Here is a 55,542-nt window from a genome sequence, read left to right on the forward strand (position 1 = left end):
AAGCCGTCCTCGACCAACACCGCCGTCCACGTCTCTCTTTCTTCCGTTCTCTCTTCAATTCTCAAAGAACCCGGCAAACCACAAAAGTCCGCCGCTCGGGTGACCAACCTGGCCAGCCACCCTTCAAGCATGCCAGAAGCAAACTCGAAAAAACTCGTCCGACACTCACAAGAGGCGCAAAACCGAGCCAGCCAGCCATCCCCTCCCAGATATCCCGGAAGAACACAACCGCTAACCCAACTTCCCGGCAAACCAACCAGACCGCCTCAGCCGTCCAACCCGTCCGCCCCGGCGCCACCGCCGTCGTCGATGAGCGGCTTATAGGGGGAGATACGCAGGAAGGTCAACAGGGAAATGCGGGAAATCGCGAAGAAAATGCAGATCGCCAGCAATTGCAGCAGCTTGCCACCGCGCAAAACCGTCAGACCAGTGTCACGACAACGATATGCAAACGGTACCGCGAGGCGCGGGTCCAAGCGCTCGAAGCGATTGGGTGCTCGATAGACCTATCCGGAAGCGACACTCTGAATGGAGGCGCGACCAGGATGTCGAAGGCGCGGCTTCTGGTTTCCGGCAGCCGCGGCCTCGGGAGGCTTTCAGTCTGTGTATTCGGCCGGAGGCGAAGTGTCCGTCCCCAGCTTCCCCAGGAGCTGAACTGGCCAATTGGTTGACATCTCCTGATCGCCGCCTCTCTATCTCCGGCAACGATCGTCCCTGTGGCCGCCCCGCAACAGAGGACGGTCCGGGGATGCCCCTTGCGCGTCGCCTTCGCTTTTCGGCCGCTTTGTTGAGGCCAGGGGAAGGCGGACCAGCATGAGACCGGAATGAATCACGAGCGATACGCCAAGCCGAACTTCGGGAACCAGCCTGCGCTCGTCGCCGACGTCCGTCGCAAGCCGGACCGCCGCCAGGTCTCGGCCCGCTGGCTCGCCGGCACCCTTCTGACCGGCCTGACGTCGAGCGCGATGATGGGCATCGCGCTCTCGGCCGCCCACGATGGTCGCCGCATGCTGGTCTACCCGGCGGTCGTCGGCGAGATCGCCGCGCCTCAGACCGATATCGTCGAGCGCGGTGAACGGGTGTTCGCGACCCCGATCCCGATCGACCGCAACCGCTCGACCATCGAGGTGCCGACATTGATGCGCGAGGGCGATCGCGAGGTCATCCGCTCCCTCCCCTTCGCCTACGCCTCGATGCTTTTGGGCGCGCGCCATCCGACCACTGTCTCCTATCCCGCCTTCGATGCCATGAACGTCATCGGCAGCGACGACGACGAGCCGGAACCCGCGCAGGCCCCCGAGACCGGACAGATTTACGATGCCAAGGTCGAGGGCGACGTCGATCTCGCCGTCGAGCCGTTCGAGTTCGACGGCGCGACCTATGACGACGCGCCCGATATCGGGACGCGCGAGGCTGAGCTTCTCGTGCGCGAGGCCGTGCCGCGGCTCGCCTCCGCGCCGGTCCAGGTCGCCGCCTATCAGGCCTTCGACACCTCCCGCTTCGGCGGTTCGCTTACGGACGCGTCGGAATATGTGCCCGGCTCGGCCGCGCGCGTGACGGCCGAGAACGTATCGATGTCGCCCGCCGAGGAGCGACAGGAACGGGTCTCCCGATATTTCGAGGAGATCGTGCCGTTCCGCGAAACGCTCGAGATTTCCGGCGCTCTCGCCGAGAACGGGCACGAGGACGGCGAGGCCGCCGCTTCGCGCCTTTCGGCGCTTCTCGGGCGCAGCGCGCTCGACGCCGGCGAGGTGCTGCGTCTGGGTCTCGAGCCGTCCGGCGAGGGATCGCGGATCGTGCGCCTGTCGGCCTATCGGGGCGAACAGCATCTGGCGACCGTGGCGCTCGCCGACGACGGCTCGTTCGAGGAAGGACCGGAGCCCGCGCTCAGCCGCTCCGTCGCCCAAGCCTTCGACGAGAACGCTACAGAGGCGCCGCTGCGCCAGAACATGCCGACCGTCTACGACGGCATCTACCAGGCGGCCCTCGCCTACGGGCTCGACGACCGCCTCTGCCGCAAGCTATTGAAAATCCTCTCGTCGGACGTCGACTTTCAGGCGCGGCTCGATCCGACCGATCGGCTCACACTTCTCTATTCTTTGAAGGAAGGCGAGGAGGAGGCGAGCGCCGACTCGCAGATCCTCTTCGTCGAAGCGAAGTTCGGCGACACCACCAAGCGCTACTACCGCTTCTTCACCTCCGACGACGACCAGACCGACTACTACGACGACGACGGGCGCAGCGCGAAGCAGTTCCTCCTGCGCAACCCGGTGCCCAAGGGCCGGTTCACCTCGCCCTTCGGCTCGCGCCGCCATCCCGTTCTCGGCTACGCCCGCATGCACTGGGGCGTCGACTGGGCGGCGCCGCGCGGCACCCCCATCCTCGCGTCCGGCTCCGGCATCGTGGAGCAGGCGGGCTGGTCGACGGGCTTCGGCCAGCAGACCATCATCCGCCATGCCAACGGCTACGAGACGTCCTATTCGCACCAGAGCAAGATCGCCGGCGGCGTCGTGAAGGGCGCGCGCGTCCGCCAGGGGCAGATCATCGGCTATATCGGCTCGACGGGCCTGTCGACCGGCAACCACCTGCATTACGAGGTCACCGTCAACGGCACGCGCGTCGACCCGATGCGCATCCGTCTCCCGTCGGGCCGGCAGCTTTCCGGCGATCAGCTCGTCGCCTTCCAGCGCGAGCGCGAGCGGATCGACAACCTCTTGAAGGACAGCGTCGACGAGATGCGCGTCGCCGCGCACTAGATCCGAAGAAGGGCGAGCCGCTTCGGCCCGCCCTCCTCTCTTCGGGCGTCAGGCCGGCTGGCGACCGATCGACGACTGCGAGCGCCACAGGTCGATACCGCCTTCGGTGGCCGAGCGGTCGATGGCGGCGAGTTCCTCACCCGAGAACTCGAGATTGTCGAGGGCATCCAGCGAGGAGTCGAGCTGCGCCACCGTGCGTGCGCCGATCAGCGCCGAGGTGACGGCCGGGTTCCGGAGCACCCAGGCGATCGCCATCTGCGCCAGCGACTGGCCGCGCGCCTTGGCGATCTCGTTGAGAGCGCGGATGCGCGCGACGTTCTCATCGTTGACGAGATCGGGCGAGAAGGACTTCGCCTTTGCCGCACGCGACCCTTCCGGCACCCCGCCAAGATACTTGTCGGTCAGGAGACCCTGCGCCAGCGGCGAGAAGGCGATGCAGCCGACGCCGAGCGTGGTCAGCGTGTCGAGGAGTTCCTCCTCCACCCAGCGGTTCAGCATCGAGTAGGACGGCTGGTGGATCAGCATCGGCGTGCCCATGGCCTTCAGCATGGCATGGGCTTCGCGCGTGCGGTCCGGACCGTAGGAGGACACGCCGACATAGAGCGCCTTGCCCGAGCGCACGATCGCATCGAGCGCGCCCATCGTCTCCTCCAGCGGCGTCTTCGGGTCGGGCCGGTGGTGGTAGAAGATGTCGACATAGTCGAGCCCCATGCGCTTCAGGCCCTGGTCGAGCGAAGCGACGAGATACTTGCGCGAACCGAAGTTGCCGTAGGGGCCTGGCCACATGTCCCAGCCCGCCTTGGTCGAGATCACCAGCTCGTCGCGATAGGGGCGGAAGTCGAGGTCCATCCAGCGGCCGAAGTTCTCCTCGGCGGAGCCCGGAGGCGGCCCGTAATTGTTGGCGAGATCGAAGTGGGTGACGCCGCGGTCGAAGGCCCGGCGCAGGATCGCCCGGCCCGTCTCGAACACGTCGGTGCCGCCGAAGTTCTGCCAGAGGCCGAGCGAGATGGCGGGCAGGTCGAGCCCGGAGCGGCCGCAGCGGCGGAAGTTGACGCGGGCATAGCGTTGGTCGTCGGCGGTATAGGGCATGAATCCTCCTCTCGGCCGCCGGAGCCGGCGGCGCGGGCGGACTATAGTCGCAAGCCCTGCGGAGGAAAGACGCGACGGGGGCTCGGCCGGCAAAACGTCCGAGGAATTGCGTGTCTGCCGAACGGGGTCAGCGGCAATAGGTGGCGTCGCCGTTGCGGGCCGCGATGTCGAGGTGAAGATGGGTGCCGTGATCGCTGTCGGTGCCGGGTCCGAGAACCGTGCGGAACGGCCCGCAGGCGGCCCGGCGCACCGCGGCCGCGAACCGGTCGGCCGGCGTTCCCGCCTCCTTCGCCTCCACCGGCTGCGTCGTGCCGTCGGAGAGCTCGAAGCCCGCGATGTCGATGGCGCTGCCGCGCGAATGCTCCGAGATCTTCTGTTCGCTCGCCCGTGCGCGGCAGACATAGGTGGAGGCCTGCGTCAGTGCCTTGACCTTCGCCCCCTTGAACTCGGCCTTGGCGGCGGGCGCCACCCCTTCCGACACCCAGACGTCGAGCGCCAGCGCCGTCCGGCACAACATCACCGTGCCGGGCTCGACGCTCGTGCCGTTGGAGAGCGTCTTCACCGACACCGGGCGCAGCACGCCGCAGTCGCCCTCGGCGATCGTCTCGCCCACGGTGAAATCGGCGCCGCGCGCCTTGAGTTCGCCCTCGCACTGGATGGCATCCTCGACGGCCGCCGCGGCCTCGACGGTTTCGGCCGGCGTCACGGCCATCGGCGGCACGTCCGGCGCGCCGGGCTCGGGCTCGGTGCGGGCCTTCTCGGGAGACACGTAGGCGGGCTGCGGCGCATCACGCGCGGGCGCTGGCGGCGCAGTGGGTGGGGCCTCGGGCTCGGCCGGCGCTGCGGGCGCGGCATCGGCAGGTGCCGCCGCAGCGGCGGCCGGCGCCTCGGGCGGTGCCGGGCGCTCCTCCGGGACTGGCACGCTTGCGGGATCGGGGGTCGCGGCTTCGCTCGCCGGGTTCGACGGCGCGCCCGGCGCCACGTCGGCTGCGGCCGGCCGCTCGCCAGGTGCTTCGGTCGGCACGGGCACGGTCTGCGCCGCGGCGGGTGCGGCGGCAAGGAAGCCCAGCATCGCCAGCTGGAAGATCAACCGGTCTGCCATCCGCGGCCCCCGCTTCATGCCGTTGTCAGTCCACGAACTCGACGGTGACGCCCGGCTTCACCAGCTTGGCGAGTTCGGCTGCGTCCCAGTTGGTCAGTCGCACGCAGCCGTGGCTGTTGGTCTTGCCGATCTTCGAGGGCTCGGGCGTGCCGTGGATGCCGTAGGTCGGCTTCGACAGCGCGATCCAGATCGTGCCCACAGGCCCGTTGGGGCCGGGCGGGATGGTCAGCACCTTGTCGTTGGCGCCCTGCTTGAAGTTGATCTTCGGATTGTAGGTGTAGTTCGGATCGAAGGCGATACGGGCGACCTCCACCGTACCGGAGGGCGAGGGCGTCGAGGTCGAGCCGATCGAGGACGGGTAGGCGGCGACGAGCCGCCCGCTCGCATCGTAGGCGCGCACCTGCTCGCGCCCCTTGTCGGCGATGATCTTGGCGACCTCCTGACCGGTCACGTTCTCGCCGGTCGCCATGACCTTGATCTGCGTGCCCGGACGGGTGAAGTCGGCGCCGGGGTTGATCTCCTTGAGGTAGCCCTCGTCCATGTGGAAGCGCTCGGCGAGCATTTCGGTGACGCGCTCGTAGCTCATCGCCGGCAGCATCGCCTTGTGGGCGTAGTCCTCGGGGATCGCCGCGACATAGGGGCCGCCAACATCCTCGTTGGTGATCTCGTAGGTGACGACGGCGGGACCGCCGGTCGCCATCAGTTCTTCCATCAGCGACTGGGCGTTGGTCGCGTCGATCGAACGGCCGGTCATCTCGGCATAAGCGGCGACCGCCTTGTCGACATTGCCGCCCATGCGCCCGTCGATCACGCCCGGCGAGGCGCCGGCGCGGTCGAGGAGCACCTGCAGCGCCGCGATCTCGATCTTGGCGTTCTTGCCGGTCGGCCCGGCGACCTTCGGCGCCGGGTTCGATTCGATCATGGTCTGGCCTTCGAGGCGGGGACCGGAATTCGGATAGGCGGCCGCGCCTTCACCCGGCGCGATCGAACCGGTGGTGCCCTGGTCGGGCAGTCCGGCCTGATCCCAGGCGCCCGGCGGTGGCAGCGGCTGACTCTCGACCGGCGCATCGCCATAGGTGTCGTAGTCGTCGTAGGGGTTCTGCGGCGCGCCATAGCCATAGTCGGCCGGCGGCACTTCGCCGACCCGGCCTTCCAGCACCACCGGCCCGGAGGGCGCGTTGCCGCGCTGCCCCCGCCGCTGCCGCCGGTCGCCCGGCCGCTCCACCGCGATCACCCGGCCGTAGGAATCCACCGTGACAATGTTGCCGAACTCGTCGCGAAAGCTTTCCGTGCCGGGACCGTAGTCCTCGTAGGCCGGGTCGTAGCCTTGCGCGGCGGCCGGAAGGACGCCGGCCGACAGGCTGGCCAGAACGAGGGCCACCGCCCCCACCGCACCCTTTGCCATGTCCCCTGCCTCCTTCGCTCAAGCCTTGCGGGCGACGCCCGGACGGCGAACGCCTGACAGGCAAATAGGGCGCAATGCTGGTCCGAAGATGGTTAACGAAGCGCAAATGAACCGGGCGTTAACAACGTCGCAACCGTCCCGCACCCAGCCTTTTTCGGAACACGCCGCGGCGCTTGCCGTTTCCCCGGTCACGAGCAACCGAAGGGAGAAGGTACGATGTCCTCCACTCTGGGAACCGGCGCCACGTCCGAGATCGAGGTCGGGGCCGACGCCATCGAGGCGAGCCGCGTCAACGGCACGCGCGTCTACAACACCGACGGCGACAATCTCGGCCACATCTACGACATCGTGATCGGCAAGCGCGACGGGCGCGTCAAATACGCCATCATGTCGTTCGGCGGTTTCCTCGGCATCGGCGAGGAATACCACCCCCTGCCCTGGGAGGTGCTGAAATACGACGAGCGCCAGGGCGGCTACGTCGTCGGCATCACCATCGACCAGTTGAAGGACGCGCCCCGCTTCGGCGCGGCCGAGCGCCCGAACTGGGTCGATGCCGACTATGGCCGGCGCATCAACGACTATTACGGTGTCGCCTACTACTGAGCGGCGACCCGCAGGCAAAAAAGGGGGCGGCTCGGCGGGCCGCCCCCTTTCTCGTTTCCGATCGTCGGGCCGTCAGGCCGCGACCCGGTCTCCCGCCGTGCCGGCCTTCGAACCGACGACGTAGAAGTTGAGCCGGTCGGTGCCGGACGAGATCTTCACCCGGTCCTCGTCCTTCACCTCGCCGAGAAGTATCTTCTCGGCGAGCGGATCCTGCACCTCGCGCTGGATCACCCGCTTCAGGGGACGCGCGCCGTAGGCCGGATCGTAGCCCTTGTCGGCGAGCCACTCGCGCCCGCTCTCGTCGAGCTCCAAGACGATCTTGCGCTCCTCGAGAAGCTTCTCGAGGCGGCCCATCTGGATGTCGACGATCGCCCCCATCTCCGTCCGCTTCAGGCGGTGGAACAGGATGATCTCGTCGACGCGGTTGAGGAACTCCGGCCGGAAGGCCGAGCGCACGACGTCCATCACCTGCGGCCTGGCGCTGGCGACATCCTCGTCGTCGCGGAGCGCCGTCAGGTACTCCGAGCCAAGGTTCGAGGTCATCACAATCAGCGTGTTGCGGAAGTCGACCGTGCGCCCCTGCCCGTCCGTCAGACGCCCGTCGTCGAGCACCTGGAGGAGGACGTTGAAGACGTCGGGGTGGGCCTTCTCGATCTCGTCGAAGAGGATCACCTGGTAGGGCCGCCGCCGCACCGCCTCGGTGAGGACGCCGCCCTCTTCGTAGCCGACATAGCCCGGAGGGGCGCCGATCAGCCGGGCCACGGAGTGCTTCTCCATGAACTCCGACATGTCGATGCGCACCATCGCGGTCTCCTCGTCAAAGAGGAAGCGCGCAAGCGCCTTGGTCAGCTCCGTCTTGCCGACGCCGGTGGGCCCGAGGAAGATGAACGAGCCGATCGGCCGGTTCGGGTCCTGGAGCCCGGCGCGGGCGCGGCGGACGGCACGGCTGACGGCCTGCACCGCCTCGCCCTGGCCGACGACGCGCTTGGCCAGCGCGTCCTCCATCGACAAGAGCTTCTCGCGCTCGCCCTGCATCATCCGGTCGACCGGAATGCCGGTCCAGCGCGAGACGACCTGTGCGACATGGTCGGCCGTCACGGTCTCCTCGACCATCGACGCCTTGCCATCGGAGCCTTCCGCCTCTGCGAGCTCACGCTCCAGCTGCGGGATCTCGCCATAGGCGAGCTCGCCCGCGCGCTGGAACTCGCCGCGGCGCTGCGCGATCGCCAGATCGTTGCGCGCCTCGTCGAGCCGCCGCTTGAGATCGGCGGCTAAGCCCAGCTTCGACTTCTCGGCCTGCCAGGAGGTGGTGAGCCGGTCGCTCTCCTCCTCGAGGTTGGCAAGCTCGGCCTCCAGACGTTCGAGGCGCGAGCGCGCCCCGTCATCGTGTTCCTTCTTCAGGGCCTCGCGCTCGATCTTCAGCTGCACGACGCGCCGGTCGATCTCGTCGAGGGCCTCGGGCTTGGAGTCCACCGCCATGCGCAGGCGCGCGGCGCCCTCGTCCACGAGGTCGATCGCCTTGTCGGGCAGGAAGCGGTCGGTGATGTAGCGGTTCGACAGCTGCGCGGCGGCCACGAGCGCCGAGTCCGAGATGCGCACCTTGTGGTGCTGCTCGTACTTCTCCTTCAGGCCGCGCAGGATCGAGATCGTGTCCTCGACCGTCGGCTCCGACACGAAGACCGGCTGGAAGCGGCGGGCAAGCGCCGGGTCCTTCTCGACATGCTTGCGGTACTCGTCGAGCGTCGTCGCGCCGACGCAGTGCAGTTCGCCGCGGGCGAGCGCGGGCTTCAGAAGGTTGGAGGCGTCCATCGCCCCGTCCGCCTTGCCGGCACCGACCAGCGTGTGCATCTCGTCGATGAAGAGGATGATGCCGCCATCGGCGGACGTCACCTCCGACAGGACGGCCTTCAGCCGCTCCTCGAACTCGCCGCGATACTTCGCACCCGCGATCAGCGCGCCCATGTCGAGCGCCATCAGCTGCTTGTCGCGCAGGGATTCGGGCACGTCGCCGTTGACGAGGCGCAGCGCCAGGCCTTCCGCGATCGCGGTCTTGCCGACGCCCGGCTCGCCGATCAGCACCGGGTTGTTCTTGGTACGGCGGGACAGGACCTGGATCGTGCGGCGGATTTCGTCGTCACGCCCGATCACCGGGTCGAGCTTGCCCTCGCGCGCGTCCTTGGTGAGGTCGCGGGCATATTTCTTGAGCGCGTCATAGCCCTGTTCGGCCGACGCCGTGTCGGCCGTGCGGCCCTTGCGCAAGCTCTCGATCGCCGTGTTGAGGCCCTGCGGGGTGACGCCGGCCTTGGCGAGAATCTCCGACGTCTTGGCGCTCTTCTCCAGCGCGAGGGCGAGCAGCAGCCGCTCGGCGGTGACGTAGCTGTCGCCCGCCTTCTTGGCGATCTCCTCGGCGGTCGCGAAGACCTTGGCGGTCGGAGCGGCGAGATAGATCTGCCCGTTGCCCCCGGACACCTTCGGCAGCGCGTCCAGCGCCGCCTCGACGCCGAGGCGCACGTCCTTCGGCCGGCCGCCGGCGCGCTCGATGAGGCCGGAGGCAAGCCCCTCCGAATCGTCCACCAGCACCTTCAGAAGGTGCTCAGGCACGAACTGCTGGTGGTCGCGCGCCATCGCCGCGGTCTGGGCGGCCTGGATTAAGCCGCGAACCCGGTCGGTGTATTTTTCCATGTCCATTCGTCGTCTCCTTGTCTCGCGCGTCACCCGGCAAACGGCATGCGCGCGAAAAAGCGTGGAGTCGGCCGCCCGAAGGCCGGCCGCTGCGAGGAGATATGGGACGCTTCCGCCTGTGGCAAAAGGGCATCAGGTGGGGGTGCCGAAATTTTTCGCGAGACGCGCGGAGCCCCGGAGTGATGCCCGTTCACCGCACCCGCCGAACAAGTTTGCGTGACGGCTAAGGGCCACGATTGTCCGTTTATGGAAGGTCGTTAATGGTTTGTTAGACAAATCATTCGGATGCTCCCTCACCCCATGCCCGAGTCATTCAGTATCCGACCCCGCAGCGAAAGCGCCGCCGTGGCCGAAGCCGCCTGCCGGCTCGAGGACGAGGTCTGGGGGCATCTCGGATATCTCAATTTCACCGATGCCCATCATCGGCACTACGACACGATCCTGACCCGTTTCGCCGATCTCCAGCTCTGCCTCGTCGACGACGCGACGGGCGAGATGGTGGCGCTCGCCAACTGCACGCCGATCGCCTGGGACGGCGCGGCGCTGCCGGCGAGGGGCTGGGACTGGCTGGTCGAGGAAGGCGCGCGCGACGACGCGCCGGTGCCCAATACGCTCGGGGCGCTCGCGATCTCCGTGCCGCCGCGCCATCGCGGCGCGGGCCACGCACAGCGCATGATCGGCGAGCTGAAGACGCTGTGCGAGCGCCAGGGCTTCTCCTCCCTGATCGCCCCGGTGCGGCCGTCCCGCAAGTTTGGCCACCCGAGCGTGCGCATGCAGGACTATGTCGGCTGGCAGGACCCGCAAGGCCGTTGCTTCGACCCTTGGCTGCGCAGCCATCTTCACCAGGGCGCGCGCCTCGTCGGCGTCTGCGACCGTTCGATGGTGGTAGAGCAGCCGGTGGCCTTCTGGGAGGCCTGGGCCGGCCGCCGCTTCGAGACCTCCGGCCCGTTCGAGATCGAGGGCGGGCTCGTGCCGCTCCAGATCGATCTGGTGCGCGGCGTCGGCCTCTACGAGGAGCCGAACGTCTGGGTGCGCTACGACGGCGTGTCGGGCACTCCGCTCAACTAGTTTCGGCGCGCGCGAAGCGCGCTCGCGGCGCGGCGCCAGGATCGAGGCTCCCTCGCCCATTCCGGCGGCAGCCGTTCCACCTGCGGCAGGGCGCCCTCCGCGAGGCGGCGGCTCATCCAAAGGGCGCGCGCGCAGCGTCCGTTGGCGTGCATGAACGGGGCGAGGTCGCGGAACGCCGCATAGAGCTGCCAGGGCGACAGGTCGGCAGCGAGAAGTTCGTCGATGCCGCAAAGCGTCGAGGCGTCGGGACGCTCCTCGACCGCCGATCGCCCGTCCGGTCCGCTGAGGTGCGCCCGGAGGAGAACGACGTTGCCGGCCCCCACCCGCCGGCGTGCGAAGAAACCGCGATGGGCGGCGATCTCACTGGCTGTCGCAGCTCGCCCGATTCCCGACAGCCGGTTGCTGGCCGTCACGAAGTCGGCGACCCAGGGTTCGAATGCGCATGCCGCCAGATCCAGACCCATGCCGCTTCCCCGACGAGGCGAACGACCGATCCGACGCTTCGTCTCGGCAAATTGCAACAGGAAAGGTGAAGTCTTTCGCAAGACACGCTTGATAGAGTCGTCGTTCAAGCGGCGTTTCTGCCGTGCCTTTGGCTCCGGAGCCGGGTCGGCCATGCAAAACAGGATGGCTCTTCCTCAGTCCCATGCGCGATCGACGGCGATCGCGATCCGCATCCTGATCTTCGCGCTCGGCGTCGCCCTCGTCGGGCTGACGGCCTGGCTCGGCTGGTCGGCCAACCACAACGAGGTCGAGGCGGAGCGCCGGCGCATCGACAATGCGCTCGACCAGACCATCGCCGGTGTCCTCGACCAGCAGCGCAGCGTCGCCTGGTGGGACGACGCGGTGCGCAAGGTCGCCATGGATTACGACGCGGAGTTCACCGCCTCCAACTTCGGTCTGTTCCTGACGGAGACCTACCAGCAGGACGAAGTCTACATCGTCGACGGCATGAACCGCCCGGTCTACACGCATCGGCGCGACGCTTCGGAGACCGAAGCGCCGTCGCCGGCCGAGGTGTCCTCGCGCCTCGCCAGACTGAAGCCCGTCCTCGACGGCGTCCGGCGGGGCGAGCGATCCTTCTCCAGCCGACGCCCCGACCTCTTCCTCGATCGACAGGCCGCCTATCAGAAGCTCGGCGGCGTGCGCACCACGGCCAACTGGTTCAGTGCCGTGATGATGATCGACGACCAGCCCTCGATCGTCACAGCGATCACGATCGGCCCGAACGTCGACATGTCGCTCGTCATGGACCGGCCGTATCTTCTCGTCAGCATCGTCAGGATCACCCCGGAGGTGCTCGAGCAGGTCGGACGCTCGCTCCTGATCTCCGACCTGCGGCTGACCCCGGAGATCGGCGAAGGACCGCTCACCGCCTCCGAGCCTTTCGTCACGGACGAGGGCCACACCGCGGGATATCTGACATGGAAGACGGCGGCCCCCGGCCAGCCGATCCTCTCGGTCATCCTGCCACTCGCCGCGATCCTGTCGATCATCGGCGGCGTCATGGCTGGCCGCATGCTGACGCGCATCGAGGTCGCGACCGACGCGCTGGCCGTGCGCGAGGAAAAGGCCCGTCACGACGCCCGCCACGACGACCTCTCGTCCCTGCCCAACCGGTCGGCCTTCCACGACGAGGCCGGTCACAGGGTGGAGGACGCGCTCGCCTCGTCCGGTCGCCTTCGCATCGGCTATATCGACATCGACCGCTTCAAGGACATCAACGACACGCTCGGCCACCACAAGGGCGACATCCTGATCCGCGAGTTCGGCGCGCGGCTGCGGCGGACCCTGCCGCAGGACATCTTTCTCGCGCGCATCGGCGGCGACGAATTCGCGATGGTAGAAAGCGGCCATGCGGTGGAGCGCAACGACATCGGCGCCCTGATCGCCGAGGCGCTCGCGACGCCGCTGCAGGTCGAGGACCTTGCGGTGACCATCACGTCCTCGGTCGGCATGGCGTCGCTGCCCCAGCACGGCACGACGCTCGACGATCTGACACGCCACGCCGACATCGCGCTCTACGAGGCCAAGCGCCAGGGTCGCAACCGCGCCGTGACGTTCGACGGCTCGATGGCGAAGGATCTGTCCGAGCGCCACCGCATCGAGACCAGCTTGCGCGAGGCGATCCGCACCGAGAGCCTCGAACTCTACTACCAGCCGCTGGTCGACGCGCGGACCGGCCGAATCGAGGAGGCGGAGGCGCTCCTGCGCTGGCATCATCCCGAGCTCGGAACAGTGCCCCCCTCGGTGTTCGTGCCGATCGCCGAAGAGGGTGGCCTGATGCCGGAGCTCGGCGATTTCGTCCTGCGCCGCGCCGTGCGGCAGGCGCGCGACTGGCCCGACCTGTCGATCGCGATCAACCTGTCGCCGCTGCAGTTCCGCCATCGCAACCTGACCGACACGCTCCTGACCCTCACCGATGCCGACGGCGTCGATCCGCGCCGCATCATCCTCGAGGTGACGGAAAGCCTGCTGCTCAACGTCAACACGCAGACCGCCGACACGCTGAAGCGCCTGCGCCGCGCCGGCTTTCGCATCGCGCTCGACGATTTCGGCACGGGCTATTCCAGCCTGCGCTACCTCCTCGACCTGTCCTTCGACCTCATCAAGATCGACCGCTCCTTCGTCAGCGGTACGTCGCAGCAGATGGCCGCCCACACGATCGTCGCCGCGATCGTCGAGATGGGCCACGCGCTCGGCAGCCGCATCGTGGCGGAGGGCGTCGAGACCGAGGAGGAACGCCGGACCATGGCGGCGCTCGGCTGCGACCTCCTGCAGGGCTACCTCTTCGCCAAGCCGCTGCCGGCGCCGGGCCTTGCCGGCTTCGTCGCCTCGTTCAACGCCGACGTCCAGCGGCGTCTAGACGACGGACCGGAGGCGGCGCGGGTGGTCTGAACCCGAAAGGCGTCGTTCGCTCGAGGGCCTCCGGCCTTTCGGTCGTCGGCCGTTCGTGGCAAGAGCGGGCTCAGCGTTTGGGGAACCGCGGCGATGACGAGAGCGAACGGCGCCTACAGCTGGGATCAGTTCGATTCCGAGAGCTACTTCCAGCACTATTACGGCGAGCCGCATGTCGACGACGAGGTGCTGGTCGGGCTGGTGAGCCGGGCCATCGCCCGTGCCGAGCCGGCGGGCCGGGCGCTCGAGACGATCGACATCGGCACCGGTCCGAACCTCTTTCCGCTGCTGTGCGCCCTGCCGCGCGCGAGCCGCCTGACGGCCTGGGAATTCTCGGCAAGCAACGTCGCGTGGCTCGAGGCCGAACTGCGCGCATCGCAGCTTCGGCCCCAGTGGAGCCACTTCTGGCGCGTGGTGGAAGCCTCCGTCGGGGGCGACGTCGCGCTTCCCGCCGATCCGCTCCGTAAGCTCGAGGCGCGCACCACGATCCGCCAGGGCTCGGTCTACGACCTGCCGGAAGCAGGGTGGGATCTCGCCACCATGTTCTTCTGCGCCGAATCGATCACCGGCGACGAGGCCGAGTTCGACCGCGCCTGCGCGCGCTTTGCCGGCTGCGTGCGTCCCGGCGGCACGGTGGTCGGCGCCTTCCTCGTCGGCTCCTCGGACTACGAGGTGGCCGGGCGCCCGTTCCCGATCCTCGACGTGTCGCCCGAGCGCGTGCGCGCCGTGCTGGAGCCAGCGGTGCGCGACCTCCAGTGCGAGACGATCGGGCTCGTCGATCGCGAGATCCGCAGCGGCTATTCCGGCATGCTGTTCGTCTCGGGGGTCCGCCGCGACTGAAGCGCCTGACAGCGCTCGAAATCCTGCCTAGCCGGCCGCCGAAAGGGCGCCCGCACCCTCGATCCGGCCGGGATGGGTGAACACCTCGAACTCCTCACCGCGCACCACGGCAACGAGCGTGACGCCGGCCCGTTCGGCCTCGCCGACCGCCAGCAGCGTCGGCACCGATACGGCAGCGAGCAGGCCGCAGCCCATCATCGCCGCCTTCTGGATCAGTTCCACCGAGACCCGGCTGGTGAGCACCAGGAACCCACCCGCGGGGTCGATGCCCGCGGAGGCGAGGTGCCCCGCGACCTTGTCGAGCGCGTTGTGCCGGCCGACGTCCTCGCGCACCACGACGAGTTCGCCGTTCGCGGTGGCGAAGGCTGCAGCATGAGCCGCCCGCGTGCGCCGGCCAAGGCGCTGCTCGTCCCCCATGGCGTCCATCGCCGCGACTATCACCTCCGGCCCGATCGCCAGTCGCCCGGCCACCGTCGGCAGGGCGCGGGCCGCGAGTTCCAGGCTTTCGACGCCGCAAAGGCCGCAGCCCACCGGCCCGGTCATCTGACGCTTGCGGGCAACATAGCCGGCCGCGCGCTCCGGGGTGAGCCACAACCGGCAGTCGATCCCGACCTCGGTTGCCTCGACGTCGAGCCGCTCGATTTCGGCCGGGTTCGCCGCGATGCCCTCGTTCAGGGCAAGGCCGAGCGCGAGATCGGGAAGGTCGGCGGGCGTCGCCATCATCACGGCATGGGTCGAGCCGTTGACGGAGACTGCGACCGCGACCTCCGCCGGCAGGTCGCGCATGGCCGCCTCGAACCGACCGGCCCGAAACCGTACCGTCGCGGCCGGCCAGGCCTGGCTGTGCGCCGACGTTTCCGGCATTCTCGGCTCCTCCGGCCGCATCCCGCGCCTCAGACGGCGCGCAGCATGCCGTGCCCCACCACGGGCCCGGTGGGCTGGCCGGTGGGCGAGCCGCCCTCCGGCTCCATCGACACGGCGAGCGCCGCGCCCGGCGTGCGCATCATTCCCATGCCGACGCCGGTGCGCGCGCGCAGGTCGACCCGCAGCGGCGCCGAGGGATCGACGAGGCCGAGCGAGATCGGGGTGCCGCCGGCCGGCACCAGCCAGAGTTCCGGCACCCGCCCCTCCTGCGCCTGCAGCGAGACGGGCATCAGCGTGGCGTGGCCGCCGTCCGGATCCACCACGGCCACGAAGAGCGGCGCCCCGCCGTTGGCGGCGATCGACGCCATCATCGGGGCGGCGGCGGGACGGAGGTCGAGCGCAAGTCCGGCAAGGCTCGCGGCGGCGAGCGCCATGGAGCCGATCGCCAGCCACTGCCAGACGGCCGACACGCGACGCCCGCCGGAGCGGGGCGACCTAAGGGCCTGAGCGGACGGCGCGCGACCGGGCGACGCATCCCGAACGTCGCGCCTCGTCGCCGCAGGCCCGAGTTCGGCTTCGATCGCCTGCCAGAGACGCGCGGGCGGCGACACCGCCGGTGTCTCGCCGAGAAGCGGCTGGAGCCGCTCCTCCCAGAGCCCGGTCTCGCGCGAGAGCGCCGGGTCGATGCGCAGCCGCCGCTCGAAGGCGCGGCGCTCGGCCGGCGCCAGGAGGCCGAGCGCATACTCGCCGGCCAGGGCCTCGTCGCCGCCATCCCGTTCGTTGCCCGCGCTCATTCTTCCAGGCATCCCTTCAACCGGATCAGGCCCCGCCGGATCACGCTCTTCATCGTTCCGAGCGGTACGCCCGCTCCCTGCGCCAGGTCCTCGTAGGTCCGCCCCCCGAAGAAGGCGGCCCGGATCGCCTGCGCCGCGCGCGGCTCCAGCCCATCGAGGCAGCCGGCTAGGCGCCGCGCCTCGCCGTCGGCTTCGAGCTGCGACAAGGCGTCGGGCGCCTCGTCCGCCACCTCGTCGGCGGCCTCGAGATCGGTTCCCGCGCGATGGTGCCGGAGCGCCCGCAGGCGGTCGATCGCCCGGTTGCGTGCCAGCGTGCACAGCCAGGTGATCGGGCTGGCGCGCGCGGGGTCGAAGCCGGAGGCCCGGTTCCAGACGGTGACGAAGACGTCCTGGAGGACGTCCTCGGCTTCCGCCTCGTCGTTCAAGATACGCAGCGTGACGCCGAATAGCTTCGCGCTCGTGAGATCGTAGACGGTGCGCAGCGCGTCGCGTTCGCCGTCCGCCACGCGGCCGAGGGCCAGGACAAGGCGCTGGCGCGCGTCTTCGGTCGAGGGGCCGTGCAGCATACGTCTCCGGGGCGTCGAACAGGGAACCGGACGGCAGGCCGCCGGATTGCTCGGAACCAGTCATACCGGCCCTCGAGGAGGAAAGCCATGTCCGCCGTCTCCCAGCCCACCCTGCGCGTCGAGCGCGAGCCGCAGCCCGTGAACGTCACCTTCCACGACACCGTCATCGCCTCGACCACCGAGGCGGTGCGGCTCTACGAGGGCAACCGCGAGCCTGTTCTCTACATCCCGCGCGAGCATGTCGAGATGGCCTATTTCGACGATTCCGACAAACGCACGACCTGCCCGCACAAGGGCGAGGCGCGCTACTGGTCGATCTCGGCGGGCGGCTACGGCGAGACCGACGCCGTCTGGTCTTACGAGGATCCCAAGCCCGCGGCGCGCGAGATCGCCGGCTATCTCGCCTTCTATCCCGACAAGGTGCGGATCATCGTCGGCGAGGGCAAATAGGCGTCGGTGCGGGATGGAACGGATGGACGCCCAGGTTGTTAAGGCGGCCACAGGGACGTTCTTTCAAGGACACACAACCATGCGTCGTTTCATTCTCGCTACCGCTGCCCTTGGCCTGCTGGCCGGTCCGGTCCTCGCCCAGACCACCGTCGTGACCACCACCGAGCCGAAGAGCGAAGGCGAGCAGGCGGCCGGCACGCTGGCCGGCGCCGGCACCGGCGCGGTGGCCGGTGCGCTCGTCGGCGGCCCGGTGGGCGCTGCGATCGGCGGCGTCGCGGGTCTTGCGATCGGCGGTGCGGCCTCCGCGCCGGACGAAGTGCGCCAGTACGTCGTCGCCAACCCGACCCAGCCGGTCGTGGTCGAGGGCGAGATCACGCAAGGGTCGGTCATCCCCGGCTCCGTGACGCTCGTGCCGGTGCCGTCGAACCCGGACTACGAGTATTTCTACACCTCGAACAACCAGCCGGTGATCGTCTCCAAGGCCGACCGCAAGGTCATCTACTACGCCAACTGAGCATCGCTCGGCTGATCGAGAAGGGCCGCCGCGCGTCTCCCGCGCGGTGGCCCTTTTTTCGTGTCAGCGGTCGCTGTGCCCGAGGCTGCGCTCCGGGTCGAGTCGGTCGCGCACGCGCTGCTTCAGCACCTTGGCTTCGGGAAAGCCGCCGTCGGCCTTGCGCTCCCAGATCGTCTCGCCGTCGTAGGCGATCTCGAACGCCCCGCCGGTGCCGGGCAGGAGGGCCACTTCGCCGAGATCCGGCCCGAAGGTCTGCAGGAGTTCCTGCGCGAGCCAGGCGGAGCGCAGGAGCCACTGGCACTGCGTGCAGTAGCGGATGGTGATGCGGGGGGCCGGGTTCGGTTCCATCGGCGTCCTTCCAGCGGCTGTGCCTCGCTCCAGCCTCTAGTGAAAATTGCGCCCCTTGGGCAAGACGGCGCGCATGCCTTTCACCGTCTCCTCGTCGACGTCGCGCGTCGAGGGCAGGACGACACGGGCCGGGCGGCGCACCTCGTCGGCCGAGGCCAGCACCGCGCCGAGCGCTGCGGCAGCCTCGGTCAGGTCGTCGTCCGGCATGGCGGCCGCGTGCCGCGGCTCCGGATGGCGGCGGAGCGGGCTCTTCACGTGGTCGGTCGGCTGCAGGATGCGGGCGCCCTCCAGCCCGCGGTCGGCAAGCCGCGACAGGAGCGGCGTCAGGTCCTCAATCGTCTCGGCGACGAGATGGATCACGCCGCGGTCGGCCTGGACCCGGCCCGAGACGCGCACCAGCCGCGCGCCGAGCACCACCGGGCGGAAGCGTTCGAAGACCTTGGTCCAGACCACGATGTTAGCGACGCCCGTCTCGTCCTCCACCGTCATGAAGATGACGCCCTTGGCCGAACCCGGCCGCTGGCGCACCAGGACGAGCCCGGCCACGCTGGCGCGCCGGCCGGAGCGCACGGTGTCGAGCGTCTGCGCCGGGGCGATGCCGCGCGCCCGAAGGTCCTCGCGCAGGAAGGACACGGGATGCGCCTTCAGGGACAGGGACAGGAAGCGGTAGTCGTTGACCACGGCCTCGCCGAGCGGCATCGCGGGAAGCGTGACCTCGGGCTCGGCCGTCACCTCGCCAAGGCCTTCGAAGAGGGGCAGGCGCTCGGCCGCCGCGCCCTCGCTCAAGGCCCGCGCCGCCCAGAGCGCGTCGCGCCGCGCCAGACCGAGACCCGCAAAGGCGTCGGCGTCGGCCAGCCGCTCCACCGCCTGCCGCGACAGGCCGGTACGCAGCCAAAGTTCGCGCACCGAATCGAACGGACCCGACGTGTCGCGCACCCAGACGAGGCGCCGGATCTCGGTCTCCGACAGGCCCTTCACCTGCCGGAAGCCGAGCCGCACCGCATGGCGCGTGCGGATCGCGGCCGCCGCCTCGCGGTGGCGCGGAAAGACGGCGGCGGGATCGAAGGCGCAGGGCTCCAGCGCCGAGTCCCAAGACGAGGCGTTGACGCAGACGGGGCGCACCTCCACCCCGTGCTCGCGCGCGTCGCGCACCAACTGGGCCGGCGCGTAGAAGCCCATCGGCTGCGCGTTCAGGATCGCGGCGCAGAAGACATCGGGATAGTGGCACTTGATGAAGGCCGAGGCGTAGACGAGGAGCGCGAAGGACGCCGCATGGCTTTCGGGAAAGCCGTATTCGCCAAAGCCCTCGATCTGGCTGAAGCAGCGCTCGGCGAACTCATGCGTGTAACCGTTCCGCAGCATGCCGGAGACCATGCGCTCGCGAAAATCCTTCACCTGCCCCGTACGCCGGAACGTCGCCATGGCGCGGCGTAGCTTGTCGGCCTCCGCCCCGGTGAAGCCGCCCGCCACCATGGCGATGCGCATCGCCTGCTCCTGGAAGAGCGGCACGCCGCAGGTGCGCTCCAGGATCTCGCGCAATTCCTCCTTCGGATAGTCGACGGGCTCGAGCCCCATGCGCCGGCGCAGGTAGGGGTGCACCATGTCGCCCTGGATCGGGCCGGGCCGCACGATCGCGACCTGGATCACGAGGTCGTAGAAGACGTTGGGCTTCAGCTTCGGCAGCATCGTCATCTGCGCTCTGGATTCGATCTGGAACGTGCCGAGCGTGTCGGCGCGATGGGTCATCCGCCAGACCGGCTGGCCCGGCGCCTCCATCGGCAGCGTGTCGAGCGAGGCGGGGCGCCCGTCCAGCGTCGCCTCGCCGGGGTAGAGCGTGTTCAGCATGTCGAAGGCGCGGCGCAGGGCGCTCAGCATGCCGAGCGCCAGGATGTCGATCTTGAGGATCTTCAGCTCGTCGAGATCGTCCTTGTCCCATTCCACGATGATCCGGCCCTTGGAGCCTGTATTGTGGATCGGCACCGTCTCGTCGACGCGCCCGCGCGTCAGCACGAAGCCGCCGACATGCTGCGAGAGATGGCGGGGAAACTCGTTCAGCGCCCGCGCATAGGCGAGGACATTCTGCGTCGTCGGGTCCTCCGCCGACAGGCCGGCGGCATCGGTCTCGCGCGTGCCCATGTCGGCGGGGCCGTAGCCCCAGACCGAGCCCGACAGGGCCGAGACGGCATCCTCCGACAGGCCGAAGGCCTTGCCGACCTCGCGCAATGACGAGCGCGCGCGATAGGAGATGACGGTCGCCGCGATCGCCGCCGAATCGCGCCCGTAGGCGTCGTAGATCCAGTTAATTACCTCGTCGCGGCGCTCGTGCTCGAAGTCGACGTCGATGTCGGGCGGCTCGTCGCGCTCGTCCGACAGGAAGCGGTCGAAGAGGAGGCCGGCCTTTTCCGGGTCCACCTCGGTGATGCCGATGCAGTAGCAGACCGTGGAATTGGCCGCCGACCCGCGCCCCTGGCACAGGATGCCCATCCCGCGCGCGGCCTGGACGATGCGATGGACGGTGAGGAAGTAGGGCTCGTATTTCTTGCGCGCGATGAGCGCGAGCTCGCGCTCGATTTGCGGAAAGATCCGCGCCGGCACGCCGCCGGGATAGCGCCAGTGCGCGCCCTTATAGGCTAGGCGCCGCAGTTCCTCCAGCGGCGAGACGCCGAGGCGCAGCGCCTCGTCGGGATAGTCGTACTGGAGGGTCGCGAGGTCGAAGCGAAGCTCCTCGAAGAAGCGGCGCGCCTCGACGATCGCCGGCTCGAAGCCGCGAAACAGGCGCAGCATCTCGCCCTCGTGCTTCAGCCGCCGCTCGCCATGGGCCGAGAGGATCGCTCGGCCGGCTCCCGCCAGCGGCACGTGCTCGCGGATCGCCGCCACGACGTCGGCGAGCGGGCGCCGCTCGGCCCCGTGGAACAGGGCGTCGTTGGTGGCGAGAAGCGGCGTGCCCCACGTCCTGGCGAGCGCCGCCGCCCGGCCGAGGCGGCGCGCGTCGCCCCCGTCGTGGCGCGGGGCGACAGCGAGGCGGACGGTGCGGGGAAAGGCCGCGCGCAAGGGGCCGAGCGCCGCCTCGAGCCGCTCGGTGGCGCCCGTCCCCGTCGGTCCGTCGCGCCCGAGCCCGTCGGGGGCGAGGACGGCGAGGTTGATCCCCTCGCCCCGTTCCAGAAGATCGGAAAGGTGAAGGATGCAGTCGCCCTTGCGGGCGCGCAGGTTGCCGGTGGTCAGGAGGCGGCAGAGCTGCGCCCAGCCGGCGCGGTCGCGCGGATAGGCGAAGACGTCGGGCGTCGCGTCGGCAAAGACCAGCCGCGCGCCAGGACGGAAAGGGAACCGCTGCACTCGCGCCTGCCCATGCGCGCGCACCACGCCGGCCACCGTGTTGCGGTCGGCAAGGCCGAGCCCGCCGAGCCGCAGCGCCTCGGCCGCGACCACCATCTCGCCGGGCTTGGAGGCGCCGCGCAGGAAGGAGAAGTTCGAGGCCGCCCCGATCTCGCAGAAGCCGGGACCGGGCGCGAGCGGCTCGACCGGCGGCTCGCCGTTCATGCGAAGAGACCGTGCAGGAACCAGCCGGACGGTGCGCCCTCGCCCGCGCCTTGGCGAAACAGCCAGTAGCGCCGACCGGCCTCGTCCTCGACGCGGAAGTAGTCGCGGCTCGCGCCCACATCCCCGAGCCACCATTCCGGCGCGATCCGCTCGGGACCCTCGATCCGGCCGACACGGTAAAAGGCGCGGCGCCAGCGGAACTGGCGGATCGGCCCGTCCGGCACCTCGGCCGTCGCCTCCACCGCTTCCGGCCGGGCGAAGAGGCGCAAGGGGCGCGGCGCGAGATCGGCCTCCACGCCGGAACCGCCCGTCCCGATCGGGGCGACGCGCCGCTGCGCGGCCTCCGGCCGGTGCCGGTCCTCGGGCGCGAAGGCGAACACCGCCGACTCGCCGAGCCGCGTCCCTAGGCGATCGATCAGCGCGCCGAGTTCCTCGGCGGGCCGCGCGCCCGCGTCCTCGAGGTCCTCCTGCCGGTCCGCCATCGCATCCGCCGCCAGAACCGACAGGCGCAGGAGGTCGAAGCCGAAGCCGGCGTCGATCTCGTCCCCGCAGGCCTTCAGCCGCTCGGCGAAGAGACGCGCGATCCGGGCGGGATCGCGCAACGGGGCCCCCGAGCGCACCAGGAGGCGCTCGACATGCCCGTCGACGCGAAACAGCGCGAGCTCCGCCTCGCGCAGGCCCTCGCCGCGCTCGGCCAAGGTCTCGCACAGCCGGGCGGCCAGGTGGGTCGCGATGCGCAGGATGTCTTCGGGCAAGCTCACCGGCTCGAACAGGCGGCGCTCGCGGATGAGGAGCGCGACCGCCCGGCGCGGCTCGATCGGACGGCGGGCGGCGCCCGTCGCCTCGTCCAGCCGGCGGGCGATGTCGGGGCCGAAGCGGCGGTGGAGGGCGGCGCGCGGCAGCGCAAGGAGATCGCGCACCCGGCGAAGGCCGAGCCGGTGGAGCCGTGCGGCGGTCTCCGTGTCGAGCCGCAGGCCGCTTCCCACGGGTAGGCCCTCCACCGCGGCACGCTCGTCTCCGCTCGCCACGAGGCGCGCCGCCCCGGCCACGCCGACGCAGGCGCGCGCCGTGCCGGGATGGGCGGCGACCGCTGCCTCGACCGCAAAGCCCTGGCGCTCCAGCCGAGAGACGAGATCGTCTCGGAGAGCGCCCGCTCCGCCGAAAAGGTGGGACGCGCCCGTCAGATCGAGAACGAGGCCGTCGGCGCCGTCGAGGGCGACGAGCGGCGTGTAGCGGTCGCACCAGTCGGCCACCGCGTCGAGGAGACGCCGGTCGGCCGCCGCGTCGGCCGGCCGGTAGTCCACGTGGGGAAAGCGGGCGCGCGCTTCCGCAAGGCCGAGGCCGGGCACGAGGCCGAGCGCCTCGGCGCGCTCGCACGAGGATACGATCCGCTCGGCCCGGTCCTCGCGGGTGAAGAGCGCGAGCGGCGGGATGTCGGCCTCCGGCATGTCCGCCGCCTGCCCCACGTCAGACGGCTTGTACCCCCTGCCCACGTCCGGCGGGGTGTGTCCCCTGCCCGCGTCCGGCGGGCGATGCCCGTTGCCAGCGCCGAGCGGCACCGGCAGGAGGTCAGGCCGCGCCGAAGCGTCGGTGCGCGGCATCCTCCCCCGCCGCGCCACCGCGAAGGGACCGCAGCGCCACGAGCGCCCCAGTTCCTCGCGCCGGATCCGGTCGCAGGGCAGCCGCGTCAGCCGGAGCGCCAGGAATTCGCCCGGCCGCGCGCCGGAGGGGGTCGTGGTCGAGGAAGCGTCGGTCATGGGGATCCCACTCCAGGCAGAGCGTTCGGGGCGACAGTCCCCGCGCCTTTTCAAGCGACAGGGAAAAACGGGGGCAGCCGATCAAGGGCAGCGATTCCAGCCCCGGCACGGGGGCGGCGCGCACCGGCTCGACCAGCACGCGGACGGGGGCGGCGGTGGCTTCCGGCTCGCCGCCCTGGCGCAGGAGCATCACCGCGCCGCCCGCCTCCCGGGCGCGGGTGTGGAGGCGCCGCGTGCCCTCCAGCCCGAGAAGCGTCGGATTGCCGCGCAATTCGACCACGACCAGCGCGGCGGCGCCCGAACGCGCGGCTTCCTCGCCCGCCCAGGCCGCGTCCACGATGCGGCGTGCGCGCACCACGACCAGAGCGTCGGGGTCGAGGCCGAAATGGGCGAGCCCCTCGCGATAGGGCATGCCGCCTTCGGCGAGCGCATCGGCCGCCGCGATCCAGATCAGCGGACGGCGCGCCGAGGCGCCGAGGCGGATGCCGAGCGCCAGCGCGAAGCCGACGCCCGCGCCGCCGTCGCGCATGGCGAGCGTGCGCGCTTCCACCAGCCCCGCGCGCGGCAGCCCGCCTCCGAGCGCGGCGTCGAAGGCCGGCGCGCCCAGCGCCAGACGATCGTCGTCATTGGGTTTTTCGTCCTCCCCATCCGGCACGCCGCGCGCGAACGGCGCCCCTTCGATCCGCCCAATCGCCTGGCGCAGCGCCGAAAGCGTCGCGGCGCGTGCGCGGTCGGGCTCACCGCCCGGCCCCACCCCAGCGTCCTCTGTCGCGTCGGTTGCGGGACGCCTTTCATCCGGGGTATCTACGGGCTCCAGGCCCGGTCGTCGTCGCGGTCCAGTGGTCCAGGTCATGCCGGTCTCCATCGGCGGATGGGTTCATGGCCGCCTTCGTGTTCCTCATATGTTCTAGGAAATTTCCGAGTCGCCCCCCGGAGTCAAGGAGACGGCGGCCAAGATTATTTTCCTGTTGATAGGGAACGAATTCCGGTGGACGACGGCGGCCGCCTCTTGGGCCCGGCGTCACACTGTCACGATCGCGTCAGGACCAGCGATGCGGCGTTGCGGTGTGGCGTGACCGACAGGCAGGAGGAGCTCTCCACCCGTTGTCACCAATCCGAAGACGCCCGCCCATGCCCCTGACCCGTCGATCCCTCCTTGCCGGCGCGCCGCTGTTTCTGGCCGGCTGCGTGTCAGGACGCCTCGGCGACGTGGCGCCCGCTGCGCCCAGACGTGTCGTCGATCCCTACTATCTTGCCATGTACGCGCCGGTGACAGGCGAGCCCTTCCCGGTTCCCGCTCCCGACCTGACGAAGATCGACCCGCGCTTCTACCGGCAGGAGGTCGCCTACCGGAGCGGCGAAATCCCCGGGACGCTGATCGTCGATACGCCCGCGCGCTTCCTCTACCTTCAGATGGAGGGCGACCGGGCGCTGCGTTACGGGATTGGCGTCGGCAAGGCGGGTCTTGCCTTCGAGGGCGAGGCGCGGGTCCAGTACAAGCGCGCCTGGCCGCGCTGGCGCCCGACCGACGCGATGATGGCGCGCGAGCCCGCCCGCTACGGCCACCTCGGCGCGGGCATGGAGCCGGGGCCTACCAACCCGCTCGGCGCGCGGGCGCTCTACCTCTTCCGGGGCGGCGAGGACACGCTCTACCGCATCCACGGCACCAACGAGGACTGGTCGATCGGCCAGTCCGTCTCGTCGGGCTGCATACGGCTTCTCAACCAGGATGTGATCGACCTCCATCGCCGCGTCCTCGACGGCACCAAGGTCGTGGTGCTCCAGGGCGCGATGGCTTAAGACGCGGGGGGCTACGGATGGGAACCGCCAGGGAGGAGAGCCGCATGGGCCAAAGGGACCAGACCGGCGACTGGGCGCGAAGGCTGTCGCCGAGCCTCGAGGAGATCGAGGCGCTGGCGATCGAGGCCTATGCCGCACTGCCGTCGGAATTCCGCGCCCTGTCGGGCGAGATCCGCTTCCACGTCGCCGACTTTCCCGAGGACGAGGTGGTGGAGGAGATGGGCCTCGAAAGCCCCTTCGACATTCTCGGCCTCTTCGAGGGCCGCGCCGTCGGCGCGCTCGGCACGCCCCAGACCGGCGAGATGCCCAACCGCATCCTCCTGTACCGCCGCCCAATCCTCGACTATTGGGCGGAGCATGAGGAAAGCCTCGGCACGCTGGTCGCCCATGTTCTGATCCACGAGATCGGGCACCATTTCGGCCTGTCGGACGACGACATGGAAGCACTGGAAGCGGCGACCGACTAGGAGCGGCTTCCGGAAGAGGAGGAACGACCGATGCAGGTCTCGACGCTCGCCATCCATCCGGTCAAGGGCGGGCGCGCCCGCCATCCCGCCAGCGTGCGGCTCGAGCCGATGGGGCTCCGGGGCGACCGGCGCTGGATGCTGGTCGATGCCACGGGGCGCTTCCTGTCGCAGCGCGAGAATCCACCGCTCGCGCTCCTCGACGCCGAGCCCGACGCGGACGGGCTGCACCTGTCGTTTCCCGGCATCAAGGGGTCGGACGGTGGCGAGCGCTTCGTGGCGACGCCGGACGGCGAGGAGCGCATGGCGGTCACCGTCTGGAGCGACACGGTGGACGCCGCCGCCGCCGGCGCGGACACGGATGCCGCTCTGTCGCGCTGGCTTGGCCTCCCCGTGCGGCTCGCGCATTTCGACGCGCGCTCGCAGCGCACCGTCTCGCGCGACTGGACCGCCGAGGATCATCCGGTCGGCTTTGCCGACGGCTTCCCGCTGCTGGTCGCCACCACGGCCTCGCTGCGCGATCTCAACCGGCGGATCGTCTCCACCGGCGGCGAGGCCGTACCGATGAGCCGCTTCCGGCCCAACATCGTGATCGACGGCACGGATCCCTTCGCCGAAGACGGCTGGGCCCGGATCGCGGTCGGCGACATGGTGATCGACCTCGTGAAGCCCTGCGCGCGCTGCGCGGTGACGACCGTCGATCAGGACGAGGGCCGGCGCACGGGCAAGGAGCCGCTCGCCGCGCTCGGGCGCTTCCGTCGCTCCGGCGTCCAGCGGGCGCCCGGCGTCCTGTTCGGCTGGAACGCCGTGGCACAGGGCGTCGGCACGGTTCGCGTCGGCGACCCGGTGCGCATCCTGGAGACACGCGAGGGCGGCTGGCCCCTCGCGCTCTGACCGCCGCGAAACGACAAGGCCCGGAACCGGCTGTCCGGTCCCGGGCCATCGTCTCATCTCTCCCTTGTGGAGATCAGGCCTTCGTCAGCCGCACGATCGTCGAGCCGCCGCCGCCCCGCGTCTCGGTCACCGCATAGACCGCCCCGTCCGGACCGACTTTGACGTCGCGGATGCGCGCCTCGAGCGGCACGCGCGCCTCGGTCGCCACCCGACCTTCGCCGTTCATGGACAGCACCACGAGGCCCTGCGTCACCAGACCGCCGACCAGGAAAGCGTTCTCCCACTCGGGGAACTCGGAGCCCTGATAGAGCGCCATGCCGGACGGGCCGATGACCGGATCCCAGTAGTAGGCCGGCTGTTCCATGCCGTCCTTGGCAGTGATGCCCTCGTTCACCTCGGCGCCGCCGTACTCGATGCCGTAGGTGATCACCGGCCAGCCGTAGTTCTTGCCGGCTTCCGGCGCGTTCAGCTCGTCGCCGCCGCGCGGCCCGTGCTCGATCGTCCAGAGACGGCCGTCGGCGTCGAGCGCAGCGGACTGGATGTTGCGGTGACCGTAGCTCCAGATCGCGTCCTGCGCATTGTCCTGGTTGACGAACGGGTTGTCGGCCGGGATCGAACCGTCGGCATTGATCCGGAAGACCTTACCGAGACCCGAATTCAGGTCCTGCGCCTGATCCCGGATCGGGTCGTCGGACCGCTCGCCGACGCCGAGGAAGATCTTGCCCTCGCCATCGAAGACGATGCGCGAGCCGAAGTGCTTGTTGCCCTCGTAGCTCGGCATCTGCTGGAAGATGACCTTGACGTCGTCGAGCTTGGCCGAGCCGTCCGCCGTCGTCAGCTTCGCGCTGGCGAGCGCGGTGCCGTTGCCCTCCGCTCCGCGCGGCTCGGAGAAGGTGAAGTAGATCATGCCGTCCGAGGCGAAGTTTGGCCCGAGCGCCACGTCGAGGAGGCCGCCCTGCTCGCGCGAATCGACTTCGGGCACGCCGGACACCTCGATCGGCTCGCCCTCCTGCCCCATCGCGGGCAGGATCATCAGCTTGCCTTCCTTGGCGGTGACGAGCATGCGCCCGTCCGGCATGAACTCCAGCGCCCAGAGGTTGGGCAGGCCTTCGGCCACCGTCTCGGTGGTCACCTCGGGCTGTTCGGTCGGCTGGGGCGCGCGGGTCTGGCCGGCAAAGGCCGGCTGCTGATCGGGAGCGTTGGCCGCTTCCGTCTCGATCGGCTGGCCGGCGGCCGCCCCTTGCGTCGAGGAGGCGGTGCCGGTGGCCGGCGCGTTGCCGTCCACGTGCGGCAGGCGTTCGCCCTGGCTGTTGGTGTCCTGCGCCAGGGCGCCGGTGGCAAGCAGGGTGCCGGCCAGAAGAAGGCCGAGGCCACCGGATCGAAGGGTCAGTCGCATCGTCGCGTTCCTCGTCGTCGGATGAGATCGAAGACCGGGTCGGTCTTCCCATGGACGGCGAACTAATCGGGTGCGACGAGCGGACAACGCCGCTCCCGTTTAGTTGACGAAACGTGAGCGGCGTTGCAAGGGCGGGTCTCGGCGTTCCTACGCCTGCGGCCACTTGTGGTGGAAGGTCCCCTCGCGATTGAGGCGATGGAAGGTGTGGGCGCCGAAGAGGTCGCGCTGGCCCTGCGTGAGGTTCGTGGTGCCGCGCGCCCGGCGGTAGTCGTCGAAATAGGCGAGGGCTGCCGAGAGCGCCGGCACCGGGATGCCGGCGAGCGAGGCCTTGGCGACGACGCGCCGCAGCGCCTCTTGGGCCCCCTCGATGCGGCTCGTGAAGCTCGGCGCGAGCAGGAGGTTGACGACGTCGCCCGCCTCGTAGGCCCGCGTGATGTCGTCGAGAAAGCGCGAGCGGATGATGCAGCCGGCGCGCCAGATGCGCGCGATCTCGCCAAGCGGCAGGTTCCAGCCGAACTCCTTCGAGGCCTCAGTGAGCGTCGCATAGCCCTGCGCATAGGCGATGATCTTGGCGGCGACGAGCGCGGCCTCGAGTTCCGCCAGCCCCTCGTGATCGGCGTGGAACTCGGCGCGTGCGGTCTTCACGCCGCCGAAGATGCGCGCGGCCTCCGCCCGCTCGGCGCGGCGGGACGAGATGCCGCGTGCCGAGACCGCCGCTTCCAGCGTCGTCGCGCCGACGCCGAGCTTCTGCGCCTCGATCACCGACCAGCGCCCGGTGCCCTTCTGGCCCGCCTCGTCGACGATCTGGTCGACGAGGGCCCCGCCGGTCTCGGGGTCGCGCTCGGCCAGCACCAGCGACGAGATCTCGATGAGGTAGGACTGGAGATCGCGCGTGTTCCAGTCGGCGAAGATGTCGGCCATCTCCTGCGGCCGGAGCCCGACCGCATCGCGCAGGATGCCGTAGACTTCGGCGATCATCTGCATGTCGGCATATTCGATGCCGTTGTGGATCGTCTTGACGAAATGGCCGGCGCCGTCGGGGCCGAGCCAGTCGACGCAGGGCGAGCCGTCGAACTTGGCGGCGATCGGCTCGAGAAGCGGCTTCAGACGCTGCCACACCGCCTGGTCGCCGCCGACCATGATCGAGGGGCCGTTGCGCGCGCCGACCTCGCCGCCCGACACGCCCATGCCGACGAAATGGACGCCGGTCGGCTTGACCGCCTTCTCGCGGCGCACCGTGTCGTTGAAGTCGGCGTTGCCGGCGTCGATCAGGATGTCGCCGGGAGCGAGATGCGGCAGGACGAGCGCCATCTGGTCGTCCACCGGCTTGCCGGCATTGACCATCAGCACCACGACGCGCGGGCTTTTGAGCGTCGAGACGAAGTGCTCGATCGAATCGGTCGGAACGAGTCGCTCGGCCAGCTCGGGGTTGTCGTCGCGCACTCCGTAGGTTTTCTCGGTCGTCCGGTTGCCGAGGGCGACGGTGAAGCCGCCATTGTCGGCGAAGTTGAGCGCCAAGCTCGCGCCCATCGTGCCCATGCCCAAGACGCCGAGATCCGCCTGATTGCCGCTCATCCGATTCGCCCTCCACGTGCCTGTTCGTGCCACGGGTTTAACGGATGACGGGCGGGCGTTCCATCGAAACGGTTGAAACGCCCGCCAACGCGCTTAGCGCTTCAGGCGTTCGGCGTGCCAGGCGATGTGGTCGTCCATGAAGGTCGAGATGAAGTTGTAGGAGTGGTCGTAGCCCTCGCGCATGTTGAGCGTGAGGCGGATGCCCGCCTTGTCGCAGGCCTCCTTCAGGAGCTGCGGGCGGAGGCCGTCGTCGAGATACGGGTCCACTGTCCCCTGATCGACCAGGAACTCCGGGAAGCGATGCCCGTCCTCGATCAGGAGCGTCGCATCGTAGGGCCGCCACGTCGCGCGGTCGCGGCCGAGATACTTCTCGAAGGCCGGGCGCGACCAGTCGGCCGTCGACGGCTGGACGATCGGCGCAAAGGCGGAGGCGCTCTTGTAGGCGTCCGGGTTGCGCAGCGCGGCAATGAGCGCCCCGTGCCCGCCCATGGAATGGCCGAAGATGCCCTGCCGGTTCATGTCCGCCGGAAAATGCGTCGCGACGTAACCCGGCAGCTCGTCGGTGACATAGGAATACATCCGGTAGTTGGCGGCATAGGGGGCCTGCGTCGCGTCGACATAGAAGCCGGCGCCCGAGCCGAACTGCCAGTTGTCCGCCTCGTCCGGCACGCCGGGCCCGCGCGGGCTGGTGTCGGAGAGGACGATCATCACGCCGTGCTCGGCTGCCGCGCGGCGGAATTCGCCCTTGTCCATCGCGTTCTGGTGCGTGCAGGTCAGACCCGACAGGTACCAGAGGACCGGCACCTTGCCGTCCCGCGCCTGCGGCGGGGTGAACACGGCGAAGGTCATCGGCGTGTCGGTGGTGCGGGACTGGTGGCGGTACACCCCTTGCGTGCCACCATGGGCCTTCGCTTCCGAGATCACGTCGAGGGGCATGAGCAGTCCTTTCGGTTGGTCTTACGCCGCCGGCGCGCGACGCATGTCGAGATGGGGGATGCCGTCTTCCAGATAGGCATCCGAGATGGTGACGAACCCATGACGCGCATAGAAGGTTTCCAGATGCGCCTGCGCCGACAGGTCGATCGCGGCCTCCGGCCAGCGCTCCGCGCAGAGCCGGAGCGCTTCAACCATCATCCTGTGGCCGAGGCCGCTGCCGCGGAAGCCGGCTGCGGTCGCGATTCGCCCGATCCGGGCCCGTCCCTCACCGTCCGGCGCGAAGACGCGCAGGACACCGGCGAGGTCGTCGCCCGACAGCGCCCGCAGGTGCAGCGCCTCGCCGTCGCAGCCGTCGATCTCGGCGAAGGCGCAGGCCTGCTCCACCACGAAGACGTCCTGCCGCAGCTTCAGGAGATCGTGGACCTGTACGCCCGTAAGATCGCGGAGCTCCGACCAGTGCCAGCGCGTCTCTGCGATCACGCTCAGTAGACGACGACCGAGCGGATCGACTTGCCCTCGTGCATGAGGTCGAAGGCGGTGTTGATCTCGTCGAGCGGCATCGTGTGGGTGATGAGGTCGTCGATGTTGATCTTGCCGTCCATGTACCAGTCGACGATCTTCGGCACGTCGGTCCGGCCGCGCGCGCCGCCGAACGCCGTGCCGCGCCAGACGCGGCCGGTGACGAGCTGGAACGGGCGGGTCGAGATTTCCTTGCCGGCTTCCGCCACGCCGATGATGATCGATTCGCCCCAGCCGCGATGGCAGCATTCCAGCGCCTGGCGCATGACGTCGGTGTTGCCGGTCGCGTCGAACGAGAAGTCGGCGCCGCCGCCGGTGAGGTCGAGGATCGCCTGGACCACCTTGTCGTTGCCGACCTCGCGCGGGTTGACGAAGTCGGTCATGCCGAACTTCTTCGCCATCTCGACCTTGCCGGGATTGATGTCGACGCCGATGATCTTGTCGGCGCCGACCATGCGCGCGCCCTGGATCACGTTGAGGCCGATGCCGCCTAAGCCGAACACCACGACGTTGGCGCCGGGCCAGACCTTGGCGGTGTAGATCACGGCGCCGATGCCCGTCGTCACGCCGCAGCCGATGTAGCAGATCTTGTCGAAGGGGGCGTCCTCGCGAACCTTGGCCACCGCGATCTCCGGCAGGACGGTGAAGTTCGAGAAGGTCGAGCAGCCCATGTAGTGGAAGACGGTCGTCTCGTCGCAGCGGAAGCGCGAGGAGCCGTCGGGCATGACGCCCTGGCCTTGCGTCGAGCGGATTGCGGTGCAGAGGTTGGTGCGCTGCGACAGGCAGCTCTTACAGTTGCGGCATTCCGGCGTGTAGAGCGGGATGACGTGGTCGCCGGGCTTCACCGACGTGACGCCCGCGCCCACCTCGCGCACGATGCCCGCGCCCTCGTGGCCGAGGATCGCCGGGAACTTGCCTTCGGAATCGAGGCCCGACAGCGTGTATGCGTCGGTGTGGCAGACGCCCGTCGCCATGATCTCGACCAGCACCTCGCCGGCTTGAGGCCCCCGGATGTCGACCGTCTCGATCGTGAGCGGCTTGCCTGCTTCCCAGGCGACGGCGGCGCGTGACTTCATCGGGTCCAGTCCTTGCTGTCGGGCGATTCGGATCGGGCCTGACTATAGGCCGAGGGGGGAGCGGCGCCAGTCTTCGTTCAGCGATCCCCGGCGCCGGGCGGCTCGAGGCCGGCGAGGATCAGCGCGCCGTCGAGCGGATCGCCGAGCGGCTCGTCCAGCGTCTCGGCAAGGCCCTCGGGCAGATAGGGGATCAGTGGAGCCCCGAGCCCGCCGGTCAGCGCCACGCGCTCGCAGCCGGCATCGCGCAGCGTGTCAGCGAGATCGCCGATCGCCTGGGCGGCCGCGCGCAGGATCACGTCGGCCGCGCGGTCGCCGTTTGCTGCCGCCTCGACGACGAGCGGGGCCAGCGCCGCGTAGTCGCTCGCCGAGGCGCCGTCGCACCAGCGCGTCAGCGCGTGCGCCTCGCCGCCGAAGCGCTGCAGAAGGGCGTCGGCGAGGTCGGAGCCCGACAGGCGACCGTCGACCGCCCGGAACGCCGCTTCCACCGCCGCCAGCCCGATGCGGGCGCCCGAGCCCTCGTCGGAGCCGGGAAAGCCGTAGCCGCCGAACCGCAGGAGGCGCCCTTCGAGAAGGCCGAAGCCGATCGACCCGGTGCCCGCCACGACGATGCCGCCGTCCTCGCCGCCGTGGGCCCCGAGGCAGGCGATCGCGCCGTCACCGGAAAAAACGAGGCTGGCGAAGGGATGCGGCCGCGCGGCGAAGGTGTCGGCGACGCCGATCCGTTCGATCCCGGCGACGCCGGCCCCGACATGGAGGCGGGCGAAGTCGAAGGGCCCGAGACCGGCCGCGCGCCACGCCTCGCGGGCCGCGGTCAGCATCGCCTCGAAGCTCGCCTCGACGCCGAGCCGCGCCTGCCCCGGTCCGGCATGCCCCTCGCCGAAGACGAGGCCGGACGCATCCACCAGCCGCGCGCGGCAGGCGGTGCCGCCGGCGTCGAGGCCGAGGAACAGGGGACCCGTCACGTGGCGGCGTCCGTCGGGCGGTCGTCCATCGGGTCCCGGTCCTTCTCCCGCGAATCGGTCGGACCTTCTTCATGCCGGAAAGGGCGCGCCTTCGGAAGCGCCCGCCCCGTCAGTCGCCGCGCCGCGAGTACCAGAGCGCCAGTGCGTCGATCTGCTCCTCGGTGAGGTTGATCGCGATCGTCTCCATGATGTGGGCGAGCGGCGTGCCGCCGCGATGGCGGTCCTTCCACATCTGGAGATGGGTCGCGGTGTACCATTCCGGCAGGCCGTCGAGGCGCGGATAGAGCGGGTTGGTGGCAGCCGCATGGGCGCCGTGGCAGGTCTGGCAGGCGGCGAGCTTCTGGCGCGGCAGGCCCTCTTCGGCGATCCGGCGGCCAAGCTCCATCAGGCCGCTCGTCGAGACGGGGTAGCCGTGGGCGGCTGACGGATCGACCGCCGCCTCCGGGCCCGTCGGCACCGGCTCGTCCGCGGGCGCGTCCGGCCCGATCGAGCCGCGCGGCAGGCGCACGGCGCCCTCGTAGCCGATCGCGACGCCCGCCGGGGGCCCGAGCGGCCCCGCCGGTGCCGGGATCGGCGCCTGCGCGGCATAGTGGGCAGCCAGGCGTCGCAGCGTCGCCTCGTCGTGGATACCGGCGGCGGGCGTCATGATGCCGCTCTGGCGCGTGCCGGACGAGAAGGCCTGGAGCGTGCGGAAGAGATACTCCTCCGACTGGCCGCCGATCGGCGGGAAGCTGCCCGCGGGACCGACGCCACGCCCGTCCTCGCCATGGCAGCGGGCGCAGTCGGCGAGCGCCGTGTCGTCCGCCTGCCCCAGCGCCTGGAGGCCGGGGCGACCCGGCTCGGCGCTCGGCCGTCCATAGGCGAACTCGCGGTAGCGCTCAGGCGTCATGTCGGGCAGCGCGCGCAGGAAGGCGACCAGCGCCCAGACCTCGTCGGGGCGGTCCTGCGTCGACCAGGACGGCATGCCGGAATACTTGATGCCGTGCCGGCCGATCCAGAACAGTTCGCGGTCGCGCCATTCGCCGACCTGGTTCTCAAGACGTGGCACGGGCGGCATCATCGCGCGCGCGACCGGTGTCTGGAGTTCGCCCGGCGCACCGTGGCAAGGCGCGCAGCCGCTGGCGAAGTGGCCGGCGACGCGCTGCACGAGGAGCGGGTCCTCGAGCGACACGTCGTCGGGCTTGGAGATCGGCAGCGACTGTGTGTCGACGGCGCGCTGCAGCGTCCAGTGCAGGAACCACTCGACGGGCGCGAAATGGCCGGTATTGGCGGCGACCGACACGAGGCCCGAGCCGCCGACGAGAAGGGCGGCCCCGACCGCCGCAAAGGGCGCGGCCACGAGGTGCCAGGGGCGGATCGTCAGCGTCCACTTCATGCCGGCACCTGCGCGTCGCGCTTTTCGTTGAGGAGACGGGCGAGCAGCGACAGGCCGCCCACGAGATAGGCCGAGCCGCCGACGATCAGCATCAGGACGCCGCCGAGCTGCTGGTCCTCGAGCGGCGTCAGGATGCTGAGCGGCGAGCAGAGATCGCCGCAGGCATAGAGCGGGCGGGGCGCGAAGAGGAGAAGAGCGCCGAGAAGGGTCATGTGCATCGAGGTCATCAGGAGGGCGGCGACTCCGGCCGCCCGGGCCCCGCGCGCGCCCTCGGCCGTGCCGAAGGCGGCAGTCCAGACGAGGAGGCCCGCCGTCAGGAATGAGGCCTGCTCGATCACGAGCACCCATGTCTCGCGGCGCGCCGCGTCGTGCAGTGCCGGGGCGTGCCAGGACCAGACCAGCACGAACTCGGCGAGGGCGGCGAGGATCGCAAAGCGCGGCGAGATGCGCGCGCCGAGCGCCGGCACCGAGCGCGTCAGCCCGAAGGCGAGGATGGGGGCCGCGACGGCGACGAGGCCCATGTGGAGGATCATGTGCGCGGCGAACGAGGTCTCGGCACGCCCGACCAACGGTCCCGCCCAAAGGAACAGGAGAAGCGCGAGGCCGGCCGCGAGCGGCCCGTGGCGGCTGAGGGCGGGGCTCACCGGCAGTCCGCCACGAGCAGCGCCGGCAGCGCGGTGAAGATGATGGCGAGGAACGACAGGCCCGAGAGGAGCACGGAGGCCAGTTCCATCTGCCGTTCGCGGTCGTCGTCGGTCGGCTTGTCGTGCGGCGGCTTGCCGCCCGCCTGCTTCCACTCGCGCCAGGCCCGGATCCCGGCGAACCAGCAGAAGACGAGGCTGGCGAAGGTCGCCACCGCGATCGCCGCGCGCACGCCGCCGATCGGCTCGAAGATATTGGTGTTGGGCGCGCAGACCACCGCGGCCGCGATGTAGCAGAACAGGAAATGCAGCGCCCACACCGTGGGCGTCGCGATCATGGTGATGAGACTGTCGCGCGTGCCGCGTCGCAGACCGAGCATCAGACGCCTCCACCGGCGACAAGCGGGAAGTAGGCGATGGTGGCCACCGTCACGAGGCCGGTCGCCATGGCGAAGTGCCAGTAGAGCGTCACGTTTGACAGGTCGATGTCGTAGCGCGGCGTGAGGAAGCCCCGGAACGAGCGGGCGAGGCAGTAGCCGACCATCAGCGTTCCGACGAAGGCGTGGATCGCGGTCCAGATGGCGAGGATCCAGACGGTCGCGGGATAGACGTGGGCGGTCGGCTGGAGCCCTGTCGCATGCGGCCCCCAGAGAAGCGCTGCACCCGCGCCGAGCGAGGCGAGGAACGAGAGCCCGAGGAGCGCGCGGGCGCCCATGACGCCGCCGCCCTTCAGGACGCGGTGCGAGACGAGGCAGGCGCCCCAGGCGAGCGCGAAGAGCGCCAGCGAGACGGTCGGCCACAGGACGCCGGGGCCTTGCGTCCCGGCCGGCGGGAAGTCGGCATGGACGGTGAAGAAGAAATAGTAGCCGAAGCACAGCGACAGGAAGGCCGTCGCGTCGCCCAGCATGGTGATGAACATCGCCCACCACGACACCGAATGCGGCCCCGACACGTAGATCGGGAGTTCCAGTCCGAGGCCGACGTATTTCGTCTCCTTCTCCGGGACGACGGCCGTCGCCTTCCAGAGCCAGAACAGGATCACCGCGATCGCGATGACGAGCGCCGCGATCGTCACCGTCCAGAGGTGGAAGGTCGCGGCGATGAAGCAGGAGCCGAGGAAGATCGCCGCCCACATCGGCACGAACGAGGGTCCCGGCACGCGCAGGCACTGGATCGGCTCGGCATCGAGGACGCTGGTCACCAGCGTCTCGCGCTTTCCCTCCTCGGCGTCCGGCAGGTAGAAGCGCCCCTTGTCCATGTCGTCGACGAAGCCCGGCTGATCCCAGAGGGGATAGCGCGACTTGACGATCGGCACCGAGCGCACGCCCCAGGGCTGGTCCGGGATCTCGCCCGACCACTCGATGGTGCCGGCGTTCCAGGGGTTGCGGTCGGCGTAGGGGTCCTTGCGTGGCCGCAGCATGTCGGCGACGACGACGAGGAAGCCGGCGGCGAAGACGAAGGCGCCGACGGTGGAGATGAGGTTCGGGATCTCGAGCCCCAGCGCCGCGGGGTAGGTGTAGACCCGTCGCGGCATGCCGATCATGCCGGAATAGTGCATCGGGAAGAACGCGACGTTGAAGCCGATGAACATCAGCCAGAACGCGATCTTGCCCGCCTTGTCGTGGAGCTTCCGCGAGGAGACGATCGGCCAGTAATAGTAGATGCCGGCGACGATCGGAAAGAGGACACCTCCGAGGATCACGTAGTGGAGGTGGGCCACCACGAAGTAGGTGTCGTGCACCTGCCAGTCGAAAGGCGCCAGCGCCACCATGACGCCGGTGAGGCCGCCGAGCACGAAGATGCCGAGCGCGCCCGACACGAAGAGCATCGGCACGGAATAGATGACGTTGCCGGCAAGGCAGGTGGCGAGGAACACGAAGATCTGGACGCCCGTGGGGATCGCGACGGCCTCGGACGCCGCCGAGAAGAAACCGAGCGAGATCGCCGGAAGGCCCGTCGTGAACATGTGGTGGACCCAGAGCCCGAAGCTCAGGAAGCCGGTGCCGACCGCCGCCAGCACGATCCAGGAATAGCCGAGCAGCGGGCGCCGCGCGAAGGTCGGGATGATCATCGCCAGCAGCGCGATCGCCGGCAGGAAGATGATGTAGACCTCCGGATGGCCGAAGATCCAGAACAGATGCTGCCACAGCATCGGGTCGCCGCCGCGCGTCGGGTCGAAGAAGGGCCAGTCGAACAGGCGCTCCATTTCGAACAGGATGTCGCCGGCGATCAGCGGCGGGAAGGCGAAGAGGATCATCGCCGCGACGACCAGGACGTACCAGGCGTAGAGCGGCATGAGGTTGAGGCGCATGCCCGGCGGGCGGCACTTCAGCGCGCCGACGATGAGCTCCACCGCTGCCGCGATCGAGGCGACCTCGATGAAGGACAGGCCGAGCAGCCAGATGTCGGCGCCGTAGCCCGGCGTGAAACGCGCCTGCGTGGTCAGCGGCGGATACATGAACCAGCCGGAATTGGGCGCCTGTCCGAAGAAGATCGAGCCGCACACGAAGATGCCGCCGATCAGGAAGCACCAGTAGCCGAAGGCTGACAGGCGCGGGAACGGCAGGTCGCGCGCGCCCAGCATCTGCGGCAGGAGGATCACCGCCACCGCCTCGAAGATCGGGACGGCGAAGAGGAACATCATCACCGTGCCGTGCAGCGTGTACACCTGGTTGTACATCGTCGCCGACAGGAAGTCGTTTTCGGGCACCGCCAGCTGCACGCGGATCATCAGGCCGAGGACGCCCGCGAACAGCATGAAGGCGAAGGAGGTGACCGTGTACCAGACGCCGACCGTCGTGTTGTTGACGTCGGACCAGTAGCGCCAGCCGGGCGGGGTGTCCCAGACCTTGATCAGGCGCTCCTGCTGCCCCTTGCGGACGGCCTCGTCCTCCTGATCCGGGTCTCCCGGACGACGCATGGCGTTGAGTTCGACGGCCGCGCTCATTTCAGAGTCTCCAGCCATTCGGCCATGGAACGGGTCTCGGCCTGCGGCAGCGTCGCGAACGACGGCATCTGGACGCCCGGCTTCTCGTGTTCGGTGAGCGCGATGAAGCGCTGGATGTTGTCGACGCTCATCGGCAGGATGCCGGCGCCCAGTGTTTCACGTGAAGCCAGATGCGTGAGGTCGGGGCCGACGAGGCCCACCGAGCCCGTGCCGCGCACCTGATGGCAGGCGCCGCAGCCGTTCGCCTCGAAGGCGGTGCGGCCGGGATGATCGAGGACGGCGGCGGGCGCCCGCTCGGCCTCGACGCGCGCGGCGAAGTCGGCCTCCGAGACGACCTTCACCACGAAGCGCATCTGCGCGTGCGCGTCGCCGCAGAACTCGGCGCAGATGCCGTGGAACGTACCGGTGCGGGTCGGATCGAGGACGATGCGCGTGATGCGGCCGGGGATCGTGTCGACCTTGCCGGCGATGTTGGGCACCCAGAAGGAATGGATGACGTCGGGGCTCGACAGCAGGATCTCGGTGCGCTTGCCGACCGGGATCCAGAGTTCGTTGGCCGAAGGCACGCCCTTGCCCGACAGGAACTTGGCGACGCCCGGCGTGTCGGGCGCCTCGTAGTGCACCCGCCACCAGAAGCGCTCGCCCGAGACCGCGATGCGCGGCCCATCAGCGGGCGCGCGAAAGCCCGGCATCATCTGGAGGCCGAAGACGAGAAGCGCGGTGAGGACGACCACGGGAAAGGCGACGCCGCCCCAAAGGATCAACTTGGTGCCGGTCCGCTCGCTATGCGCCTTGGGATGCGCTTTCGTCGCATAGACCGACAGGCCCATGACGAAGAGCCAGATCAGGACGGCGCCGCCCAGCATCCACCAGAAGAGGTGAAGGACCTCGGCGGATTCGGTGCCCGCCGGATCGAAGGTCGACTGCGGGCCGCGACAGGCGGCAAGCACGAGGGCGGCCCCTGCAAAGGCAACCGATCGGGCGATCCACGCAGATTGGGTGTGCAAGCGTTTCAGGTCGGCCCCCATGCTCGGACCGACGAGGCGCCCCCGCGCCGCGATCCCCCTCGACGGTCGACATGCTCAAGGAGCCGTCGCCCGTCTCTTCGGAACCTATGGCGCGCGACACATCCGGCCAGTGCACAGCTGGCGGCTTCAGGCAGAATGCCGCAAGGCCGACGGATCGCTCCGCCAGCCTCACGAGGACGTGATGAGATAAGGGGTCGTGCGAGCCGTCAGTGGCGCGTTTCGCCCTCGTGACCGGCGTCGTGGGAATGGTCCGCCGGGCGTGCGTTCAGCCCCTGCGACCAACCCTCCATCCATTCGTTGCGCAGTGTCGAGCCGGCCGGATATTCGCAGGCCGACTTCGGCACGTTGTTCTGGAAGGCAAGCTTGCCCTGCTGAAATGCATCGGTTGCCATGGGAAACGGCTCCTCTCCGGTTGCAGTGAAGCAAAACGGACAGAACGCCGCAGCGTTCCCGAGCCGTGCGACAGATCGTCAGATCCGGAGGCCGGTGCCAAGCCCCATCGAGGCGAGGATCAGCGCCGCATCGGGCTCCGCCTCGCCGACCGGAATGCCCAGCCCGTCGCGCACCGCCATCACCGCGATCTCGGCGTCCACCGTGTCGGGCACGTCGAAGATGCGGATGCCGACCTCGCCGAGGTCGTCCTCCTGACGGCAGCGGCGGGCATGGGCGCGCGCGTCCACCACCGAGCGGAAGGCCTGAAACTTGCGGACGTCCTCGTAGTCCATGCGCACAACGAACATTTCTTGGGCCTCCGTTGCTGTTGAGGAAAAGTTAAGCATGGGTTGCGCCGATCGCCAAGCGAAACTCTCATGACACCTATGGGCATCCCCGCGCATGGTGTACGGGGCGCTTGAGAAGCGGCTTGCAACGCCGGGCGGCCGGCCCCACAACCGAAGTGGATCGCCTGGGAGGACTGGCCGAGGACATGACCGCGCAGACCCATCCGACGCCGGGGCGCCTGCCCGCCGGCCAAGCGCCGCGCGTCGCGCTCTTCGTGACCTGCCTCGTCAACGTGATGCGCCCGGCCGTCGCCGAGGCGACGCGCGAGCTGCTGCTCGCGGCCGGCGCCCGCGTCGAGGTGCCCCTCGACCAGACCTGCTGCGGCCAGCCCGCCTTCAACTCCGGCGACGAGGCGGATGGCCAGGCAATGGCCCGCCGCCAGATCGAGGCGCTGGACGGCTACGACTACGTCGTCGCCCCGTCCGGCTCCTGCATCGGCACGATCCGCCACACCTATCCCGAGACCTTCGCGGGCGATGCAGTCTGGGGCCCGCGCGCCGAGCGGCTGGCTGCGCGCGCCTTCGAGATCACGAGCTTCCTCGTCGACGTCCTCGGCTTCCATCCCGAGCCGACCCGTCCGGCCGACGCGCGCGCGACCTATCACGACACCTGCTCGGGCCTGCGCGAACTCGGCGTCCACGACCAGCCGCGCCGGCTCTTGGGAAGCGTTCCGGGACTGGAAATGGTGCCGCTGCCCGATGCCAACGTGTGCTGCGGCTTCGGCGGCACGTTCTGCGTGAAATATCCGGCGATCTCCAACGCCGTGGTCGACGAGAAGGCGCGCGCGATCGAGGGCACCGGGGCCGACATCCTCCTCGGCGGCGATCTCGGCTGCCTCATGAACATGGCCGGGCGCCTCGGCCGGCGTGGCTCGAGCGTCCGGGCCTTCCACACGGTGGAGGCGCTGACCGGACGGCTCGCGACGCCGGCGATCGGCGAGGCGCCCGGCCGGGAGACGAAACGATGAGCGCCACCAGCCAGCGGGCCGAGCTCGATTTTCACGCCCGCACCCGCGAGGCGCTCGCCGACGACTGGCTGAAGGTCGCGATCGACCGCACCACGGGCACCGCCCGCACCAAGCGCGCGGCGATCGTCGGCCAGTGGCCGGACTTCGCGGTGGCGCGCGAGCGCGGTCGCCAGATCAAGGACCACGTCGTCGCCAACCTCGGCCACTACCTCGCCGAGTTCGAGCGGAACGCGACCGCGAACGGGGCGGTCGTCCACTACGCGGCAACCTCGGACGAGGCCTGCCGCATCGTCGTCGATCTCTGCCGCAAGGCGGGGGCGAAAAGTGCGACGCGTTCCAAATCCATGCTCGGCGAGGAGATCGGCCTGCCGCACGCGCTGGAGGCGGCCGGCATCAGCCGGGTCGAGACGGATCTCGCCGAGCATATCGTCCAGCTCGCGGGCGAGCGGCCGAGCCACATCATCTGGCCGGCCATGCACAAGACGCGCGAGCAAATCTCCGAACTCTTCAAGGCGTCCCACGCCGAGCCGCACCGCGAGGAAACGCCGGAAGCCATGGCCGCCTCCGCCAGGCGGCACCTGCGCCGGCGCTTCCTCGCCGCCGAGGTCGGCATCTCCGGCGCCAATTTCCTCGTCGCCGACACGGGCTCGGTCTGCACCGTGACCAACGAGGGCAACGCGGAGATGACGACGACGCCGCCACGCGTCCACATCGTGACGGCCGGCATCGAGAAGCTGGTGCCCTCGATGGGTCATGCGGCGATGATGCTGCGGCTGCTCGTACGCTCGGCGACGGGGGCGGCGCTCACGCAGTACACGACCTTCCACACCGGGCCGAAGCGGGCGGGCGATCTCGACGGGCCGGAGGAGATGCACATCGTCCTCGTCGACAACGGGCGCACGAGGATGCTCGCCGACCACGCGCTGCGCGACATGCTCCGCTGCATCCGCTGCGGCGCCTGCATGAACCATTGCCCGGTCTTCAACCAGATCGGCGGCCACGCCTATGGCGGCACCTATCCCGGCCCGATGGGCGCGGTGCTCACCCCGGTCTTCGACGGGCTGACGGAGAAGACCCGCGATCTTGCCCACGCCTGCACCCTGAACGGACGCTGCCGCGAGGTCTGCCCGGTCGATATTCCGCTGCCGACGCTCATCAAGGGCTGGCGCGAGCGGAGCTGGCGCGAGGGACTGGAGCCGCGCTCGATGCGCTATGGATTGAGCCTCTTCACCCTCGCCGCCACCCGCCCGCGCCTCTATCGCCTCAGCACGGCGATGGCTGGCCGGGTGCTGCGCTTGATAGGCGGCCGGCGCGGCGCGATCGCGAAGCTTCCGGGTCTTGCCGGCGCCTGGACGCTCCACCGCGACATGCCGGCGCCCCCTCCGGGGCCGACCTTCCTAGAGCGGGAGGCCGCGCGGCAGAAGCGCGAGGGCGGACGGTGAGTGCGCGCGATGCGATCTTCAGCGCGATCGGGCGAGCCCTGGGCCAGCCGGCGGACCCCGCCGCCATCCGGGCCGAGGCCGACGCACTGCTGTCAGAGCCCGAGCGCGTGCGCCCGCGTCTGCCGGAAGGCGATCTCGTCACCCTGTTCGAGGCGGCCGTGAAGCGCCTGCCGCCGGGTGCATCCTCCGAGCGCCTCGCAAGCCTCGGCGACGTGCCGGCGGCCTGCGCGCGGCGCCTCGCCGCGCTTGGCATTGCGCCCACGCTGAAAATCCAGCCGCTGCCCGATCTCGAGCGCCTCGACTGGCCGGCGGCCGGCCTTGCCGCCTCCGTCGAGGTCGACGATCGCGTGTCCGTATCGTTGGTGGAGAGGGGAATCGCCGAGACGGCGAGCCTCGTCCTGCGCTCGGGGCCGGAAATGGCGATCCTCGATGCCTTCCTGCCGCTGCATCACATCGCGGTGCTGCGCGCGGGCGACATCGTCGCCTATCTCGAGGATGCGGTGGCCGGGGCGGATCTCGCCCGCTCGCGCAACCTCGTCGTCGTCACCGGCCCGAGCGGCACCACCGACATCGAGGGCAGCCTCGTGATCGGCGTCCACGGACCGGCCACGCTGCACATCCTTCTGGTCGAGGACTAAGGATGCCCGGCGCGGCCACTCAGGCCGCGAGGCTCCCGATCGCCTCGGCGAGGTCGCGGGCTGAATAGGGCTTGCGCAGGACCCCGGTGCGCGGCCCCTCGAGCGCCGCCGCCGACAGGTCGTCGACATTGCCGGTCGCAAACAGAAGCCCGAGATCGGGCTGCAGCGCGCGCAGCGCCTGCGCCAGATCGTCGCCGCGCATGTCTGGCAGCGACAGGTCGAGCACCGCCACGTGGCAGGTCCCGTCGCGGCCAAGGGCACGCAAGGCCTCGCCACCGTTGGCAAATTCCGAGACGGAGTAGCCGGCGTCTTCGATCCACTCGGCGGTGAGCGCGCGGATCATCGGATCGTCCTCGACCAGCATGACCTTGCCCTGCTCCGACAGATTGTGTTCGAAAACGCTCATCACCGCCTTTCCCGTTCGCATCGCGCGAACATGTCTTGCTCGCAAGCCATATCAGACCGGACGGCTCCCGTCCCCCGTCTCGTCGTCACAGGGCCGCCATGACCAACCGTTTCGACAGCCCCCCGCCTTTCGACGGTCCTCGGCCGACGGTGCGCTCCAGCGCCGCGGGGCGGCTGGACAGCCATGACGACATCTTCTTTGCCGCCGTCGAGACGACGCGCATGCCGATGACGGTGACCGATCCCTACCAGCCCGACAACCCCATCGTCTTCGCAAACAACGCCTTCATCCAGATGACGGGCTACTCGCGCGAGGAGATCGTCGGCAACAACTGCCGCTTCCTGCAGGGGCCGGACACCGATCGCGCGACGATCGCCGAGGTGCGGGCTGCGATCGAAAGCCGCAGCGAGATGGCGACGGAGATCCTGAACTACCGCAAGGACGGCTCGACCTTCTGGAACGCGCTCTTCATCTCGCCGGTCTACGATCCCGACGGAAAGCTCGTCTATTTCTTCGGCTCGCAGCTCGACGTGTCGCGCCGGCGCGACGCCGAGGAAGGGCTGCGGCAGGCGCAGAAGATGGAGGCGCTCGGGCAGCTCACGGGCGGCATCGCGCACGACTTCAACAACCTCCTGCAGATCGTCACCGGCTATGTCGAGGTGATCGCGGCCCAGCTCGACCGGCCGGAGATCGACCGGGCCCGTACGGTGCGCGCGGTGGAGAACGTGCGCTCGGCCTCGGCCCGCGCCGTCACGCTGACGCAGCAGCTCCTGGCGTTCGCCCGCAAGCAGCGGCTGGAGGGGCGGCTCGTCAACCTCAATGGCCTCGTCAAGGGCATGAGCGACATCGCCGCGCGCACGCTCGGCGACCAGATCACGGTCGAGACCGATCTCGCGCCCGATCTCGTCACCTGCCGCATCGACCCGACGCAGGCCGAGGTCGCTCTCCTCAACATCCTGATCAACGCGCGCGACGCCATGTCGGCGTCCGCCGGGGGCACGGTGCGCATCCGCACGCGCAACCGGCAGGTCTCGATCGAGGACGCCGTCCATCTCGACGGCGTGGTGCCGGGCGCCTTCGTCTCGGTCTGCGTCGAGGACACGGGATCGGGCATGCCGCGCGAGGTGCTGGCCCGCGTCCTCGACCCGTTCTTCACCACCAAGGAGGAGGGCAAGGGCACGGGCCTCGGCCTCTCGATGGTCTACGGCTTCGCCAAGCAGTCCGGCGGCACGGTGCACATCACCTCGCGCGAGGGCGAGGGCACCACGGTCGAGCTCCTGTTTCCCGCGGCGGTCGGCGACGAGACGGTCTCGCCCCAGCGCGTGCGCATCACCGAGCGGCAGGGCCACGAGCGCATCCTCGTGGTGGACGACCGGGCCGAGGTCGCCGAACTCGCGCGCGACATGCTGGAGGACCAGGGCTACACGGTCACGGTCGAAACGACGCCGCTCGCCGCGCTCCGGCGCCTCGAAGCGGGCGAGCCCTTCGACATGCTGTTCTCCGACCTCGTGATGCCGGGCGGGATGAACGGCGTCGTGCTGGCGCGCGAGGCGCGGCGGCTGCGCCCGCGCATCCGCATCCTCCTCACCACCGGCTACGCGCAGGCGTCGCTGGAGCGCTCGGACGCCGGCGGCACCGAGTTCGACATCATCAACAAGCCCTATTCGCGCCACGACCTCACCCGCAAGGTGCGCGTCGTGCTCGACGGGCCGACCGGGGTCGGCTGAGGCCAACTTCGCCATACCGGTTTGCCGGGCGATGCTGTAGGAGCCTCGCTCCATGTGGCAGCGGACGATCGACATCCCCTCTCCCGCCGAGGCGGCGGCGCGGCTGCGCGGGCTCGGCGGCCTCGCATGGCTGGATTCGGCCCGCCTGCATCCGAGAAACGGCCGCTGGTCGATCCTGGCCGCGGCACCCTTCGCGCGCTTCGACGCCGACCTTTCCGGCACCTGGCTCGACGGCGCCCTTCTCGGCCTACCGCCGTTCGAAGCGCTCGATGCGCTGCTCCGGCGCTACCGGAGCGAGCGGGAGGCCGACGCCCCGCCCTTCGCCGGAGGTCTCGTCGGCACGATCGACTTCGAGGCCGGCCATCTCCTCGAAGACCTCCATCGGCCGGCGGGCTTCGATTCGCGGCGCCCACTCCTCGGCTTCGGCCTCTACGACACCGCCCTCGTTTTCGACCACGAGGATGGCACGGCCCGCCTCGTCTCCGCCGGCTTTTCACCGACGCTCGATGCGGCGGCCCCCTTTGCCGACCGGCAGCGGCGGGCCGGGGAACGGCTCGATCTCTTCGAGGCCGCGCTGGCCGCCCCCGCGCCCGCCCTCGGCGCCCTGCCCGCCACCGGGCCCCTCTGGCGTTCGAGCCGCGACGCTGCCGCCTATGCCGCCGATGTCGAGCGCGTGAAGGCGCTGATCCTCGACGGCGAGGTCTACCAGGCCAATCTGTCGCGCCGGCTCCGGGCCGTACTGCCTGAAGGCTTCGATCCGTTCGCCCTGTATCTGCGGCTGCGCGCCGTGAACCCCGCGCCCTACGCCGCCTTCCTCGAGGAGCCGCACCGCACGGTCGCCTCCGCTTCGCCCGAGCTCTTCCTGCGCCTTCGCGATGGCCATGTGGAGACGCGCCCGATTAAGGGCACGATCCGGCGCTCAGGCGACGAAGCGGCCGACCGGGCCGCCGCCGAGGCTCTTCTCGCCTCGCCGAAGGACCGGGCCGAGAACGTCATGATCGTCGATCTCCTGCGCAACGACCTGTCGCGCGTGTGCGAGCCGGATTCGGTCGACGTGCCCGAGCTTTGCGCGCTGGAGTCCTATGCCGGGCTGCACCACCTCGTGTCGGCCGTCACCGGGCGTCTCCGGCCGGGCCTCGGCGTCGGGGCGCTGATCGCCGCGGCCTTTCCCGGCGGCTCGATCACCGGCGCGCCGAAGATCCGCGCGACCGATATCGTGGCCACGATCGAAGGCGCGCCGCGCGGGCTCTATTGCGGCTCGGTCGCCGCACTCTCGTTCTGCGGCGCGGCGGACCTGTCGATCTCGATTCGCACGCTGGAGTTCGAGCCGGGCACCGTCTCGTTCGGCACCGGCGGCGGCGTGACGATCCTGTCCGACGGGCCGGCGGAATGGGCGGAGACCGAGACCAAGGCCGCGCGCATCCTCGCCGCGTTCGAGGCCCCATGATCCTCGTTCTCGACAACTACGACAGCTTCACCCACAACCTCGCGCGCTATCTCGAGCGGCACGGCGCGGCGGTCTCGGTGGTGCGCAGCGACCGGGTCGATCTCGCCGGCATCCGTGCGCTCGCGCCGCGCGCGCTCGTCCTGTCGCCCGGCCCCTGCGGCCCCGCGGAGGCGGGCATCTGCCTGGAGGCCGTCGGCGCGCTGTCGGGCCGGATCCCGATCCTCGGCGTGTGCCTCGGGCATCAGGTGATCGGCCTGCGGTTCGGCGGTCGCGTCGAGCGCGCCGAGGAGCCCATGCACGGGCGCGCCTCGCTGCTCGAGCACGACGGCGAGGACCTGTTCGAGGGTCTCGCCCGGCCGCTCGAGGCCGGGCGCTACCACTCGCTGATCGTGCGCGAAACGGAGGAGATGGCAGAGCACCTGAGGGTCACCGCCCGCTCGCCCGCCGGCGAGATCATGGCCCTGTCGCACCGTACCCATCCGACCTTCGGGATCCAGTTCCATCCCGAATCCGTGCTGACGCCGGACGGTGATCGGCTTCTCCGGCGGTTTCTCGATCGCTCCAGCGCCTGGTGGGACGATCAGGCCGGCAGCTGACGCCCGAGGCGACGGCCCGATGCCGTGAGGCGGAACCAGCACGTATCGCGCCATCCGATCGCCACCGACACGAGACCCAGCGCATGAAGCTCGAGGCAGCGGCGCAGCTCGTCGGTGGCGAGGTCCCCGGTGTGGAGGCCGACGCTGTCGCGCGCCGGGCCGTCGTCGAGCCGTCGCAGCATCTCGCCCTGACCCTCGGTGATCTCGCTCAGGCGTATCCTCATGGCGGCCTCCTGCCGGCGGTTGGGTGGGTGCCGGCATGCCAGCGTTCCCCGCGAGCCTTGCGCGAACGTGTGGCTGCATTGCGAACGCGTCGGGAACCCCGACCGGCCCGCTGGCGTCCTTCTCCCGAAGAGGTCAGCGGAGGACAGGCAGCATGAGCGGAGTGACACACGGTGCGCCCCCCCATTCCGGTCGCGCCGAGCCCGACACCCGTCAGGATCCGAAGGACGAGGCCAAGACGCCCGGCGCCGGCCCCCACGCCAAGCCGGAACTCACCAACCCCGATGCCACCCCCGGCGCGGGAAGCCTGCCGGACGATGGCGAGACCGGAGACGACGCCGGTGCCGGCTGACCGCGACAATCTCGAAGAAGGATGACCCATGTCGATGCAAGAGAACGACGCCGACCGCCCCAACCCGATCCTGCCCGCGCCGATCGGCGAGGACGGGCTCGTCCAGACCGGCGACGGGGCGCGACCCGGTGACACGCCACCCTTGCCGCCGATCGCCGAGGACAAGCGCACGCCGGGCGATCAGGAACGGCCGATGACGGAGGAAGAGGAACTCGACGAGGCGCTCGACGACACGTTCCCGGCCTCCGACCCGATCGCCCCCAGCCGGATCGACGGGCCGCTCTGACCGAACGATGACCGCCGGGCCCCATCGAGAGGCCCGGCGGTCAGTCCACCTGAAAGGCGCTCGGGCAGATGTCGGCGAGCGTGCAGCGGCCGCAGGCCGGGCGCCGGTGGTGGCAGACCTTCTGTCCGTGCAGCATCAACACCTCGTGGTTGTCGTAGAGGTCCTGCGCGCTCCAGTCGTCGGGCAGTTGCGCGCGCAGAACAGGGTGCGACGGGCCGACCGCGACCTCCGCGCCGATCAGTCCGAGCCGGATCGCGACCCGGTGGTGATGGCTGTCCACCGGCAGGGCCGGCATGCGCAGCGTCGAGAAGGAGAGGACCGCGGCGCTGGTCTTCGGCCCGACGCCCGGCAGCGCCTCCAGCCACGCCCGCGCCGCCTCGGGCGCCATCTCGGCGAGAAAGCCGAGATCGAGATTGCCCGTCCGCTCTCGGACGCCGGCCAGGATCGCCTGGATGCGTGGCGCCTTGAGCTCGGGCCAGCGCACCCCGTGGATCAGCGCCTCCACCTCTCCGGTCGGCGCGGCGATCACGTCGGCCCAGTCGGGAAACCGCTGCCGCAGCGCCTTGAAGGCGCGCCCCGAGTCGGCGTTGCGCGTCCGGTGCGACAGGAGCGAGGACACGAGTTCGCTTAAAGGATCGAGGTCGTGGAAGTAGCCGATCGGGCAGCCGTAGACGGCGCAGAGCCGGTCGTGGACGAGGCGCGCCTTGGCGACAAGCTCGGTCGGGGCCTCCCCCGCCGGAGCGGAGGACGCACGGCGGGGCGAGCGGCGCCTCTGCGGCGCGCCGCCGTCCGGGGTCGGGGTCGGGGTCGGGACGGTGGATTTCTGTTCCATTCGAAACGAATCCACCGCGATTCCGGGAGGTTCCCGGTTTTCGAGCCTGCGGCGATCGGCGCTTCGTTAGCCGGGCTGCGGCCGCTCGCCTTCGAGAAGGGGACGCTCGGCCGCGACCCGCTCGGCGAGGTAGTCCATCAGCGCGCGCACGCGCGGCACGTGGCGAAGGTCGGCATGGGTCAGGAGCCAGAGATCGGTCGCGAAGCGCTCGTCCGGGTCCCCGAGCCGCCGCAGCGAGGCGCGCGCGTCGCCGACGAAGCAGGGCAGGTAGCCGCGCCCGAGCCCCGCCTCGACCGCCTCGGCGAGCCCCAGCACCGTGTTGACGCGGTAGCCGATCCGCTCGGGCGGGATCGTCAACGCGACATGCCGCACCACGGCCATGCCGCCCATCGCGTCGCCGAGTGACACGAAATCCTCCGTCGTCCCCGTTCGCCCCTTGTAGAGTGCCCAGGCGATGCGGGCGCTCTTGCGGCCGACCAGCGTATCGGGCGGCCGGTCGGTCGCGCGGATCGCGACGTCCGCATCGCGCTTCGACAGGTTCAGCGCCGGATTGCCGAGCACGACGTCGAGCCGCACCGCCGGGCAATGGCGCCGGAAGCCGGCAAACAGCGGCGTCAGGAAATGGACGAGGAGCGAATCGTTGGTCGTCACCCGCACATCGCCGGACGGCAGCGGCTCGCGGCCCGCGAAGCGGAGCGCGGCAGCGTCCACCGCCTCCGCCACGGTGCGCGCGACCGCCGCGATTTCCTCGCCGGCGCTCGTCGGCACGAGCCGCGCGCCCCCGCGCTCGAACAGCGCGCAGCCCATCGCGGCCTCGATCTGGCGCAGCCGCCGGAACACGGTGGAGTGAGCGACATGAAGCCGGTCGGCCGCCGCCGGCAACGTCCCCGTCTCGGCCACCGCGCCGACGAGCCGCAGGTCGTCCCACGCCAGTCGATCGAGATCCATGCCTCCTGCCCTTCCCAAAGCTGCAAGCGCAGCATTGCACGGATGCAATCATGCTGCACCTGACGCGTGGCCGCCATTGCGATTATGTTGGGTCCACGCAACGAGATCCATGGAGATCCGACATGAGCCACGGCATCCACCACGTCACCGCCATCGCCGGTCCCGCCGCGCGCAACGTGCGGTTCTACACCGACACGCTCGGGCTTCGCTTGGTGAAGCGGACCGTCAATTTCGACGATCCCGGCACCTGGCACCTCTACTACGGCGACGAGGCCGGTTCGCCAGGCACGATCCTGACCTTCTTCCCCTGGGAGCACGCGGCGCCCGGCCGGCTCGGCGTCGGCGAGACGCAGGAGACCGTATTCCGCGTGCCGGAGGGCTCGATCGGCTTCTGGACGCACCGCTTCATCGAGCGCGGCGTCGCCTTCGACCCGCCGGTCAAGCGCTTCGGCGAGACGGCGCTCGCCTTCCGCGACCCGGACGGCATGCACCTCGCGCTGGTCGCGGTGTCCGGCGCGGAGACCGAGCTTGGCTGGACCGCGGGCGGCATCTCGCCGGAGGTCGCGATCCGCGGCTTCCATTCGGTGAGCCTCCTCCTGGAGGAGAAGGCGCCGACCGGCGCGGTGCTGACCGACGTCCTCGGCTTCCGGGAACTCGGATCGGAGGGCTCGACCACGCGCTTCCAGGTGGACAGTGTTTCGGTCGGCGGCATCGTCGACATCCGGGCCGTCGGCGGCTTCCTGAAGCCCCGGCCGGGGGCCGGCTCCGTCCATCACGTCGCCTTCCGGGCGGCGGACGATGCGGCGGAGGCGGCGATGGCGAGGCGTCTCGTCGAGAACCACAGGATCGGGGTCACCGAGCAGCGCGACCGCAACTACTTCCGCTCGGTCTATTTCCGTGAGCCGGGCCATGTCCTGTTCGAGATCGCGACCGACGCGCCGGGCTTTGCCGTGGATGAGCCGGCGGCGACGCTCGGGCAGACCCTGAAGCTGCCGGCGGGGCTCGAGTCCCACCGCGCCCGCATCGAAAGCGTGCTGCCCGATCTCGGAACCGAGGCGGCCTGACGAAACCCGAAGCGGGGCGGCCGAGAGCCGCCCTGCCCCTTCCCGCTGGAGGACATCATGAGCGAGACGACCCTGTCGCATATCCATCGCTTCGTACCCGCCGGCGACGCGTCCAAGGCGCCGCTCCTGCTCCTGCACGGGACCGGCGGCGATGAGAGCGATCTTCTCGGCCTCGGCGCGGCGCTGAGCCCCGGCGCCGCGCTCCTGTCGCCGCGCGGCCGCGTGCTGGAAAACGGCATGCCGCGCTTCTTCCGGCGCCTGGCCGAGGGCGTCTTCGACGAGGCGGACGTCGTCACGCGCGCCCATGAGCTCGCCGACTTCATCGCCGAGGCGCGCGCGACCTATCGTCTCCCCGCTCCGATCGCGGTCGGCTTCTCCAACGGCGCCAACATCGCGGCCGCGCTCCTGATGCTGCAGCCCGATGCGCTGGCCGGCGCCGCGTTGATCCGCCCGATGGTGCCGCTGGCCCGGCCGCCCGCCTTCGCGCTTCCGGGGACGCCCGTCCTGATGCTGTCCGGCGCGATGGACCCGATCGTGCCCGCCGCCAACGCCGAGCGCCTGGCCGCGATGCTGGGCGAGGGCGGGGCCAACGTGCGGCACGAGGTCCTTCCCGTCGGCCACGGCCTGTCGCAGATGGACCTCGCGCTTGCGCGGGACTGGCTGCGACAGGTCGACGCCTAACCACCCTGCGGCGTCCGGCGACAGGCCGCGTGGCTGGATCGCCGGGCGCCACGCCCCAGTTTCCGGCGCGATGCCGAACGATCTCGCCCCGCTTCCGACCCGCGATACCGCGACCCATGCGACCGACGCCCGCCTCGTCGTGCGCGGCCTCGCCAAGACCGTGCCGGGGGGGCGCGAGCTGTTTTCCGGGCTCGATCTCGCGGTCGCCGGCGGCGAGCTCGTCGCGATCGTCGGTGAATCCGGCACCGGCAAGTCGACGCTCCTCAACATCCTCGCCGGCCTCGACGAGGCGGATCGGGGCGTCGTCGAGGTCGGCGGCACCGCGCTCGGGCCGCTCGACGAGACGGCGCGCACGACGCTTCGCCGCGAGCTCATCGGCTTCGTCTTCCAAGCCTTCCACATTCTGCCCTACCTGACGCTCGGCCAGAACGTCGCCCTGCCGCTGGCGCTCGTCTCGCCCGATGCGACGCGGGCGACGTCGGAAGCCGAGCGGCTTCTCCACGCCGTCGGTCTCGGCGGGCGGGCGGGCGACTATGCACGCGACCTGTCGGGCGGCGAGTTGCAGCGCGTCGCCATCGCGCGCGCGCTCGTCCACCGGCCGGCCCTCATCCTCGCCGACGAGCCGACCGGCAATCTCGACCCCGACACCGCCGCGCGGGTCCTGGAGCTCTTCGCCTCGGCGGTGCGCGAAGGGGGCGCGGCGGCCGTGATCGTCACCCATTCGCCCGCCACCGCCGCGGTCGCCGACCGCGTCCTGACCCTGACCGCCACGGGCCTGAATGCCTCCGATGACTGACGCCGGCCTCGGCCAGGCCCGCCTCGCGCTGCGCTGGCTGATCGTCGGCGAGGGGCGCGCGCACCCCGCGCGCTTCCTCCTCACCGCGCTCGCGATCGCCGTCGGCGTCGCGCTCGGCTTCGCCGTCCATCTCGTCAACGGCTCGGCGCTCGCCTCCTTCGAGGGCGCGGTGCGCTCGGTCAACGGGGCGGCCGATCTCCAGGTGCGGGCGGCAAGCCCCCTCGGCTTCGACGAGGCGGCCTATGGGGCGATCGCGCTGGCCGGCGGCGTCGAGGATGCGAGCCCCGTGGTCGCGCTCGACGCGCGGGCGGGCGGCGCCGCGTTCACGCTTCTCGGCCTCGACGTCCTGCGCGCCGCCCGCGTCACGCCGAGCCTGATCGGACTGAACGCGCAAGGCGTCGACCAGAACCGCGCCGAGGTCTTCTCGCCCGACGCCCTCTTCCTGTCGCGCGCGGCGCTCGCCAGCACCGGCGCCGGGATCGGCGACACGATCGAGGTCTCGGCCAACGGGCGCACCGTGCCGCTGCGCATCGCCGGCACGCTGGACGGGGCGGGCGACACGGAGCGGCTCGGAACGATCGACATCGCGGCCGCGCAATGGCGCTTCGACCGGCTGGGCCGCCTCGACCGCATCGACCTGTCGGTGAGCGACCGGGCAGCCGCCGAGGCCGCCCTCCCCACCGTCCTGCCGGCCAACGCCAGCCTCGGCACGGACGAGACGGAGGCGCGCCAGGGATCTGCCCTCAGCCGCGCCTATCGCGTCAATCTCGACATGCTGGCGCTCGTCGCGCTCCTGACCGGAGGCTTCCTGGTCTTCTCGGCGCAGGCGCTCTCGGTCGCCCGGCGCCTGCGCACCTTCGCGCTCCTGCGCACGCTCGGGCTGCCGCGCGGCGGCGTCGTCGCCGCGGTCACGCTGGAAGGTCTGGTGATCGGCATCGTCGGCGCAGGTCTCGGCCTTCTCCTCGGCTACGGCCTTGCGACGCTCGCGCTGCGGCTCCTCGGCGGCGATCTCGGCGCCGGCTATTTCGAGGGCGGCGCGGCGCGCGTCGTGTTCCAGCCGGTCGCGGCCGGCGTGTTCTTCGCGCTCGGCCTCCTCGCCGCGCTTCTCGGCAGCGCCCTGCCGGCGCGGGCCGCCTCGCGGGCGGCGCCCGCCGCCAGCCTCAAGAACACCGGCGACCTCGTCGATCCACGCTCACGCGTGCCCATCATCCCCGCCGCGGCTCTCCTCGGCGCCGGCGTCCTCGCCAGCCTTGCGCCGCCGATCGCGAACCTGCCCATACTCGGCTTTGCCGGCATGGCGCTAATGCTGGCAGGGGGCGTGGCCGGCGTGCCGTGGCTCGCGCGCCAACTCCTGAAGCCGCTGGTGCACCGGCCGCCGCGCGCCGTCCCCGCGCAGCTGGCCGTGCGCCACGTTCAGGGCAGCCCCGGCGAGGCGGCGACGGCGCTCTGCGGCATCGTCGCCTCGACCGCGCTCGTGATCGCCATGGCGACCATGGTCACGAGCTTCCGCACCGCCGTCGACGACTGGCTCGGCGACGTGCTCTCGGCCGACCTCTATCTTCGCGCGGGCGCCGGCAGCGGCTTCGATTCGGCGACGCAGGCGCGCCTTCTCGAGGTGCCGGGCGTCGGCACGATCCAGTTCAGCCGCCAGCTTCCGCTCTCGGTCGCGCCGGACCGTCCGCCCGTGGTGCTGATCGCCCGTGACATCCACGACGGCGAGACGGGCGGGCTCCTGCGCTCGGTGGAAACGACGCAGGCGCCGCCCCCCGTGGAGAGCCTGCCGGTCTATGTCTCCGAGCCCGCCGCGCGGCTCTACGGCTGGCGTCCGGGCGCCACCATCATGCTGCCGATCGGGCAGGACGCCCGCTTCTTCGTGGCCGGCATCTGGCGCGACTATGCGCGCCAGCAAGGCGCCGTGGCGATCGCGAGCGACGACTACACCCGGCTCACCGGTGATCCGACGCGCGACGAGGCGGCCGTGACGCTCGCGCCCGGCGCGGACGGCGATGCCGTCGGCCGTGCGCTTCTCGCCGCCCTGCCGCCGGGAAGCCCCGCCAACCTCGCGCGGCCGGCCGAGCTGCGCGCCTTCGCGCTCGACCTCTTCGACCGCTCCTTCACCGTCACCTACGTCCTTCAGGCGGTCGCGATGCTGGTCGGCCTGTCGGGCGTCGCGGCGACGATCTCGGCGCAGACGCTGGCGCGCACCCGCGAGTTCGGCATGCTGCGCCATCTCGGCGTCTCGCGGCCGCAGATCCGCGCCATGCTGGGTCTGGAAGGGGCGCTCCTCGGGACCGTCGGCGCGGTCGCCGGCACCGTTCTCGGCCTCGCGCTGGCCCAGGTGCTCATCCACGTCATCAACCCGCAGAGCTTCAATTGGACCATGGGCACGCGCGTCCCATGGGGGACGCTGGCACTTGTCGCCGCCGTGCTGGTTGCCGCCGCCGCGCTGACCGCCGTGCTCGCGGGCCGCCGCGCGACGGCGCAAGGTGCGGTGCAGGCCGTTCGGGAGGATTGGTGATGCGGGTGGCTCTGGCTTTTCTTCTGTCGCTCGCCGTCCTCGTCCTGCCGGCGCGGGCGCAGGAGTATCCGGTGGTGCGACCCGGCGTGTCGCTCTCCTTTCCCGCCGACCACGGCGCTCATCCCGATTTCCGCACCGAATGGTGGTACGTCACCGGCTGGCTCCGGACGGGCACGGGCGAGGAGCTCGGCTTTCAGGTGACCTTCTTCCGCACCCGGCCGAGCATCGACCCGGCCAATCCCAGCCGCTTCGCGCCGGCCCAGGTCCTCTTCGCCCACGCCGCGATTTCTGATCCCGCGGTCGGCAAGCTGCTGCACGGCGAGCGCTCCGCACGCGAGGGCTTCGGCCTTGCCGGCGCGGCGACCGGGAACGCCGATGTCTCGATCCGCGACTGGCACATCCGGCGCGAGGCGGACGGTCGCTGGACGACCACCGTGCGCACGCCCAACTTTTCCTACGACCTCGCCTTCCGGCCGACGCAAGCCGAGTTCCTCCAGGGCGACGACGGCTACAGCCGCAAGGGCACCCGCGAGGGGGAGGCGAGCTACTACTACTCGCTGGCGCATCTGGAGGTTTCGGGAACGCTGGCGCGCGCCGGGGGCGTCGAGCAAGTCACTGGCGAAGCCTGGCTCGACCGCGAATGGTCGTCCCAGTACCTCGCGCCGGAAGCCAGCGGCTGGGACTGGACCGGCCTCAACTTCGACGACTGCTCGGCGCTCGTCGCCTTCCGCATGCGGGGCCGCGAGGTGGACACGGTCTATGCCGGCGGCTCGTGGCGCCGCCCGGACGGCACGATCGTGCGCCTCGGGCCGGGCGACGTCCGCTTCGAGCCGGTGCGCCGCTGGCGCTCCGAGCGGACGGGCGCGACCTATCCGGTGGAACAGGTGCTGGTGGTCCGCCTGCCCGAGGGCGAGCGACGCCTGCCCCTCCAGCCCCTCTTCGACGACCAGGAGC

General features: G+C 70.3%; 53 protein-coding genes (1 of these 53 only partly in view). 23 read left to right on the plus strand and 30 right to left on the minus strand.

What is annotated here, in order from left to right:
- Window positions 1-266: 266 nt before the first annotated feature.
- Window positions 267-476 carry a hypothetical protein gene (locus BM175_RS22460; RefSeq protein WP_139224702.1) on the minus strand — a complete coding sequence of 70 codons (210 nt, stop codon included), beginning with the start codon at window positions 474-476 and terminating at the stop codon, window positions 267-269.
- Between the two features lie 348 nt (window positions 477-824).
- On the opposite strand from BM175_RS22460, the gene BM175_RS18625 reads away from it, so the two are divergent.
- Entirely contained in the window at window positions 825-2,756 is a 1,932-nt protein-coding gene (locus tag BM175_RS18625; RefSeq protein ID WP_090965741.1) for a M23 family metallopeptidase, read from the plus strand.
- Between the two features lie 48 nt (window positions 2,757-2,804).
- Here BM175_RS18625 and mgrA read toward each other — a convergent pair whose 3' ends face one another.
- The 3 genes from mgrA to BM175_RS18640 form a co-directional block, all read right to left on the minus strand.
- The gene (gene mgrA, locus BM175_RS18630; protein WP_090965743.1) at window positions 2,805-3,845 is read right to left on the minus strand and encodes an L-glyceraldehyde 3-phosphate reductase; all 1,041 of its coding nucleotides are present in this window, start codon (window positions 3,843-3,845) and stop codon (window positions 2,805-2,807) included.
- Between the two features lie 127 nt (window positions 3,846-3,972).
- Entirely contained in the window at window positions 3,973-4,947 is a 975-nt protein-coding gene (locus BM175_RS18635; protein ID WP_139224703.1) for an extensin-like domain-containing protein, read from the minus strand.
- Window positions 4,948-4,972: 25 nt separating this feature from the next.
- Window positions 4,973-6,352: a L,D-transpeptidase family protein gene (locus BM175_RS18640; protein ID WP_090965746.1), complete on the minus strand. Its 1,380-nt coding sequence runs from the start codon at window positions 6,350-6,352 to the stop codon at window positions 4,973-4,975.
- A 216-nt stretch (window positions 6,353-6,568) separates the two neighbouring features.
- Here BM175_RS18640 and BM175_RS18645 point away from each other — a divergent pair, with 216 nt between their 5' ends.
- Window positions 6,569-6,955, plus strand: coding sequence for a PRC-barrel domain-containing protein (locus tag BM175_RS18645; protein ID WP_175526914.1), 387 nt, complete (start codon window positions 6,569-6,571; stop codon window positions 6,953-6,955).
- Between the two features lie 72 nt (window positions 6,956-7,027).
- Here BM175_RS18645 and clpB read toward each other — a convergent pair whose 3' ends face one another.
- On the minus strand, window positions 7,028-9,643 hold the full coding sequence (gene clpB / locus BM175_RS18650) for an ATP-dependent chaperone ClpB (protein ID WP_090965748.1): 2,616 nt from the start codon (window positions 9,641-9,643) through the stop codon (window positions 7,028-7,030).
- Window positions 9,644-9,982: 339 nt separating this feature from the next.
- Between clpB and BM175_RS18655 the strand changes: the two genes are divergently transcribed.
- A complete protein-coding gene (locus tag BM175_RS18655) occupies window positions 9,983-10,705 on the plus strand; it encodes a transferase (RefSeq protein WP_244546075.1) in 723 nt (240 codons plus the stop codon).
- On the opposite strand, the gene BM175_RS22815 is transcribed toward BM175_RS18655, so the two are convergent.
- Window positions 10,702-11,169 (minus strand): hypothetical protein, encoded by a 468-nt coding sequence (locus BM175_RS22815; protein ID WP_175526915.1) that lies wholly within the window; start codon window positions 11,167-11,169, stop codon window positions 10,702-10,704. The two genes, BM175_RS18655 and BM175_RS22815, sit on opposite strands and share 4 nt — an antisense overlap.
- Window positions 11,170-11,332: 163 nt before the next feature.
- On the opposite strand from BM175_RS22815, the gene BM175_RS18660 reads away from it, so the two are divergent.
- Window positions 11,333-13,603: a putative bifunctional diguanylate cyclase/phosphodiesterase gene (locus tag BM175_RS18660; RefSeq protein WP_175526916.1), complete on the plus strand. Its 2,271-nt coding sequence runs from the start codon at window positions 11,333-11,335 to the stop codon at window positions 13,601-13,603.
- 93 nt (window positions 13,604-13,696) lie between these two features.
- A complete protein-coding gene (locus BM175_RS18665; RefSeq protein WP_090965754.1) occupies window positions 13,697-14,443 on the plus strand; it encodes a class I SAM-dependent methyltransferase in 747 nt (248 codons plus the stop codon).
- Window positions 14,444-14,470: 27 nt separating this feature from the next.
- Here the strand turns inward: BM175_RS18665 and fdhD are convergent, their stop codons facing one another.
- Genes fdhD through BM175_RS18680 form a run of 3 tightly spaced genes read right to left on the minus strand, consistent with a single transcriptional unit; the run spans window position 14,471 to window position 16,667 of the window.
- Window positions 14,471-15,307 carry a formate dehydrogenase accessory sulfurtransferase FdhD gene (gene fdhD, locus BM175_RS18670; RefSeq protein ID WP_090965756.1) on the minus strand — a complete coding sequence of 279 codons (837 nt, stop codon included), beginning with the start codon at window positions 15,305-15,307 and terminating at the stop codon, window positions 14,471-14,473.
- Window positions 15,308-15,336: 29 nt separating this feature from the next.
- Window positions 15,337-16,101 (minus strand): anti-sigma factor, encoded by a 765-nt coding sequence (locus tag BM175_RS18675; protein WP_175526917.1) that lies wholly within the window; start codon window positions 16,099-16,101, stop codon window positions 15,337-15,339.
- Complete coding sequence (locus BM175_RS18680; protein WP_175526918.1) at window positions 16,098-16,667, minus strand: sigma-70 family RNA polymerase sigma factor; 570 nt, start codon at window positions 16,665-16,667, stop codon at window positions 16,098-16,100. Before BM175_RS18680 ends, BM175_RS18675 begins: the two co-directional genes overlap by 4 nt.
- Window positions 16,668-16,754: 87 nt before the next feature.
- Between BM175_RS18680 and BM175_RS18685 the strand changes: the two genes are divergently transcribed.
- Window positions 16,755-17,117, plus strand: coding sequence for a DUF427 domain-containing protein (locus BM175_RS18685; RefSeq protein WP_090965762.1), 363 nt, complete (start codon window positions 16,755-16,757; stop codon window positions 17,115-17,117).
- Window positions 17,118-17,196: 79 nt separating this feature from the next.
- Entirely contained in the window at window positions 17,197-17,631 is a 435-nt protein-coding gene (locus tag BM175_RS18690) for a DUF1236 domain-containing protein (protein WP_090965764.1), read from the plus strand.
- Between the two features lie 63 nt (window positions 17,632-17,694).
- On the opposite strand, the gene BM175_RS18695 is transcribed toward BM175_RS18690, so the two are convergent.
- The 4 genes from BM175_RS18695 to BM175_RS23375 are packed head-to-tail and all read right to left on the minus strand — an operon-like array spanning window position 17,695 to window position 24,027.
- Window positions 17,695-17,979 (minus strand): Rdx family protein, encoded by a 285-nt coding sequence (locus tag BM175_RS18695; RefSeq protein WP_090965766.1) that lies wholly within the window; start codon window positions 17,977-17,979, stop codon window positions 17,695-17,697.
- A 36-nt stretch (window positions 17,980-18,015) separates the two neighbouring features.
- Complete coding sequence (locus BM175_RS18700; protein ID WP_090965768.1) at window positions 18,016-21,516, minus strand: error-prone DNA polymerase; 3,501 nt, start codon at window positions 21,514-21,516, stop codon at window positions 18,016-18,018.
- Window positions 21,513-23,117: a Y-family DNA polymerase gene (locus BM175_RS18705; RefSeq protein WP_425285293.1), complete on the minus strand. Its 1,605-nt coding sequence runs from the start codon at window positions 23,115-23,117 to the stop codon at window positions 21,513-21,515. Before BM175_RS18705 ends, BM175_RS18700 begins: the two co-directional genes overlap by 4 nt.
- Entirely contained in the window at window positions 23,086-24,027 is a 942-nt protein-coding gene (locus BM175_RS23375) for an ImuA family protein (RefSeq protein ID WP_090965770.1), read from the minus strand. Before BM175_RS23375 ends, BM175_RS18705 begins: the two co-directional genes overlap by 32 nt.
- 377 nt (window positions 24,028-24,404) lie before the next feature.
- Here BM175_RS23375 and BM175_RS18715 point away from each other — a divergent pair, with 377 nt between their 5' ends.
- The 3 genes from BM175_RS18715 to BM175_RS18725 are packed head-to-tail and all read left to right on the plus strand — an operon-like array spanning window position 24,405 to window position 26,431.
- The gene (locus tag BM175_RS18715) at window positions 24,405-25,073 is read left to right on the plus strand and encodes a L,D-transpeptidase (protein WP_090965772.1); all 669 of its coding nucleotides are present in this window, start codon (window positions 24,405-24,407) and stop codon (window positions 25,071-25,073) included.
- Between the two features lie 44 nt (window positions 25,074-25,117).
- Entirely contained in the window at window positions 25,118-25,540 is a 423-nt protein-coding gene (locus tag BM175_RS18720; RefSeq protein ID WP_090965774.1) for a metallopeptidase family protein, read from the plus strand.
- Between the two features lie 30 nt (window positions 25,541-25,570).
- A complete protein-coding gene (locus BM175_RS18725) occupies window positions 25,571-26,431 on the plus strand; it encodes an MOSC domain-containing protein (RefSeq protein ID WP_090965776.1) in 861 nt (286 codons plus the stop codon).
- 73 nt (window positions 26,432-26,504) lie between these two features.
- Here the strand turns inward: BM175_RS18725 and BM175_RS18730 are convergent, their stop codons facing one another.
- The 13 genes from BM175_RS18730 to BM175_RS18790 all read right to left on the minus strand — a co-directional run bounded on the left by BM175_RS18730 (window position 26,505) and on the right by BM175_RS18790 (window position 39,626).
- Complete coding sequence (locus BM175_RS18730; protein ID WP_090965778.1) at window positions 26,505-27,827, minus strand: PQQ-dependent sugar dehydrogenase; 1,323 nt, start codon at window positions 27,825-27,827, stop codon at window positions 26,505-26,507.
- Window positions 27,828-27,974: 147 nt separating this feature from the next.
- The gene (gene gndA / locus BM175_RS18735; RefSeq protein ID WP_090965780.1) at window positions 27,975-29,402 is read right to left on the minus strand and encodes an NADP-dependent phosphogluconate dehydrogenase; all 1,428 of its coding nucleotides are present in this window, start codon (window positions 29,400-29,402) and stop codon (window positions 27,975-27,977) included.
- Window positions 29,403-29,495: 93 nt separating this feature from the next.
- Window positions 29,496-30,338: an S-formylglutathione hydrolase gene (gene fghA / locus BM175_RS18740; protein WP_090965781.1), complete on the minus strand. Its 843-nt coding sequence runs from the start codon at window positions 30,336-30,338 to the stop codon at window positions 29,496-29,498.
- A gap of 21 nt (window positions 30,339-30,359) precedes the next feature.
- Complete coding sequence (locus BM175_RS18745) at window positions 30,360-30,815, minus strand: GNAT family N-acetyltransferase (RefSeq protein ID WP_090965859.1); 456 nt, start codon at window positions 30,813-30,815, stop codon at window positions 30,360-30,362.
- Window positions 30,816-30,820: 5 nt separating this feature from the next.
- Window positions 30,821-31,933, minus strand: a complete 1,113-nt coding sequence (locus BM175_RS18750; RefSeq protein WP_090965783.1) for an S-(hydroxymethyl)glutathione dehydrogenase/class III alcohol dehydrogenase — start codon at window positions 31,931-31,933, stop codon at window positions 30,821-30,823.
- 77 nt (window positions 31,934-32,010) lie between these two features.
- The gene (locus BM175_RS18755) at window positions 32,011-32,895 is read right to left on the minus strand and encodes a glucosamine kinase nucleotide-binding domain-containing protein (RefSeq protein WP_090965785.1); all 885 of its coding nucleotides are present in this window, start codon (window positions 32,893-32,895) and stop codon (window positions 32,011-32,013) included.
- Between the two features lie 109 nt (window positions 32,896-33,004).
- Window positions 33,005-34,270 carry a c-type cytochrome gene (locus BM175_RS18760; RefSeq protein ID WP_090965787.1) on the minus strand — a complete coding sequence of 422 codons (1,266 nt, stop codon included), beginning with the start codon at window positions 34,268-34,270 and terminating at the stop codon, window positions 33,005-33,007.
- Window positions 34,267-34,914, minus strand: coding sequence for a cytochrome c oxidase assembly protein (locus tag BM175_RS18765; protein ID WP_090965789.1), 648 nt, complete (start codon window positions 34,912-34,914; stop codon window positions 34,267-34,269). Before BM175_RS18765 ends, BM175_RS18760 begins: the two co-directional genes overlap by 4 nt.
- A complete protein-coding gene (locus BM175_RS18770; protein WP_090965791.1) occupies window positions 34,911-35,291 on the minus strand; it encodes a hypothetical protein in 381 nt (126 codons plus the stop codon). Before BM175_RS18770 ends, BM175_RS18765 begins: the two co-directional genes overlap by 4 nt.
- Window positions 35,291-37,831 (minus strand): cytochrome c oxidase subunit I, encoded by a 2,541-nt coding sequence (gene ctaD, locus BM175_RS18775; RefSeq protein WP_244546079.1) that lies wholly within the window; start codon window positions 37,829-37,831, stop codon window positions 35,291-35,293. Before ctaD ends, BM175_RS18770 begins: the two co-directional genes overlap by 1 nt.
- Window positions 37,832-37,854: 23 nt before the next feature.
- Window positions 37,855-38,808 (minus strand): cytochrome c oxidase subunit II, encoded by a 954-nt coding sequence (locus BM175_RS18780; protein WP_244546077.1) that lies wholly within the window; start codon window positions 38,806-38,808, stop codon window positions 37,855-37,857.
- Between the two features lie 284 nt (window positions 38,809-39,092).
- The gene (locus BM175_RS18785) at window positions 39,093-39,278 is read right to left on the minus strand and encodes a ribosome modulation factor (RefSeq protein ID WP_090965796.1); all 186 of its coding nucleotides are present in this window, start codon (window positions 39,276-39,278) and stop codon (window positions 39,093-39,095) included.
- A 78-nt stretch (window positions 39,279-39,356) separates the two neighbouring features.
- Window positions 39,357-39,626, minus strand: a complete 270-nt coding sequence (locus BM175_RS18790) for a hypothetical protein (RefSeq protein ID WP_090965798.1) — start codon at window positions 39,624-39,626, stop codon at window positions 39,357-39,359.
- Window positions 39,627-39,811: 185 nt separating this feature from the next.
- On the opposite strand from BM175_RS18790, the gene BM175_RS18795 reads away from it, so the two are divergent.
- From BM175_RS18795 to BM175_RS18805, 3 genes are read left to right on the plus strand one after another with little or no spacing between them, the layout of a single operon-like run.
- On the plus strand, window positions 39,812-40,633 hold the full coding sequence (locus BM175_RS18795; protein WP_090965800.1) for a (Fe-S)-binding protein: 822 nt from the start codon (window positions 39,812-39,814) through the stop codon (window positions 40,631-40,633).
- Window positions 40,630-42,075 (plus strand): LutB/LldF family L-lactate oxidation iron-sulfur protein, encoded by a 1,446-nt coding sequence (locus BM175_RS18800; protein ID WP_090965802.1) that lies wholly within the window; start codon window positions 40,630-40,632, stop codon window positions 42,073-42,075. The genes BM175_RS18795 and BM175_RS18800 overlap by 4 nt, the downstream gene beginning before the upstream one ends.
- The gene (locus BM175_RS18805; protein ID WP_090965804.1) at window positions 42,072-42,713 is read left to right on the plus strand and encodes a LutC/YkgG family protein; all 642 of its coding nucleotides are present in this window, start codon (window positions 42,072-42,074) and stop codon (window positions 42,711-42,713) included. The genes BM175_RS18800 and BM175_RS18805 overlap by 4 nt, the downstream gene beginning before the upstream one ends.
- Window positions 42,714-42,732: 19 nt before the next feature.
- Here the strand turns inward: BM175_RS18805 and BM175_RS18810 are convergent, their stop codons facing one another.
- Window positions 42,733-43,119, minus strand: coding sequence for a response regulator (locus BM175_RS18810; RefSeq protein WP_175526919.1), 387 nt, complete (start codon window positions 43,117-43,119; stop codon window positions 42,733-42,735).
- A gap of 98 nt (window positions 43,120-43,217) precedes the next feature.
- Here BM175_RS18810 and BM175_RS18815 point away from each other — a divergent pair, with 98 nt between their 5' ends.
- From BM175_RS18815 to BM175_RS18825, 3 genes are read left to right on the plus strand one after another with little or no spacing between them, the layout of a single operon-like run.
- A complete protein-coding gene (locus tag BM175_RS18815; protein ID WP_090965808.1) occupies window positions 43,218-44,846 on the plus strand; it encodes a histidine kinase famiy protein in 1,629 nt (542 codons plus the stop codon).
- A gap of 52 nt (window positions 44,847-44,898) precedes the next feature.
- Entirely contained in the window at window positions 44,899-46,293 is a 1,395-nt protein-coding gene (locus BM175_RS18820) for an anthranilate synthase component I family protein (RefSeq protein WP_090965810.1), read from the plus strand.
- Window positions 46,290-46,889 carry an anthranilate synthase component II gene (locus BM175_RS18825; RefSeq protein WP_090965812.1) on the plus strand — a complete coding sequence of 200 codons (600 nt, stop codon included), beginning with the start codon at window positions 46,290-46,292 and terminating at the stop codon, window positions 46,887-46,889. Before BM175_RS18820 ends, BM175_RS18825 begins: the two co-directional genes overlap by 4 nt.
- On the opposite strand, the gene BM175_RS18830 is transcribed toward BM175_RS18825, so the two are convergent.
- The gene (locus tag BM175_RS18830; protein WP_090965814.1) at window positions 46,874-47,113 is read right to left on the minus strand and encodes a hypothetical protein; all 240 of its coding nucleotides are present in this window, start codon (window positions 47,111-47,113) and stop codon (window positions 46,874-46,876) included. The genes BM175_RS18825 and BM175_RS18830 overlap by 16 nt on opposite strands.
- Window positions 47,114-47,265: 152 nt before the next feature.
- Here BM175_RS18830 and BM175_RS18835 point away from each other — a divergent pair, with 152 nt between their 5' ends.
- Both BM175_RS18835 and BM175_RS18840 read left to right on the plus strand, forming a co-directional pair.
- Window positions 47,266-47,463, plus strand: a complete 198-nt coding sequence (locus BM175_RS18835; protein ID WP_210284105.1) for a hypothetical protein — start codon at window positions 47,266-47,268, stop codon at window positions 47,461-47,463.
- A gap of 28 nt (window positions 47,464-47,491) precedes the next feature.
- Window positions 47,492-47,749 (plus strand): hypothetical protein, encoded by a 258-nt coding sequence (locus BM175_RS18840; RefSeq protein ID WP_090965816.1) that lies wholly within the window; start codon window positions 47,492-47,494, stop codon window positions 47,747-47,749.
- A 40-nt stretch (window positions 47,750-47,789) separates the two neighbouring features.
- Here the strand turns inward: BM175_RS18840 and BM175_RS18845 are convergent, their stop codons facing one another.
- Both BM175_RS18845 and BM175_RS18850 read right to left on the minus strand, forming a co-directional pair.
- Window positions 47,790-48,581, minus strand: a complete 792-nt coding sequence (locus tag BM175_RS18845) for an endonuclease III domain-containing protein (RefSeq protein ID WP_090965818.1) — start codon at window positions 48,579-48,581, stop codon at window positions 47,790-47,792.
- Between the two features lie 66 nt (window positions 48,582-48,647).
- Entirely contained in the window at window positions 48,648-49,529 is an 882-nt protein-coding gene (locus BM175_RS18850) for a LysR family transcriptional regulator (RefSeq protein WP_090965820.1), read from the minus strand.
- 122 nt (window positions 49,530-49,651) lie between these two features.
- On the opposite strand from BM175_RS18850, the gene BM175_RS18855 reads away from it, so the two are divergent.
- From BM175_RS18855 to BM175_RS18875, 5 genes are all read left to right on the plus strand, one after another.
- Window positions 49,652-50,593 carry a VOC family protein gene (locus tag BM175_RS18855; RefSeq protein WP_090965822.1) on the plus strand — a complete coding sequence of 314 codons (942 nt, stop codon included), beginning with the start codon at window positions 49,652-49,654 and terminating at the stop codon, window positions 50,591-50,593.
- A 57-nt stretch (window positions 50,594-50,650) separates the two neighbouring features.
- Window positions 50,651-51,274 carry an alpha/beta hydrolase gene (locus tag BM175_RS18860; protein ID WP_090965824.1) on the plus strand — a complete coding sequence of 208 codons (624 nt, stop codon included), beginning with the start codon at window positions 50,651-50,653 and terminating at the stop codon, window positions 51,272-51,274.
- 70 nt (window positions 51,275-51,344) lie between these two features.
- Window positions 51,345-52,070 (plus strand): ABC transporter ATP-binding protein, encoded by a 726-nt coding sequence (locus BM175_RS18865; RefSeq protein ID WP_090965826.1) that lies wholly within the window; start codon window positions 51,345-51,347, stop codon window positions 52,068-52,070.
- Complete coding sequence (locus tag BM175_RS18870; protein ID WP_090965828.1) at window positions 52,063-54,588, plus strand: FtsX-like permease family protein; 2,526 nt, start codon at window positions 52,063-52,065, stop codon at window positions 54,586-54,588. The genes BM175_RS18865 and BM175_RS18870 overlap by 8 nt, the downstream gene beginning before the upstream one ends.
- Window positions 54,588-55,542, plus strand: partial view of a lipocalin-like domain-containing protein gene (locus BM175_RS18875; RefSeq protein WP_090965829.1) — the 5' portion only. Its footprint extends 110 nt past the window's final position; only the first 955 of its 1,065 coding nucleotides appear in the window; its start codon is at window positions 54,588-54,590; the stop codon falls past the right edge of the window. The genes BM175_RS18870 and BM175_RS18875 overlap by 1 nt, the downstream gene beginning before the upstream one ends.

Source organism: Aureimonas phyllosphaerae (assembly GCF_900113065.1).
GTDB lineage: Bacteria > Pseudomonadota > Alphaproteobacteria > Rhizobiales > Rhizobiaceae > Aureimonas > Aureimonas phyllosphaerae.

Bases quoted from the DNA above. Each gene is read 5' to 3' on its own strand.
- BM175_RS22815 (WP_175526915.1), bottom strand. From the start codon at position 11,169: ATGGGTCTGGATCTGGCGGCATGCGCATTCGAACCCTGGGTCGCCGAC.
- BM175_RS18675 (WP_175526917.1), bottom strand. From the start codon at position 16,101: ATGAGCGCGGGCAACGAACGGGATGGCGGCGACGAGGCCCTGGCCGGC.
- BM175_RS18645 (WP_175526914.1), top strand. From the start codon at position 6,569: ATGTCCTCCACTCTGGGAACCGGCGCCACGTCCGAGATCGAGGTCGGG.
- BM175_RS18770 (WP_090965791.1), bottom strand. From the start codon at position 35,291: ATGCTCGGTCTGCGACGCGGCACGCGCGACAGTCTCATCACCATGATC.
- BM175_RS18750 (WP_090965783.1), bottom strand. From the start codon at position 31,933: ATGAAGTCACGCGCCGCCGTCGCCTGGGAAGCAGGCAAGCCGCTCACG.
- BM175_RS18760 (WP_090965787.1), bottom strand. From the start codon at position 34,270: ATGAAGTGGACGCTGACGATCCGCCCCTGGCACCTCGTGGCCGCGCCC.
- BM175_RS18865 (WP_090965826.1), top strand. From the start codon at position 51,345: ATGCCGAACGATCTCGCCCCGCTTCCGACCCGCGATACCGCGACCCAT.
- gndA (WP_090965780.1), bottom strand. From the start codon at position 29,402: ATGAGCGGCAATCAGGCGGATCTCGGCGTCTTGGGCATGGGCACGATG.
- BM175_RS18845 (WP_090965818.1), bottom strand. From the start codon at position 48,581: ATGGAACAGAAATCCACCGTCCCGACCCCGACCCCGACCCCGGACGGC.
- fghA (WP_090965781.1), bottom strand. From the start codon at position 30,338: ATGCCCCTCGACGTGATCTCGGAAGCGAAGGCCCATGGTGGCACGCAA.
- BM175_RS18660 (WP_175526916.1), top strand. From the start codon at position 11,333: ATGGCTCTTCCTCAGTCCCATGCGCGATCGACGGCGATCGCGATCCGC.
- BM175_RS18705 (WP_425285293.1), bottom strand. From the start codon at position 23,117: ATGCCGCGCACCGACGCTTCGGCGCGGCCTGACCTCCTGCCGGTGCCG.
- BM175_RS18680 (WP_175526918.1), bottom strand. From the start codon at position 16,667: ATGCTGCACGGCCCCTCGACCGAAGACGCGCGCCAGCGCCTTGTCCTG.
- clpB (WP_090965748.1), bottom strand. From the start codon at position 9,643: ATGGACATGGAAAAATACACCGACCGGGTTCGCGGCTTAATCCAGGCC.
- mgrA (WP_090965743.1), bottom strand. From the start codon at position 3,845: ATGCCCTATACCGCCGACGACCAACGCTATGCCCGCGTCAACTTCCGC.
- BM175_RS18800 (WP_090965802.1), top strand. From the start codon at position 40,630: ATGAGCGCCACCAGCCAGCGGGCCGAGCTCGATTTTCACGCCCGCACC.
- BM175_RS18825 (WP_090965812.1), top strand. From the start codon at position 46,290: ATGATCCTCGTTCTCGACAACTACGACAGCTTCACCCACAACCTCGCG.
- BM175_RS18730 (WP_090965778.1), bottom strand. From the start codon at position 27,827: ATGCGACTGACCCTTCGATCCGGTGGCCTCGGCCTTCTTCTGGCCGGC.
- BM175_RS18855 (WP_090965822.1), top strand. From the start codon at position 49,652: ATGAGCCACGGCATCCACCACGTCACCGCCATCGCCGGTCCCGCCGCG.
- BM175_RS18725 (WP_090965776.1), top strand. From the start codon at position 25,571: ATGCAGGTCTCGACGCTCGCCATCCATCCGGTCAAGGGCGGGCGCGCC.
- BM175_RS18690 (WP_090965764.1), top strand. From the start codon at position 17,197: ATGCGTCGTTTCATTCTCGCTACCGCTGCCCTTGGCCTGCTGGCCGGT.
- BM175_RS18695 (WP_090965766.1), bottom strand. From the start codon at position 17,979: ATGGAACCGAACCCGGCCCCCCGCATCACCATCCGCTACTGCACGCAG.
- BM175_RS18795 (WP_090965800.1), top strand. From the start codon at position 39,812: ATGACCGCGCAGACCCATCCGACGCCGGGGCGCCTGCCCGCCGGCCAA.
- BM175_RS18785 (WP_090965796.1), bottom strand. From the start codon at position 39,278: ATGGCAACCGATGCATTTCAGCAGGGCAAGCTTGCCTTCCAGAACAAC.
- BM175_RS18720 (WP_090965774.1), top strand. From the start codon at position 25,118: ATGGGCCAAAGGGACCAGACCGGCGACTGGGCGCGAAGGCTGTCGCCG.
- BM175_RS18810 (WP_175526919.1), bottom strand. From the start codon at position 43,119: ATGAGCGTTTTCGAACACAATCTGTCGGAGCAGGGCAAGGTCATGCTG.
- BM175_RS18640 (WP_090965746.1), bottom strand. From the start codon at position 6,352: ATGGCAAAGGGTGCGGTGGGGGCGGTGGCCCTCGTTCTGGCCAGCCTG.
- BM175_RS18835 (WP_210284105.1), top strand. From the start codon at position 47,266: ATGAGCGGAGTGACACACGGTGCGCCCCCCCATTCCGGTCGCGCCGAG.
- fdhD (WP_090965756.1), bottom strand. From the start codon at position 15,307: ATGCCGGAAACGTCGGCGCACAGCCAGGCCTGGCCGGCCGCGACGGTA.
- BM175_RS18685 (WP_090965762.1), top strand. From the start codon at position 16,755: ATGTCCGCCGTCTCCCAGCCCACCCTGCGCGTCGAGCGCGAGCCGCAG.
- BM175_RS18635 (WP_139224703.1), bottom strand. From the start codon at position 4,947: ATGGCAGACCGGTTGATCTTCCAGCTGGCGATGCTGGGCTTCCTTGCC.
- BM175_RS18850 (WP_090965820.1), bottom strand. From the start codon at position 49,529: ATGGATCTCGATCGACTGGCGTGGGACGACCTGCGGCTCGTCGGCGCG.
- BM175_RS18860 (WP_090965824.1), top strand. From the start codon at position 50,651: ATGAGCGAGACGACCCTGTCGCATATCCATCGCTTCGTACCCGCCGGC.
- ctaD (WP_244546079.1), bottom strand. From the start codon at position 37,831: ATGCGTCGTCCGGGAGACCCGGATCAGGAGGACGAGGCCGTCCGCAAG.
- BM175_RS18625 (WP_090965741.1), top strand. From the start codon at position 825: ATGAATCACGAGCGATACGCCAAGCCGAACTTCGGGAACCAGCCTGCG.
- BM175_RS18820 (WP_090965810.1), top strand. From the start codon at position 44,899: ATGTGGCAGCGGACGATCGACATCCCCTCTCCCGCCGAGGCGGCGGCG.
- BM175_RS18700 (WP_090965768.1), bottom strand. From the start codon at position 21,516: ATGAACGGCGAGCCGCCGGTCGAGCCGCTCGCGCCCGGTCCCGGCTTC.
- BM175_RS18665 (WP_090965754.1), top strand. From the start codon at position 13,697: ATGACGAGAGCGAACGGCGCCTACAGCTGGGATCAGTTCGATTCCGAG.
- BM175_RS18840 (WP_090965816.1), top strand. From the start codon at position 47,492: ATGTCGATGCAAGAGAACGACGCCGACCGCCCCAACCCGATCCTGCCC.
- BM175_RS18790 (WP_090965798.1), bottom strand. From the start codon at position 39,626: ATGTTCGTTGTGCGCATGGACTACGAGGACGTCCGCAAGTTTCAGGCC.
- BM175_RS18830 (WP_090965814.1), bottom strand. From the start codon at position 47,113: ATGAGGATACGCCTGAGCGAGATCACCGAGGGTCAGGGCGAGATGCTG.
- BM175_RS18815 (WP_090965808.1), top strand. From the start codon at position 43,218: ATGACCAACCGTTTCGACAGCCCCCCGCCTTTCGACGGTCCTCGGCCG.
- BM175_RS18870 (WP_090965828.1), top strand. From the start codon at position 52,063: ATGACTGACGCCGGCCTCGGCCAGGCCCGCCTCGCGCTGCGCTGGCTG.
- BM175_RS18715 (WP_090965772.1), top strand. From the start codon at position 24,405: ATGCCCCTGACCCGTCGATCCCTCCTTGCCGGCGCGCCGCTGTTTCTG.